The sequence below is a fragment of the Variovorax sp. Varisp85 genome, from assembly GCF_047304045.1.
Lineage (GTDB): Bacteria > Pseudomonadota > Gammaproteobacteria > Burkholderiales > Burkholderiaceae_C > Variovorax.
Genome location: NZ_JBGLYN010000008.1, coordinates 57,119 through 110,981, shown reverse-complemented (window position 1 = coordinate 110,981; position 53,863 = coordinate 57,119). Strand labels below are relative to the sequence as shown.

Sequence of the window (53,863 nt, the reverse complement as noted above, 5' to 3'; positions counted from 1 at the left end):
TTTTTTTCTGTTGGGGCCATTTCCCCCCCGTGGTATTTCGCTTTGGGGGGCCCACACCGGGGTGGGTGGGGGGGGGGGGGCGGGGGGAAGAAAAGAAGAAGGCAGAGGGCAAGTTCGATTCACTATGCCCAAGCTGTCACGGTATTGCAATACCTGAGTTGCCCGGGGTTTCTGCGCTTTGTGTGCGGCATTTCACACGCTAGCGAATCGATAGCATCTGCCGCGCGCAGGGCAGGCGATGCGGCGATTCATCCGGAACAAGTGTTTCATCTTCCGGCAGCGCGTGACCCTGCCGCCGGAAGGGCCGGCAGCTGCCCAGTCAACGCCAGGCCGCGCGCATCCGGTTGCGCAGGTCGATCACCGCGCTCGGCGGCGGCACGGCCGGCGGCCGCTCCGGCGGAGGGGGCCAGGTCTGCTGCTCGAAGCCGGCCAGATCGGCTTCGGCAATGAAGCGCGTGCGGTTGGCATACAGGTGCCGATCGCCGCGCGCCGCCTGCTGCGTGATGTGGAAGCGCTGCGGCACCAGCAGGTGCAGGTGGTCGCGCGCCCGGGTCATCGCCACGTAGAGCAGCCGGCGCTCTTCTTCCAGCTCGTGCGCGCTCTGCGCCACGTCGGCCGGCAGGCAGCCGTCGACCACGTTGAGCACATGTACGGAGTTCCATTCCTGCCCCTTGGCCGAGTGGATGGTCGAGAGGATCAGGTAGTCCTCGTCGAGCAGCGGCGGGCCCGGGCGGTCGCTGGTGGCCTCGGGCGGGTCGAGCGTGAGTTCGGCGAGGAAGCGTTCGCGCGAGGCATACCCGGCGGCGAGGCGGGCCAATTGCTCGACGTCGGCGCGTCGCACGCCGGACGTGTCCTCGTACAGGCGCTCCAGGTGCGGCAGATACCAGGCCATCGCCAGTTCGACATCGGCCGGCCACTTCAGCGCCGGCGCGCGCAAGGCGGCGTAGGCTGCAGCGAAGTCGCCCCATTGCGCGCGAGCAGTGGCCGGTGGCACGAAGTCGCGCACTGCCGCGGCCGGGTCTGCCGCCTGGTCCATCGCATCGAGCAGCCGCGCGCCGGTCACGGGGCCTATGCCCGGTATCAGTTGCGTCACACGGAACCCCGCCATGCGCCCACGCGGGTTCTGCGCAAAACGCAGCACCGCGAGCAGGTCCTTCACATGCGAGGCCTCGAGAAACTTGAGCCCACCGAACTTCACGAAGGGGATGTTGCGCCGTGCCAGTTCGAGTTCGAGCGCCGCGCTGTGCGTCGAGGTGCGGAACAGCACCGCCTGCGACTTCAGCGCCAGCCCGCCTTCGCGGTGCGCCAGCACCTTGTCGGCCACCCAGCGTGCCTGCCCGGCCTCGTCGGGCACGAGCACCAGCAGCGGCTTGCCGGCCGAGGGCTTGTCGGTCCACAGCGTCTTGGCGTGCCGCTCGGCGGCCTGCGCGATCACGCGGTTCGAGACGTCCAGGATCGGCTGCGTCGAGCGGTAGTTGCGCTCCAGCGTGACGACTCTGGCCTGCTGCGTGAACTGCGACGGAAAGTCGAGGATGTTGCGCACCGTCGCGCCGCGAAACGAGTAGATCGACTGCGCGTCGTCGCCCACCACCGTCACCCCGCGTCCATCGGGCTTGAGCGCCAGCAGGATCGAGGCCTGCAGCAGGTTGGTGTCCTGGTACTCGTCGATCAGCACATGATCGAAGCGCGCGCCGATGTGCGCGGCCAGCGCGGGCTCGGCGGCCATCCCGGCCCAGTAGAGCAGCAGGTCGTCGTAGTCGAGCACGTTCTGCTGCTGCTTGGCCTCGACATACGCACCGAACAGCTTCTTCAGCTCGGCCTCCCATTCGCCGCACCAGGGAAAGGCTTCCTTCAGCACCTGGGCCAGCGGCGCGCGCGTGTTGACGCAGCGCGAGTAGATCGACAGGCAGGTGCCCTTGCGCGGAAAACGGTTCACGGTGGAAGACAGGCCCTGCTCATGGCGCACCAGCCCCATCAGGTCTTCGGCATCGCCGCGGTCATGGATCGTGAAGTTCTCGCCGAGCCCGATCTGCGGCGCGTACTCGCGCAGCAGCCGCGCGCCGATGCCGTGGAAGGTGCCGGCCCACGGCAGCGCGGGCGGCACCTCGGACTTCAGGCCGAGCACCCGCGCCAGCACCTGGCCGGCGCGGCGCTCCATCTCCTGCGCGGCGCGGCGCGAGAAAGTCAGCAGCAGCAGCCGCTGCGGATCGACACCGCCCGCGATCAGGTGTGCGACGCGGTGCGCCAGCGTGCTGGTCTTTCCCGAGCCGGCGCCGGCAATGACGAGCAGCGGCCGCTCGTCGCGCTCGGCTATCGCAGCACCCACGCCATGCTCGACCGCAGCGCGCTGCGCATCGTTGAGCGTCGCAAGCGCGGCGGCCAGGCGCTCGGCCTGGGTCTTCGGCGCGGCGGGAAAAACAGGGAGCGCAGCGGTCTGCATGGAGAGCGACTTTACTGTATGTCCGTCCAGCCCAAGCATGGGGCAGCCATGTGGCCGGTGACATAATCGCGCCTCGCTGCAACCGGAGATTCTTCCTATGGAAACCGCCCCGTCTCGGCAGCTTTCAACTCCCTTTCACTGACGCTTTTTTCGCGCGTCGGGCCCGGGAATTGAAAGCGCCCCTCCCTCGCCCAACGTTTCAGTCATACCCGGGAGTGAGCCCATGCTCAACATCTTTACGCTCGCCAACGGCCGCCTCGTCCAGGAAGAGATCGAGTCGCTCGAGGAGCTCTCCAGGTTCCAGCCGATCTGGGTCGACCTCGAGTCGCCCACGCTCGAAGAGAAGCGCTGGATCAAGCAGTACTACGGCCTCTCGATTCCCGAAGACGCGATGGACGAGGACATCGAGGAGTCGGCCCGCTTCTACGAGGAAGACAACGGCGAGCTGCACATCCGCTCCGACTTCCTGATCGACGACGACGAAGATCCGCGCTCGGTGCGCGTGGCGTTCATCCTGAACCAGCACAACACCGAGCTTCGCAGCCGCGGTGTGCTGTTCTCGATCCACGACGAGGACGTGCCCGTGTTCCGGCTGCTGCGCATGCGCGCGCGCCGCGCGCCCGGGCTCATCGAGGACGCGAAGGAAGTACTGCTCAAGCTGTTCGATGCCGACGCCGAGTACTCGGCCGACACGCTCGAGAACATCTACGACGAACTCGAGATCGCGGGCAAGAAAGTGCTCGAGGGCAACGTCAGCGACGAGTTGGCCGGCGAGGTGCTGGGCGCCATCGCTCGCCAGGAAGACTTGAACGGCCGCATCCGCCGCAACGTGATGGACACGCGCCGCGCGGTCAGCTTCATGATGCGCAGCCGCATGCTCAACGCCGAGCAGTTCGAGGAGGCGCGGCAGATCCTGCGCGACATCGAGTCGCTCGACAACCACACGGCCTTCCTGTTCGACAAGATCAACTTCCTGATGGATGCGACCGTCGGCTTCATCAACATCAACCAGAACAAGACCATCAAGATCTTCTCGGTGGCCAGCGTCGCATTGCTGCCGCCCACGCTGATCGCGAGCATCTACGGCATGAACTTCAAGTTCATGCCCGAGCTCGACTGGTCGCTGGGCTATCCGTATGCCATCGTGCTGATGGCGGCCAGCGCGCTGGTGCCGATGTGGTACTTCCGCCGGCGCGGCTGGCTCAAGTAGGCGCCGCGCGGCGGGTGCTAGAGTGGCTGGCAGCAAGCGCTGACCCGGAGAGCCACAGTGCGCAGAATCCGCTTCCTCACCAACCGCCACCGCGCGCCGTCGACCAACACCGCGCTGGGCCTGCTGCTGGCCTTCAATGCCGGGGCCGTCAACGCGGGCGGATTCCTCGTGCTTCACATGTACACCTCGCACATGACCGGCTTCGCCTCGCAGCTGGCGGACGGCATGGTGCTGGGCAACGTCAAGCTGCTGCTGAACGCGCTCGGCGCGATCCTGGCCTTCGTGACCGGCGCCGCGGTCTGCGCCATGCTGGTGAACTGGGGCCGGCAGCACCGCATGCACGGCGTCTACGCCCTGCCGCTGATGCTCGAAGCTGCGCTGATGTTCCCATTCGGGCTCATGGGCGCGATCACGCTGACCTGGCCCACGCCCTTCGCCGTGCCGCTCACGGTGCTGCTGCTGTCCTTCATCATGGGCCTGCAGAACGCGGTGGCGTCGAAGACCTCGGGCGGCAGCATCCGCACCACCCACATGACGGGCAACATCACCGACATGGGGATCGAGATCGGCAAGATGCTCTACTGGAACGGCCGCGCCGGATCCGCCCCGATGGCGGTGCGCCACGACCGCCGCCGCATGCGCCGCGCGGGCGGCTTGGTCGGCATGTTCGTGCTCGGCGGGGCGGTGGGAGCGCTCGGCTTCAAGTACGTGGGGTTTGTCTGCGTCGTGCCACTGGCCGCGCTGCTGCTCGCACTGTCGATACCGCCGCTGCTGCGCGACATTCCGCGGCGCGGCGCCTCGCTCAGCTGACGGCCGGCAGCGTGGCGAGCCAGGCGCCGACCAGCGCGAGGCTGTAGCGGCTCGCGACCAGCGAGACGAAGCGCGCGAAGTCGCCATGCGCTTCGTCGTCCGCGCGGTCGGAGATCGTTCGCATGGCCGCGAAGGGCACGCCGTAGTCGTGGCACACCTGCGCCACCGCCGCGCCTTCCATCTCGACCGCAAGCGCATCGGGCAGATCGCGCCGCAGCGCTTCACTCTCGGCGGTGGTCGACACGAAGCGGTCGCCGCTGGCCAGCAGGCCCCGGTGCACCTTCGGCGACTGCAGGCCGAACTCTTCGACGGCCGCCCGTCCCGTCAGTGCCACAGGATCGCGCAGCACGCCGGCGGCAACGCCCGACAGCGCATCGCCGATCGCGCGGTCCGCAACGAAACGCGACAGGCCCATCAACGGCACTTCGTACTTCGGGAAGATCGGCGATGCATCGAGATCGTGCTGCAGCAGTTCGGTCGCGACCACCACGTCCCCCACGCGCACGCCCGGCGCGAGCCCGCCCGCCACGCCCGTGAACACGACGGCCCGCACGCCGAAGCGTTCGAGCAGCACCGTGGCGGTGACCGCGGCCGCGACCTTGCCGATGCGCGACAGCACCGCGACCACGGGCTGGCCCTGCAGGTGGCCGACCCAGAAGTCGCGGCCGGCGACGCGCACGCGCTGCTCGTCGGGCATCTGCGCAAGGAGCGCACTCAACTCCTCGTGCATCGCGGCGACGATGGCAACGGGCGCGTGCATCGGCTACTTGATATCCACGCCGTAGAAGGTGTGGCGGCCGAACGGACTGAGCTTGAAGTCGACGACCTCCTTGCGCACCGGCTTCAGCTGCACCGCGTGCGCGATGGTGAACCACGGCGCCTGCTCCTTGAAGATGAGCTGTGCCTTCTTGTAGAGCGCGTCGCGCTCGGCCTGCTTGGTGACGCTCTTGGCCTTCACCACGAGGTCTTCGTACGGCTGGTAGCAGAACTTCGAGATGTTGCTGCCGCTGGCCGATTTGGCCGAAGCGCAACCCAGCAGCGTGTAGAGGAAGTTGTCGGGGTCGCCGTTGTCCCCTGTCCAGCCCAGCATGCCCATCTGGTGTTCGCCGGCCTGCAGGCGCTTGCGGTACTCGCCCCACTCGAAGCTCTTGATCTCGGCCTTGACGTTGATCTTGGCGAGGTCGGCCTGCATCAGCTCGGCGATGCGCTTGGCGTTCGGGTTGTACGGGCGCTGCACCGGCATGGCCCACAGGTCGGTCGAGAAGCCGTCGGGGAAGCCGGCCTGCGCCAGCAGCTTCTTCGCGGCTTCGGGGTCGTAGGGGTCGTCCTTCACCGCGTCGTTGTAGGACCACATGGTCGGCGGAATCGGGTTCTTCGCGGCCACGCCGGTCGAGAGGTACACGCCGTCGATGATGGCCTTCTTGTTGATCGCCATGTTGATGGCCTTGCGTACGCGCACGTCGTCGAAGGGCTTCTTCGTGGTGTTGTACGAGAGGTAGCCGACGTTCAGGCCGGGCTGCTCGAGCAGCTGAACATTCGGATCCTTGCGGATCGCGTCGAGGTCGGCCGGGTTCGGGTACGGCATGACATGGCACTCGCCCTTCTGCAGCTTGGCCCAGCGCACCGATGCGTCGGGCGTGATCGCGAACACGAGGTCGTCGATCTTGGCCTTGCCGCCCCAGTACTGCGGGAAGGCCTTGAAGCGAATGATCGCGTCCTTCTGGTACTGCACGAGGTAGAAGGGGCCGGTGCCGATCGGGTCCTGGTCGACCTTCTCGGGCGTGCCGGCCTTCAGCATGGCGATGGCATATTCCTTCGACTGGATGCCGGCGTACTGCATCGCCAGGTTGGCCAGGAACGGCGCCTCGGGCTGGTTGAGCACGATCTTCACCGTGTAGTCGTCGATGCGGTCCACCGTCTTCAGCAGCTTGGGCATGCCCATGTCGTTGAAGTACGAGTGGTTCTGGCTCGTGACCTTGAAAAACGGGTCGCTCTCCTTCCACTGGCGCTCGAGCATGAAGATGAAGTCGTCGGCGTTGAAGTCGCGCGTGGGCTTGAAGCTCTTGCTGGTGCTGTGCCACTTCACGCCCTTGCGCAGGTGGAAGGTGTACTGCGTGCCGTCGGCGGAGATGTCCCACTTCTCGGCCAGGCCCGGCACGACCTTGGTGCCGCCACGCTCGAATTCGACGATGGTGTTGTAGACCTGCGTGGTCACGTCGAACGAGGTGCCGGTGGTGTTCATCCCGGGGTAGAAGTTCTCCGGGCTTCCTTCGGAGCAATACACCAGCGTCTTGGCAGACACCGCGCCGCAGGCCAGGGTAAGGGCTGCAAGCGCTGTCGGCGCCAGGAGCGCCAGGCTTCGTGAGCGGCGCGAAACGGTGGGCTGGGTCTTCATGGGGACTCCTTGAGACAGGGTTGAGAAAAGCCGCCGCCTACGGCGCGGCGAGCACGGGACCATCGGCGCGCACGGGGGCCGCGCCATCGAGAAACTGCTCGGCGTAGTGGCAGGCCACCAGACGTTCGTCGAGTAAGCGCAGCAGCGGCCGCTCCTCGCGGCAGCGCGGTTGCACGTGCGGGCAACGCGTGCTGAAGACGCAGCCGGGAGGCGGGCTCAGCGGCGACGGCAGCTCGCCCTTGAGCACGATGCGCCGGCTGCTGAGCCCCGGCGTGGACGCCAGCAGCGCCTGCGTGTACGGATGCAGCGGCCGCGCGAAGATGCGCGACTTGGGGCCCTGCTCCACCGCGTGGCCGAGGTACATCACGAGCACGTCGTGCGCGATGTGGCGCACCACGCCCAGGTCGTGCGAGATGAAAAGGTACGCCAGGCCCAGTTCGGCCTGCAGGTCGGCCAGCAAATTGAGCACCTGCGCCTGGATCGACACGTCGAGCGCAGACACCGGCTCGTCGGCCACCAGGAGGCGCGGGTTGAGCATCAGCGCGCGCGCGATGGCGATGCGCTGGCGCTGGCCGCCCGAGAACATGTGCGGGTAGCGGTTGGCGTACTCGGGCCGCAAGCCCACGCGCGCGAGCATGTCGCCGGCCTTGGCGGCGCGCTCCGACTTGCCCATGGTGGTGTTGATGGCGAGCGGATCCTCGAGCACCGTCGAGATCTTCTTGCGCGGATTGAGCGAGCCGTAGGGGTTCTGGAACACCAGCTGCACGGCCTGGCGCAGCTCGCGCCTGCGTTCGGACGGCGGGTTCACCGCGTCGGCCCCCACCAGCGTGAGCTGCCCCGCGGTCGGCTTCTCGATCAGCGCGACCATGCGCGCCAGCGTCGACTTGCCGCAGCCCGACTCGCCGACCACGGCCAGCGTGCGCCCGCGCTCGATGCGAAAGGAAATGTCGCCCACGGCCCGCAGGTGCGCGGGCGCGCGAAACAGCCCACGGCGGATGTCGTAGGTGCGCTGGAGGTTGCTCGCCTCCACGACCACTTCGGTCGAAACGGCGTTCGATGCCCCGCTCATGGCAGCACCTCGATCGCCTGTTGCCGCGGCGGGTCTTGCGCGATGGCCGCCATGCGCCCCGGTTCGCCGAGCGGAAAGTGGCAGCGCACCTCGGCGCCCTGCGATTCGCGCAGCGCCGGCCGCACCTGGCAGGCACGCTCGGTGACGTAGCCGCAGCGCGGCGCGAACAGGCAGCCCGCGGGCCGGTCGTGCACGCCCGGCACCACGCCGCTGATGGTGGCGAGCCGCCCCTCGGGCGCAGCGCGTTCCGGCAGCGCCGCCAGCAGGGCCTCGGTGTACGGATGCTGCGGCGATGCGAAGAGCCGGTCGACGCGCTGGTGCTCCATCACCTGCCCCGCGTACATCACGGCGATGCGCTGCGCCATCTCGCTCACCACGCCCATGTTGTGCGTGATGAGCACCAGCGCCATGCCGCGCTCCTTCTGCAGCTCGCGCAGCAGGTCGAGGATCTGCGCCTGGATGGTCACGTCGAGCGCGGTGGTCGGCTCGTCGGCGATCAGGAGGCGCGGATTGCAGGCGATGGCCATGGCGATCATCACGCGCTGGTTCATGCCGCCCGAGAGCTGGTGCGGATAGCTGCCCAGGCGCGACGATGCGGCCGGAATGCCCACCTGCTCGAGCAGTTCGGTCGCGCGCTTCTTCGCTTCGCGCTTGTCGAGCTTCAGATGCAGCCGCAGCGTTTCCATGAGCTGGAAGCCGATGGTGAAGCAGGGGTTGAGGCTGGTGGTCGGCTCCTGGAAGATCATCGCGACCTCCTTGCCGACCAACGCGCGGCGCGCCTTGTCGGAGATGCCGAGCAGGTCCTTGCCCGCGAAGCGCATGTGCTCGGCGCGCACGCGGCCCGGAAAGCCGACGAGGCCCATCAGCGCCATCATCGTGACGCTCTTGCCCGAACCCGACTCGCCGACGATGCCGAGCACCTCGCCTTCTTCGAGCGTGAGGCTCACGCCGTCCACCGCATGCAGCACGCCGCCCTGCGTCGGGAACTCGACGTGCAGGTCCTTGATGTCCAGGAGACTCATCTCACCCCCAGTCTTCGCGCACTTCGTGTCGCTGCGCCAACCCCCTTGCAGGGGGCGATACCTGCGGCCCGGCAAAGCCGGTTCCGCGGTATCCCTGGAATGAGGCGGTCAATACTGTTCATCGTTTCAATTTGGGGTCGAGCGCATCGCGCAGCCCGTCGCCCAGCAGGTTGAAGGCCAGCACGGCCGCAAGGATCGCCAGGCCCGGGAAGGTGACGACCCACCAGGCGCGCAGCACGAACTCGCGCGCGTCGGCCAGCATGGTTCCCCATTCGGGCGACGGCGGCTGCGCCCCCAGGCCGATGAAGCCGAGCGCGGCCGCGTCGAGGATGGCGGTCGAGATGCCGAGCGAGGCCTGCACGATCAGCGGTGCGGCACAGTTGGGCAGCACCTCGCGGAACATCAGGCGCAGCGTGCCGGCGCCGCTCACGCGAGCAGCGGTCACGTAGTCGCGCGAGATTTCGGCGATGACGGCCGCACGCGTGATGCGCACATAGTGCGGCAGCACGACGATGGCCACGGCGATCATCGCGTTGATCAGCCCCGGTCCGAGGATCGCGACGATCACGATCGCCATCAGCAGGCTCGGCATCGTGAGCACGATGTCCATCAACCGCATGATCGCGATCTCGAGCACGCCGCGGAAGAAGCCCGCGATCAGCCCGAGCACCACGCCCACGGCCACCGAAATGGCCACCACCGCGACGCCGATGGACAGCGACAGCCGTGCGCCGTGCATCAGGCGCGAGAGGATGTCGCGCCCGATCGCGTCGGTGCCGAGCAGGTAGCTCGCGGAACCGCCCTGCTGCCACGCTGGCGGCAGCAGGAAGACGGCGCTGTTGGTCTCGTTGGGCGCGTGCGGTGCGATCCACGGCGCGAACAGCGCGACCAGCAGCAGCACGACGATGGTGGCGAGCCCGATGACCGCGCCGCGGTTGGCAGAGAAGGCCGTCCAGAACTCGCGCCAGGGTCCTGGGGGCGCCGCGCTTCTTGTGCCGGCCGGGACTGCTTGTTGTGTCGTCGCCATGGCTTCAGTGCCTGATGCGCGGGTTGATGACGCCGTAGGCCACATCGACCAGCAGGTTGACCAGCATCACGATTCCTCCGAGCAGCAGCATGCCGCCCTGCAGCACCGGATAGTCGCGCCGGCCGATGGCCTCGATGAGCCACTTGCCGACACCGGGCCAGGAGAAGATGGTCTCGGTGAGGATGGCGCCCGTGAAGAGCACGCCCACCTGCAGCCCGATGACGGTCACGACCGGGATCAGCGCATTGCGCAGCGCATGCAGCCCCACCACGCGAAAGCGCGACAGCCCCTTGGCGCGCGCGGTGCGAATGTAGTCCTCGCCCAGCACTTCGAGCATGGCCGAGCGCGTCATGCGCGCAATGACCGCGAGCGGCACCGTGCCGAGCACGATGGCCGGCAGGATCAGGTGGTGCAATGCCGACCAGAAGGCACCGATGTCGCCGGCGCGCAGGGAGTCGATCAGCAGGAAGCCGGTTTCGGGCTCGATGTAGTACTGCACCGCGATGCGGCCCGACACAGGCGTCCACCCGAGCTGCACCGAGAAGAACAGGATCAGCAGCAACCCCCACCAGAAGATCGGCATCGAGTAGCCGGTGAGCGAGGTGGCCATCACGCCGTGGTCGAAGATGGAATTGCGCCGCACTGCCGCGAGGATGCCTGCCGGCAGCCCGAGCAGCAGCGCGAAAAGAATGGCGCAGGCCGCGAGCTCGACCGTGGCCGGAAAGAGCGCGAGGAACTCGCTCATCACCGTGTCCTGCGTGATCAGCGACTTGCCGAGGTCGCCGTGCAGCACGCGCCCGATGTAGATGCCGTACTGCACGATCACCGGCTTGTCGAAGCCGTACGCGGTGCGCAGCTGGGCGTGGCGCACGGGGTCGATCCCGCGCTCGCCGGCCATCGTCTCGATGGGGTCGCCCGGCACCAGCCGGATGAGGAAGAAAGCGAGCAGCGTCATGCCGATGAAGGTCGGCACCAGCAGGCTCACGCGGGTCAGGAGGAATCGAAACATCGACCGCGAATATGCAAGATCGATGCCGCAGCCCTCACCGGGCCGAACCCTTACTTCTTCGCGTCGCGCAACTCGCGGCGAAGGATCTTTCCGACCGGTGTCTTCGGCATGTCGCTACGAAACTCCACGATTCGCGGCTGCTTGTAACCCGTAAGGTTTGCCCGGCAGTATTCGCGCACCTGCGCTTCCGTGAGCGAAGGGTCTTTCTTGACGATCACCAGCTTCACGGCCTCGCCGGTTTTCTCGTCGGGCACGCCGACCGCGGCGCATTCGAGCACGCCCGGAATCAGTGCAACCACGTCCTCGACCTCGTTCGGGTACACGTTGAAGCCCGACACCAGGATCATGTCCTTCTTGCGGTCGACCACCTTGAAGTAGCCGCGCTCGTCGACCACGCCGATGTCGCCGCTCTTGAAGTAACCGTCGGGCGTCATGACCTTGGCGGTCTCGTCGGGGCGCTGCCAGTAGCCGGCCATCACCTGCGGGCCCTTGATGGCGATTTCGCCGCGCTCGCCGGCCGGTACTTCGTTGCCGTCGTCGTCGAGCAGCTTGAGCCAGGTGCTCGGCAGCGGCAGGCCGATGGTGCCGGTGTAGGCAGTGCTGTTGGTCGGGTTGCAGGTGGCCGACGGCGAGGTTTCCGACAGGCCGTAGCCTTCGCAGATCGGGCAGCCGGTCTTCTCGAGCCACAGCTTCGCCACCGCGGCCTGCACCGCCATGCCGCCGCCGACCGAGACCTTGAGGTTCTTCCAGTTGACGGTGTTGAAGTCGGGGTGGTTCGCCAGCCCGTTGAACAGCGTGTTGACAGCCGGGAAGCTGTGGATGGTGTGCTTCGACAGCTCCTTCAGCACGCCCGCGATGTCACGCGGATTCGGAATCAGGATCAGCTTGCCGCCCGTGCGCATGTTCAGCATCATGCCGACCGTGAACGCGAAGATGTGATACAGCGGCAGGGCGCACACGCTGGTGGGCTGCTCGCCGGCCGGCACCTTGTTCATGACCGGCTCGTTCCACGCCTCGGACTGCAGCACGTTCGCGATCACGTTGCGATGCAGCAGCACTGCGCCCTTCGACACGCCGGTGGTACCGCCGGTGTACTGCAGCACGGCCACGTCGTCGGGTCCGATGGCCACGGGCTTCACCGAAGCACTCGCGCCCTTGTCGAGCGCTTCGTTGAAACGCACCGCACCCGGCAGGCTGAACTGGGGCACCAGCTTCTTGACGCTGCGCACCATGTAGTTGACGAGCGCACCCTTCAGGAAGCCGAGGCGGTCGCCCATGGAGGCCAGCACGATGTGCCTGATCGGCGTGGCTGCGATGCATTGCTGCAGCGTGGTGCCGAAGTTCTCCATGATGACGATCGCCTTCGCGCCCGAATCCTTGAGCTGGTGCTCGAGTTCGCGGGGCGTGTACAGCGGATTCACGTTGACCAGGATCAGGCCGGCGCGCAGGGTGCCCGCCACCGCGATCGGGTACTGCGGGCAGTTGGGCATCATGACCGCCACGCGGTCACCCTTGGCCAGGCCCAGACTCTGCAGGTAACCTGCGAAGGCCTTGCTCTGCCTGTCGGTCTCGCCGTAGCTGATGTCCTTGCCCATGAAGCTGTAGGCCGTGCGGTCGGCGTACTTCGCGAAGCTCTCTTCCATGAGTGCGACCAGCGAGGTGTACTGCGAGGCATCGATATCGGCGGGCACGCCCTGCGGATAGCTGCTGAGCCAGGGACGATCGGTCATTGGATTTGTCTCCTCCGGGAGTCGGACTGTTGAAAACGAAAACGGCGCACGAGGTGGCGCCGCGAAGAGCTCGCCCGCTGCGCGGGCGTGGACCTTCGGCCTATTCGATGGCCTTGCCCATATCTTCCACTACTTTTTTTGCGTCGCCAAAGACCATCATCGTCTTGTCCATGTAGAACAGCTCGTTGTCCAGGCCCGCATAACCGGCGGCCATGGAGCGCTTGTTCACGATGACGGTCTTGGCCTTGTAGGCCTCCAGGATCGGCATGCCATAGATCGGCGTGCCCTTGGTGAGCGCGGCCGGGTTCACCACGTCGTTGGCCCCCAGGATGATCGCCACGTCCGCCTGCGCAAACTCGCCGTTGATGTCTTCCATCTCGAACACCTGGTCGTACGGCACCTCGGCCTCGGCCAGCAGCACGTTCATGTGGCCCGGCATGCGCCCGGCCACCGGGTGGATCGCGTACTTCACGGTCACGCCCTTGTGCGTGAGCTTCTCCGCCAGCTCGTTGACCGCATGCTGCGCGCGCGCCACCGCCAGGCCGTAGCCCGGCACGATGATCACGGTCTCGGCGTTGGACAGCATGTAGGCCGCGTCGTCGGCGCTGCCGCTCTTGACCGGACGCTGTTCCTTCGCACCGCCGCCCGCGCTGACCGCCTCGCCGCCGAAGCCGCCCAGGATCACGTTGAAGAACGAGCGGTTCATCGCCTTGCACATGATGTAGCTCAGGATCGCGCCCGAGCTGCCCACGAGGCTGCCCGCCACGATCAGCATCGCGTTGTTCAGGCTGAAGCCGATGCCCGCGGCCGCCCAGCCCGAGTAGCTGTTGAGCATCGACACCACCACCGGCATGTCGGCCCCGCCGATCGGGATGATGATGAGCACGCCCATCACGAAGGCCAGCGCCAGCATCGCGAAGAAGGCCGGCCAGCTCTCGGTGAACATGAACACCAGACCCAGGCCGATCATGGCCAGGCCGAGCACGAGGTTCAGCATGTGCTGGCCCGCGAACTGCACCGGCGCGCCCTGGAACAGGCGGAACTTGTAGGTGCCCGAGAGCTTGCCGAAGGCGATGACCGAGCCGCTGAAGGTGATGGCGCCGATGGCCGCCCCCAGGAACAGCTCGAGCCGGTTGCCGGTGGGGATGGGCGCGCCCTTGGCGATGCCTTCGAGCATGGCCGCGGGTTCGACCACGGCCGCGACCGCGATGAACACCGCCGCCAGGCCGATCATGCTGTGGAAGAAGGCCACCAGCTCGGGCATCTTGGTCATCTCGACCGTCTTGGCGCGCCAGGCGCCGTAGCCGCCGCCGGCCACCAGCCCCAGCAGCACCCAGGCCAGGCCCATGAGGTGGCCGCCGGCGATGTTGTAGATCAGCGCGCCGGTGGTAAGCACGGCGATGGCCATGCCGGCCATGCCGAAGACGTTGCCGCGGATCGAAGTGGTGGGATGGCTCAGGCCCTTCAAGGCCTGGATGAAGCAGACGCTGGCGATCAGGTACAGCAGCGTGACGACGTTCATGCTCATTGGGCTGCTCCTGCGTCAGCCTTCGGTGCGGCCTTCTTTTCCTTCTTCTTGAACATCTCGAGCATGCGCCGCGTGACGAGGAAGCCGCCGAAGATGTTCACCGCCGCGAGAGCGACCGCGAGCACGCCCATGGTCTTGCCCAGGCCTGTTTCGGTGAGCGCGGCCGCCAGCATGGCGCCCACGATCACGATGGCCGAGATGGCGTTGGTCACGGCCATCAGCGGCGTGTGCAGCGCGGGCGTGACGGTCCACACCACGTGGTAGCCCACGTAGATGGCCAGCACGAAGATGATCAGGTTGATGACGGTATGGGAAACGGGATCCATGGGTTCTTCTCCTCGCGTGTTCGCTTACTTCTTCGTGACCTGGCCGTCCTGCGTGACGCGGCAGGCGGCGACGATGTCGTCCTCGAGGTCGATCTTCAGCGCACCTTCCTTGGTGACGATGAGCTTGAGGAAGTCGAGCACGTTGCGCGCATAGAGCGCCGACGCATCGGCCGCCACCAGCGCCGCGAGGTTGGTCTCGCCCACGATGGTCACGCCGTGCTTGATCACGGTCCTGTCGGCCTCCGACAGCGGGCAGTTGCCGCCCACGCCGTCGGGCCCCTTGCCGGCTGCGATGTCGACGATGACGGAACCCGGCTTCATCGACTTGACCATGTCCTCGGTGATGAGCGTCGGCGCGGCGCGCCCCGGGATGAGTGCAGTGCTGATGACGACATCGGCGAGCGCCACGCGCTTGGCGACTTCGATCTGCTGGCGCGCGAGCCAGCTCGCGGGCATCGGCTTGGCGTAGCCGCCGACGCCGACGGCTGCTTCCTTTTCTTCATCGGTGTCGTAGGAGACTTCGATGAACTTGCCGCCCAGCGATTCGATCTGCTCCTTCACGCTGGGACGCACGTCGGAAGCCTCGATGACGGCACCCAGGCGCTTGGCGGTGGCAATGGCCTGCAGGCCCGCCACGCCGACGCCCAGGATGACCACGCGTGCAGCCTTCACGGTGCCGGCGGCGGTCATCAGCATGGGGAAGAAGCGCTGGTATTTGTCGGCCGCGATCATCACGGCCTTGTAGCCGGCGATGTTGGCCTGCGACGAGAGCACGTCCATGCTTTGGGCGCGGGTGGTGCGCGGGGCGGCTTCGAGCGCGAAGCCGGTGACACCGGCAGAGGCCAGGCGTTGCAGGCCCGCGGCATCGAAGGGATTGAGCATGCCGATGACGACGGCGCCGGACTTCAGCAGCGCGGTCTCCGCATCGGTGGGCGTGCGCACCTTGAGCACCATGTCGGCGGCGAATGCGGCGTTCATGTTGGTGATCTCGGCACCGGCGGCCTGGTAGGCGGCATCGGTGACGCTGGCGGCAACGCCAGCCCCCGACTGCACCCGTACGGTGTGCCCCGAGGCCACCAGTTTCTTCACCGTTTCGGGTGTAACAGCCACGCGGGTTTCGCCAGCCAGTGTCTCGGCAGGCACGCCTATCAGCATAGAGATCTCCTCAGAGCAAGGGGGCAAACGGAACGCGGGCAGAGCTTACAGCAAGATTACAAGCCTTCGTTGTCGCAAAAACGCTCTGTGGTTTTCGCCCCAAAGTGCCGATGAACGTTGTCGCCACCGCTATTCATTCAATAGCGAATTCGGATATTCGATAGCGCGTTCGAGGGAGGCGACACGCGTCCATCCTCGACTGGCCAAGAAAATTAAGGCTGTTTGTCCAGTAAAAAATTGTTAACAGTCATTAATGAGATTCACAATCAAATCTGCCATTTGCATCCAATCGTCACCAAATTTATTAACAATTAATCTGGAAAACGCGATTTGCGTGCATTAGTTGCGGCCTTTGAACTTTACGTTAGTCGCAGATGGATACACTTCGACCCCAAATCGTCAGCTCACCGAGACTGACGAAGGAGGAAGAAGGGGATGGAATGCGAATTGCAGTACTCGACGACGGTGTAGATCAACCCAAGCGGATCAGCCAAACCATGACGGCACTCGAGCACGAGTGCCATTCCTATACGGAAGGAAGGGCGCTGTTGCAGGCGATGCGCCGGCAGACCTTCGACCTGCTGATACTCGACTGGAATCTGCCCGACATGAAGGGCCCCGACGTCGTGAAGTCCATCCGCCGCGAACTCAATAGCCGGCTTCCCATTCTTTTCGTGACCGACAGGCACGACGAGGGAGATTTGGTCGAAGGCCTCAATGCGGGCGCGGACGACTTCATGGTCAAGCCCGCCCGCGCCGGTGAACTCGAAGCTCGCGTGAATGCGCTGCTGCGCCGCTCCTACCCGGCCCAGCACGAGGCCGAGCTGATCTTCGGCCCCTACCACTTCTATCCGCCCTCGCGGCTCCTGAAGGTTCGCGGGGTGCAGGTCGAGTTGAAGAACCGGGAGTACGAACTCGCGCTGTTCCTGTTCCAGAACCTCGGGCGGCTGCTCTCGCGCGAACACCTGCACGAGGCCGTCTGGGGCCTTGGCGTCGAGGCGCTGTCGCGATCGCTCGACACCCACATCTCGCGCCTGCGGACCAAGCTCGACCTGCGCCCCGCGAATGGTTTCCTGCTGCTGGCCATCTACGGCCTGGGGTACAGGCTGGAAACGATCGAGGCCGATGCGCTGTCGGGGACCGGCGTGCGCTGAGCCGGGAATCTCCGGCACGCTAAAGTCTCGAACGGTTTCCACCGTTGCGCCCCCAGCCTTGCAGGATTGGCTGTGAGCCCCCAGAAAGATTGAGACGAATGAACCCGATGATCCGATTGCTGCTCGCAGCCACGTTGCTCTGGAGCTGGTTCGGCCCGGCCGCCGCACAAGAGGTCGAAGCCAGCGACATGGTGCGAGGCGGCATGCAGGTGATCCAGATGATCGACCAGGGCAAGGCCGGCGAACTGTGGGACGGCGCCACCCCCGCCGCCCGCAAGCGCGTGACGCGCAACGATTTCACCACCCAGATCGCCAGGAGTCGCGCCCCGATCGGCGCACCGCAGATGCGCATCTGGGTGTCGGTCAACCGCCAGATCGTGGCCGACGCCGACGGCGATACGGCCGGCCAGTACGTCAGCGTCGAATACGAGACCCGCTTCGCGAACAAGCCCGACGGCACCTTGCGCGAACTCGTGAGCTTTCACCTCGACAGCGATCGTGTCTGGCGCTTCAGCGGCTACGCGCTGAAATAAGAAGGCCGAAAACATGGCAGCAGGCCCGCGCTGGAAACCCAACGTCACCGTGGCCGCGGTGATCGAGCGCGACGGGCGCTTCCTGCTGGTCGAGGAGCAGACTGCCGATGGCCTGCGGCTCAACACGCCCGCGGGGCACCTCGACCCCGGCGAATCCCCGGCCGAGGGCTGCGTGCGCGAAACCCTCGAGGAAACCGCCCATCATTTCACGCCAACGGCGCTCATCGGCGTCTACATGGCGCGCTCCCGGCCGCTGGCCGAACGGGGCGAAGACACCACCTACATGCGCTTCGCCTTCGCGGGCACGCTGGGCGCGTTCGAAGAAGGCCGCCCGCTCGATGAAGGCATCGTGCGCACCGTCTGGATGACGGCGGATGAAATCCGCGCCAGCGTGGCGCGGCACCGCAGCCCGCTGCTGCTGCAGTGCATCGAAGACCATCTGGCGGGCAAGCGCCACCCGCTGGACGTGGTCCACGTCGACGAATCGGTGCGCTCGGCGCCCTGAGTCAGACGATGACGCCGCCGCCAAGGCAGCGTTCACCGTCGTAGAGCACGGCCGACTGCCCAGGCGTGACGGCCCATTGCGGCTCACCGAAGCGCAAGGCGAAGGCGGCGCCGGAGTCTTCCCCGGCATCCATTTCGCAGGCCGCATCGGCCTGCCGGTAGCGCGCCTTCGAGCCGTAGCTGCCCGGCGCCGGCGGCTCGCCGGAGACCCAGCTCGCATCGTCCGCCTTCAGCGCCGACGACAGCAGCCACGGATGGTCGTGCCCCTGCACCACCCACAGCGTGTTCTTCTCGACGTCCTTGCGCGCCACGAACCACGGCGAATGGTCGCCCGAGCCGCGCTGTGCGCCCCTCTCCTTCACGCCGCCGATGCCCAGCCCCTGCCGCTGCCCCAGCGTGTAGAAGCTCAGCCCCTGGTGCTCGCCCAGCTTGCGGCCGCGGTCGTCCTTGATGGGGCCGGGCTCCTTGGAGATGTAGCGGTTGAGGAACTCGCGGAACGGCCGTTCGCCGATGAAGCAGATGCCGGTCGAGTCCTTCTTCTTCGCGTTGGGCAGGCCGATCTCTTCCGCGATGCGGCGCACCTCGGTCTTGTGCAGTTCGCCGACCGGGAACAGCGTCTTCGACAGCTGCGCCTGGTTCAGGCGGTGCAGGAAGTAGCTCTGGTCCTTCGACGGATCGAGCCCCTTGAGCAGTTCGTGCTTGCCGGTGCCCTCGTTCAGGCGCACGCGCGCATAGTGCCCGGTCGCGATCTTCTCGGCACCGAGCCGCATGGCATGGTCGAGGAAGGCCTTGAACTTGATCTCGGCGTTGCACAGCACGTCGGGGTTCGGCGTGCGGCCGGCCTTGTATTCGCGCAGGAACTCGGCGAACACGCGGTCCTTGTAGTCGGCCGCGAAGTTGACGTGCTCGATCTCGATGCCCAGCACGTCGGCCACGCTGGCGGCGTCCACGAAGTCGATGTTCGACGAGCAGTATTCGCTGTCGTCGTCGTCTTCCCAGTTCTTCATGAAGATGCCGACCACCTCGTGCCCCTGCTGCTTGAGCAGGTGCGCCGTCACCGCGGAGTCCACTCCGCCACTCAGTCCCACAACGATCCGATGCTTTGCCATAAGCCCCCTATTGTCCCAGCCCCGTCGAAGGGGCTTCCGGCGTGTGGGAAATCGGGAAAACCCGTGTCGCCGGTTTGTCAGCGCACGGGCCATCGACGGGAGGGCCGGCGCTAAAGTGATTCCGGACGAAGGCGGCAGCAAGACCCGCCACGCCATTCACGAGACCACCGCAAGCGGAGACAAGACGCATGGCCACACCTTCCACCGCCTCGAATTCCGGCGACACCCTCCCCTGGACACGCGCCTACCCCGCGGGCATGCGCTGGGACGCCGAGCTGCCCGTGAAGCCGGTGCAGCAGATGCTCGACGAGGCCGTCGAGCGCTGGCCCGAGCGCTCCGCCGTCGAGTTCATGGGCCAGGTCATCACCTACCGCGAACTCGGCGCCGCCGTCGAGCGCGCGGCCAAGGGCCTGCAGGACCTGGGCGTGAAGCCCGGCGTGCACGTTGGCCTCTACCTGCCGAACACGCCGCACTACCCGATCGCCTTCATCGCCGTGCTGAAAGCCGGCGGCACGGTGGTGAACTATTCGCCGCTCGACGCCGAGCGCGTGCTGGCCCACAAGATCGAGGACAGCCGCACCGACATCCTCATCACGCTCGACCTCGTCAACCTCTACCCGCAGATGGCGCGCCTGCTCGACAACTCCCGCCTGAAGACGCTGGTGGTCGGCAGCCTCGGCGACTACGGCGCCATGGGCGACAAGGTGCAGGCCCAGCTGCAGGGCGCCGGCCAGATCGCCCCCGTGCCCGTGGACGACCGGCACGTGCGCTTCACCGACCTGCTCAGGAGCGAAGGCGCCCACAAGACCTATCCGCTGGGCGACCTCGCCGAAGAGATCGTGGTGCTCCAGTACACCGGCGGCACCACCGGCCTGCCCAAGGGCGCGATGCTCACGCACGCCAATCTCACGTCGGCCTCGGCGCAGTACTACGAATCGACCAAGGGCGATCCGCCCATCCTGGCCGAGGGCACCGAGCGCTTCCTGGTGGTGCTGCCGCTCTTCCACATCTTCGCGCTCAGCGCCGCGATGCTGCTCGGCGTGCGCCTGGGCGCGGCGCTGGTGCTGCACACGCGCTTCGACGTCGACGCGGTGATGGACGAGCTCGCCGCCAGCCGGATCAGCGTGTTCCCCGGCGTGCCGACGATGTACACCGCCATCCTCTCGCACCCCAAGGCGAAGGAGATGGACCTGCGCTCGCTCAAGTTCTGCGGCTCCGGCGGCGCGCCGCTGCCGGTGGAAGTGGAGCAGCGCTTCTTCGAGCTCACCGGCTGCCACCTCAACGAGGGCTGGGGCATGACCGAGACCTCGCCCGTGGGCACCTTCACGCCCGCACGCGGCCTGCGCAAGGCAGGCTCGTGCGGCATGCCGCTGCCGCAGGTGCGCATCAAGCTCGTGAGCCTGGACGATCCCTCGAAGGACGTCACCACCTTCGGCGAGGCTGGCGAGCTCTGCATCAAGGGCCCGAACGTGATGAAGGGCTACTGGAACAACCCCAAGGCCACGGCCGAGTCGATGACGGCCGACGGCTACTTCCGCAGCGGCGACGTGGCGAAGATGGATTCCGACGGCTACCTCTACATCGTCGACCGCACCAAGGACATGCTGCTTTGCGGCGGCTACAACGTCTATCCGCGCGTGCTGGAAGAGGCGGTGTACGAGCATCCCTCGGTGGCCGAGGTCTGCGTGATCGGCATCCCCGACGAGTACCGCGGCCAGTCGCCCAAGGCCTTCGTGAAGCTGAAGGAAGGCGCGCCCGAATTGACGCTCGACGAGCTCAAGTCATTCCTGAAGAACCGCCTCGGCAAGCACGAGATGATCGGCGCGCTGGAGATCCGCGCCGAGCTGCCCAAGACACCCGTGGGCAAGCTCTCGAAGAAGGATCTCGTCGACGAGGAAGCCCGCAAGCGGGCGGCGTGAGCCAGGCTACTGCTTCTTCTGCTGGCCGAACGCCTCGGCCAGCAGCTCGTAGGAGCGCAGCCGGGCGACATGGTCGAACACCTGTGAGGTGATCATGAGTTCGTCGGCGCCGGTGCGTGCGACGAAAGCTTCCACGCCCTTCTTCACCGTCTCGACCGAGCCGACCGCCGAGCACGACAGCACCGAGTCGAGCAGCGCGTTCTCCGCCGGCCCGACCTTCTGGCGGTAGTTTTCCACCGGCGGCGGCAGGCGCCCCGGCCGGCCGCTGCGCAGGTTCACGAAAGCCTGCTGCCACGAGGTGGCGCGGAACTCGGCTTCGGCATCGGTGTCGGCCGCGAACACGTTGAAGCCCAGCATCACGTACGGCTTCTGCAGCTGCGCCGAGGGTTTGAAGGTCTCGCGATAGATCTGGATGGCCTGCATGATCTGCTGCGGCGCGAAGTGCGAGGCAAAGGCGTAGGGCAGGCCCAGGTGCGCCGCGAGCTGCGCGCCGAAGGTGCTCGAACCGAGGATCCACACCGGCACCTCGAGCCCCGCGCCGGGCACGGCACGCACCGGCTGCTGCGGCGTCTTCGACATGAAGTCCATCAGCTCGATCACGTCCTGCGGAAACTGGTCCGCGTCCGATTCGAGGTTGCGCCGCAAGGCCCGCGCGGTGCGCTGGTCGGAGCCCGGTGCGCGCCCGAGGCCGAGGTCGATGCGCCCCGGGTACAGCGACTCCAGCGTGCCGAACTGCTCGGCGATCACAAGCGGCGAATGGTTCGGCAGCATCACGCCGCCGGCGCCGATGCGGATGGTCGACGTGCCCGCCCCCACATACGACAGCAGCACCGCAGTGGCCGCGCTCGCGATGCCCGGCATGCCGTGGTGCTCGGCCAGCCAGTAGCGCGTGTAGCCCAGCTTCTCGCCATGCTGCGCCAGCGAGAGCGAGTTGCGGAACGACTGCGCGGCGTCGCTGCCTTCGGTGATCGGGGAAAGGTCGAGGATCGATAACGGAATCATGGCGCGATCATGGCGCGAACCGCCGAAGCCGTCGCGCGAGGGGCTATTCGGTTGGGTATGGCGTCATCACGCTCACGCGCCGGGGCTCCGCTTGCGCCATCGGCCGAGGTCGGCTTCGATGCGCTCGTCGACGTTGCCGCTCCAATGCGCGCCAAAGCCGGCCGCGCGCAGCAACTCCACGATGCGGTGGCCCACCACCACGGTGTTGGCTTCGCGCTGTTCGATCTCGGGGATCATGCCGCCGCTGAAGGCCAGGCGCAGGCGGCCGGTGCGCACCGCGGTGTCGAGGTCCTGCGAGTGATAGAAGCAGCAGCCGCGAACGCCCGAGGCCAGCCGCCCCGCGGCGCGCCACTGCTCGCGCACGTCGTCGTGGCCGTCGGCCAGCGTGTTGCCCGCGCGATGCAGCGCAATGATCTTCTCGCCGCGCAGCTGCGCGAAGACCGCTTCGAGCCGGTCGTATTCGGTCTGCGCAGGCCACCCGGATTCAGCCGCGCGCTTGGCGGCGCAGGCGCGTGCGGCCTCGGCCTTCACCCAGGCACGGTCCTCGGCGGAGAGCTCATCCGGATCGAGGTACTCGTCGGTGATCATCCATTCGACGTCGGCATCGGGATGGAAGCCGCTCCACACAAGATCGTGGATGCGTCCGCGTGTGTCTTCGGGATCGAGAGTGAGGGCCATGCGTGTTGGGTTGCCGCATCGGCGGCGACGAATCGTGCTTTCTTGTTTGTCTGCTGGCGGGAGCGGTTTATTTTCGCCCACCGCACCAGAGCGGCGCAGTAATGCGAAAGCATGAGCCCCTGCGGCCACCCCTTCCGCGCCGCGCCATCATGAAGGATGCGCCAGGACAAGGCAATGCAACGCGGCCCCCTGCGGCTGGCTATGCTCGGCGGCTCTTCATGCCGCAGCGCCATCCTTCCATCGACCTGATCGCCCACCCTCGCGTGGCCGGGCTGCCGCCTTTCGACGAACACGTGCCCACCGAATGGTGCTCCGACGCGCCGCAGGCCACCGAGCGCATGCAGAAGCCGTTCTCCGACTGGATCGCATGGCTGGTCGCGCTGGCGGTGCTGGCCTTCATGGCCGCGTTCGGCTTCCAGGCCATCACGTGGTCGCTGCGCGGCGGCTGGCAGTGGCTCTGGCTGCTGGTGGGGCTGCCGTTCTCCGGCATCTTCTCGGTGTCGACGGTAATGTTCCTCGTGACCACGCTGCGCGAGCGCCGCCGCGTGCGCGTGGCACTCGAAAACATGTCGCTCGAACGCGGCGAAGGCTTCCGCGCGGACATGCCGCTGGACCAGCGCCTGCGCGCGACAGTGCCGCCCGCGCGGGACGGCGAACGCACCGCGGCGCCGGAGCGCATCGGCGTGCGCCTGATGCAGCGCGCGATCCGCCACGACCCCGACGGCCACGCCGTGCTGGTCGACGAGTGCCGCGACGAAACGGTGGCGCATTGCGAAGCCACCGACGATGCGCGCGGCAGCCGGCGGGTCTATGCGTGGACGCTGCGCGCGGGCCCAGCGCACGAAGGCGCGACGCAATGGTTCATCACGCTGCACGACGCGGCGCTGCCCGGCGGCCCGCCCTTCCTCGTGGCGGCGCTGCGGGAACTGCCTTCGGGCTGAGCCGGCCAAAAAAAACCGGGCCATGCAAACGCATGGCCCGGTTTCTGTCTTTCGCCAGGCGGGAGGCTGCCGCGGCGGATTACAGCGGCAGGCTGTCGCCGCGGGCTGCAGCGCGGGCGGCAGCACGCACCGCGGCGCGGTCCACCGTGCTGGCCAAGACCGGTGCCGCAACGGCGGAAGCGCCTTCGGCATACGGATCGGCGCTGTGCGCAGCGGCCACGGCATCGGCGCGAACGGCGGCGCGGCTGACGGTCGAGACGATCGCGCGGGCCGGGCCGGCATCGGCGCCGGTGGCGTAGGGGTTGGCGCTGTGGGCAGCAACCACGGCCTGGCCGGCGACGTCGGCGCGGCTGGCGGCCGAGGTCAGCTGGTGCACGCCTTCGTACGATTCAGCGTGAGCGGCGCCGGCAGCGGCCAGCAGGGCGATGGAGATAGCGGAGAGGAGCTTCGAGGCGGTCATTTGGATGTCCTTCAATTCGTTTCAGTTCTTTTGCACTTGGATGATTTCGAACCGGTCTTGGGTGGGTCACCGCCCCGTCGGGGGGCGGCCACCTCGCTCGGGGCCCTGTTCACCCAGATCGGCTTGGGGCCGGTCTGTGAGATGAATTGTGCGCCGTTATCTAAGTAAAAACCCTTAGCAAACAGAACCACGGCGTTCACACGTTGGAAACAATCACCCGTTTCCGGAGGAGATCGCGGCTTGCCGTAGAGTCTTTGCATGCGCGAGCCCGCCTCCCCTCTTCCACCCCTGTCGGCCTGGGGCACTGCGGACACCGTCTTCGACGGGCTGGCAGGCGCGTGGGACCTGGAGCGGACCATCGAGGACCAGGCCTCCATGAGCGGCGTCGCGGTGTTCACGCCGCTCGAGGCTGGAATGCTGAAGTACCGCGAAGAGGGCCGGATCCGGCTGGCCGACGGCAAGGAGTTCGACGGGCATCGCGAATACTTCTTCGAGCGCACTCCCGGTGGCTTCGCGGTGCACTTTGCCGAGAGCCCGACGCGCCTGTTCCATGCCATCGGCATCGTGCGCGACGGCGATGTGCTCGCGGGGTCGGCCACTCACCTGTGCACGCCCGACACCTACGACAGCGGCTATCGCTTTCTGCCGGACGGCTCCTTCACGATCCGCCACGCGGTGCGCGGCCCGCGCAAGGACTACCTCTCGGCCACCGTCTTCACACGGCGCGGCGGCTAGATCGACCGGTCAGTCGCGGTCGAGGCGCCAGCCCGGCATGCCGCGCATCACGGTCTGCACGAGCATCGCGCAGAGGCCGCACTTGATCAGGTCGCCGGGAATGAAGACCAGCATGGCCAGCGCCGCTTTCGGCAGCGGCATGTGGGCCACCCACGACAGCCCGACGATGCCGAAGGCATAGATCACGAAGATGCCGCCGACCACCGACGACAGGAAGGCCGCCGCCAGCAGGGGCAGGCCCGTGGCGCCAGCCATGCGGCGCACCGCCAGGCGCATCAGCAGGCCGCAGGCGAAGGCGCCGAACATCCAGCCGAACAGGAAGCCCGACGTCGGCCCCACGAACACGCTCAGGCCGCCTCGGCCGCCGGGCAGCAACGGCAGGCCCAGCGCCACCGTGAGCAGGAACAGCGCGATGGCCAGGAAGCCGCGGCGCGGCCCCAGCAGGCAGCCCGCCAGCATCACGCCCAGCGACTGCAGCGTGATCGGCACGCCGAACGGCGGGTCGATCTTCGGGATCAGGCCGAACACCGCCATCAGCGCCGCGAACAGAGCGATGTAGGAGAGCGAGCGGGACGAAGTGAGGGAGCCTGTGGTGGTGGTCATGGCGATCGCTTTCGAGGAATAGGACTGGAGTTCAGCGCCCGAGCCGCGCGGCCAGCGCATCGGCCACGCGCTCCGCCGTCTGCAGCGTGCGGATGGTCAGCGGTGCCAGCAGCCGCAGGCCGCCGCCATGGCCTGCGCGCGCGCGGTAGGCGTCGTCGAGGCGCTGCCACTGCACGTAGAAATTCTCGGCGAAGCGCAGCATCAGGCCAAGCCCGAGCGCGATCCGCTCGGTCGGCACACCGAAGCGCTGCAGCGGGTGCAGCACGGCCTCGAGTACCGCCAGCAGGTCTTCGAAGCGCGTGGTCAGGGTGAGCATCAGCGCGAGCGTGGCCGCGCTGGCAAGGCGCAGCGCGCTGGCCACGCCGAGCGGGGTCGTGCCCATCGCCCAGTGGAAGCCGACGATCATCCCGCCCGCGATCGCCACGCCGAGCAGCATGCGCGCGCGGCGCCATGCGGGCGGCCCGAGCAAAGCGAAGATCAGCAGCACCACCGCACAGGCGATGGCCAGGTGCACCGGCCGTTCGACCAGCACCAGCAGCGTGCCGCACACCGACAGCAGCGCGAGCTTGACCCACGCGGCGATCGCATGCATCCACGTCGGCTGCTCCGAGTAGAGGCTACGCACGGCGGCCCCGCTCCGATGCGGCGCGCTCGCGCACGTTCTCGGCGTAGGCCTCGCACACCTCGCGGCCCGGCCCGTCGGCGCGCACCCTGCCCTGTTCGAGCCACAGCACGCGCTCGAAGTCGTAGACGTGTTCGAGCAGGTGCGTGGACACGAGGATCTGGTGATCGCTGGCGTCGAGCTGCGCGGCCAGCCGCGCCTGGCTCAGCAGGTCGAGGCTGGCGAAGGGCTCGTCGAGCAGCAGCGTGGCGGGCTCGCTGATCTGCAAGGCCAGCAGGCAAACCTGCTGGCGCTGGCCCTGGCTCAGCTCGCCCACCGCGCGAGCGGCCCAGGCCTCGAGCCCGCGCCGAGCGAGGAAGTCGCGTGCCTGCTGCCGCGCCGCCTGCCGCGTTTCGCCGCGCGCGGTGAGGCTGAAGGCCAGTTCCTCGGCCACGGTCGGAAAGATGATCTGGTCGTCGGGGTTCTGGAACATCAGCCCCACGTGCTTCGACAGCTGCCTGCGGTCGGCCTGCGTGTCGCAGCCATGCACCACCACCCGGCCCTGCTGCGGCTGGTCGAGCCCGCTGATCAGGCGGAACAGGCTGCTCTTGCCCGCCCCGTTGTCGCCGATCAGGCCGATGCGCGCCTCCTGCAGGTGGAGCGTCAGCCCCTCGAAGACATGCTGGCTGCCGCGCACCAGCGTCACCGCTTCGAGGCGGATGCTGTGCGGGGAATCGGGTTCGGGCGGGGTCGGCTGCGGCAAGGGGCGCCCACTGTACCCGAACGCACCCTTGCGGCGCGGAGCTCAGGGCGTGGCGGCGAAGAGCCCGTTGATCTCACCGACCGACAGCATGCCCTCGCCCATCGCGCCGAAGCGGCCATGCTGGAAGGCCTCCCTGGCGATGCGGCCGACCAGCCCCAGCGCCGACTGCAGCGGGCCGCAACCGAGGCTGATGCGCCGCGCGCCGGCACGCGCAAAGCCCTCGGCCGGCGGTGCACCGGCATAGCCCGCATACACGTTCACGGGCAGGCTCACCGCACCGGCCATGCCGGTGATTTCTTCGAGGCTGGACATGCCGGGCACGAAGATGCCGTCGGCGCCCGCCGCCGCGTAGAGCCGAGCGCGGCGCTTCGCCTCCTCGAAGCGCACCGCCGGGTCGTCCCAAGGCACGAAGTAGACGTCGGTGCGCGCGTTGATGAAAAAGCGCGCGTCCAGCTTGCGGATGGCGGCGATGCGCTCGCACAGCACCTCCGGTGACGCCAGCTCGCGCGTGCCCGGCCGCGTGCCGTCCTCGATATTGATACCGGCCGCACCCATGTCGATCAGCTCGCCCGCCACGTCGCACACCGCCTGCGCGCTGTCGCCGAAGCCGCTTTCGATGTCGACGCTCACCGGCACGCTCGCCACGCGGCAGATGCGCGCACAGGCCGCGAGCAACTCGCTCGCCGGCATGCGCTCGCCGTCCGCGTAGCCGAGCGACCAGGCCATGCCCGCGCTGGTGGTGCCGAGGGCCGTGGCCCCGGCGCGCTCGACGATGCGCGCGCTGGCGGCGTCCCAGGCGTTCACCAGCACCAATGGGTCGGGCCCGGCGTGCAGGCGATGAAAGATGCCGGCTTGCTGCCGTGACGATTCGGCGGAATGCATGTGTGAGGGCCCGAGGGCGTTGTGGAATGACTGCAGCGTAAGGGTGTCCCGCATCCAGGACTTGGAAAAACTTGCTCCTGCCGCGCTCTGCGCCGCTCAGGAAGCCATCAGCGCCACCACCGGATAGCGCCGCCACCCGGGCTCCGCATGGCGCTGTCCATGGGCGAAGAGAAAACCCAGTACCGCTTGCGGATCGGACAGCTTGTCGGGGTGATCGACCTTCCATTGCTCGAACTGCCGCTTCAGCGCGGGTTCTTCCTCCAGCATCCGAAGCGCGGTGTCCTCGAAGACGTAGGCCGAGAAGTTCTCCTTCTTCTCCAGCACGCTGTTGAAGAAGCCCCAGCGGAAGAAGCTGTCGTGGGCTTCGGGCTCCAGCGTCTCGACCACGTAGCGGGCATTGGCCTGGTCCAGCGGCACCCACACGTCGCCCGCATGCGCCTGGAAGGGCTCGGTGTGCGCAGCGAGCACCACCTCGTCATGGAACATGTGCCCTTCGTAGGCGTTCGCGCGGGAGACCACGCTCCGGATGCGATACACGCGCGCCGCATCGAACAGCCGGTCCGCTTCGAGACGTTGCAACTCGACGCCATTCCACGCCAGCCGCTCGATCACTTCGCGCCAGGCCCGGGGCACGAGATAGGCCTTGGGCGCGGCGACGGACGCGACTTCGACGCAGCGGTCGAAGTGCACGATGTCCTTCTCCCAAGGCTGGCCGCGGTCGTAGGCCAGGCGCTCATAAGTACCCAGCCGGCTGGGCGTGCGAACCGCGCGATAGCCCTTGAAGCGCAGGCTCGCCGGCCGGCTGCGGTCGTTGCGCCATGCCAGCGACCAGCGCGCCTGTTGCGCCGTGGCGGCCCGGGCCTCGCGGCGCAGTTCCTGAATGCGCGCCGCATGCCCCACGGTGAACTCCAGCACCACCTCGACCAACGTCCGCATGGCAGCCACGCGGTCGGCAAAGGGCTTGAGCATGTGGGTCTCGGGCATGAAGCCGATGGTGTGGTGCAGCGCGGCATAGCCGGTGGAAAAGCGCGGCAGGTCGAGGAAATCCTCGATGCCGTCGTCCGGCGTCTCGGCCAGCAGGTTCACGTATGGGCAGGTTGGCCAGCCGCGCCGGTCCATGCCGGCGTAGATCGCCGGCAGCATGCTCTCGCGCAGGAACTGTCCCAGCCCGCCGCCCAGCTTGTCGGGCTGGGTCGGGATCAGCGTCATGGTGTAGCTGTAGTCTGCGCCGTTGGAGGTGTGGGTGTCGACCATCACGTCCGGGTCCCACGCGGTGAAGAACTTGTTGAACACCTGCGCGGCGAGGCTGTCGCACTTGATGAAGTCGCGGTTCAGGTCGAGGTGCCGGCCGTTGCCGCGGAAACCGAACGACTCGGGGCCGAGCTGGTTCACGCGCGAGGTGTCCTGGCGGTTGATGCAGCCGTCCACGTTGTAGACCGGAATGAACAGGAACACGGTGCCGCCCAGCGCCGCGAGCTGCTCGGGCCGGGTGCAGAAATCGCGCACCAGCGCCATGCAGGCGTCGATGCCCTCGGGCTCGCCGGGGTGGATGCCGTTGTTGTTGAAGAACACCGGGCGGCCCTGCTGCTTGAGCGTCTCGCGGTCGAACACGCCGTCCGCAGTGACCACGCCGGCGTGAAGGGGAACGCCGGTGTCCGACACGCCGATCTCGCCCCAGTGCAGCACGCCGGGAAAGTGGTCGGCCAGCCGCTGGTAGAAGGCCACGCATTCGGCCCAGGTGGTGGTCTGGTTGCCGTTGCCTGCCTCGAACGGCGTGGAGTACGGTGTGGCTCGTGAAGAGGTCATGGGAAGAAGGCTACAGTAGTCGCCCCAATCCGGTCGTCCAGCCCTTCTTTCTGCAAAAGAGCCAGACAAGGCCGCAACACACATTCGAGGAATCAGACATGGGCGCCCAATGGAAAGCAAAACACAAGGACCTGGCGGCCAATGCCAAGGGCCGGCTCTTCGGCAAGCTCGCCAAGGAAATCATGATCGCCGCGCGCGCGGGCGCCGACCCGGCCTCCAACTCGCGCCTGCGGCTGGTCGTGGAGCAGGCCCGCAAGGTCTCGATGCCCAAGGAAACGCTCGACCGCGCCATCAAGAAGGGCGCGGGACTCACGGGCGAGGCGGTGCATTTCGAGCACGTGATCTACGAAGGCTTCGCGCCGCACCGCGTGCCGGTGATGGTCGAGTGCCTGACCGACAACGTGAACCGCACCGCGCCTGAAATGCGCGTGCTGTTCCGCAAGGGCCAGCTGGGCACCTCGGGCTCGGTGTCGTGGGACTTCGACCACGTCGGCATGATCGAAGCCGAACCCGCCAGGCCCGACGCCGACCCCGAAGTGGCCGCCATCGAAGCCGGCGCGCAAGACTTCGAGCCGGCCGGCGAAGGCCATGCGGCGGTCTTCCTGACCGACCCCACCGACCTCGACCTCGTGAGCCGCGCATTGCCGGCCCAGGGCTTCACCGTGCTGTCGGCCAAGCTGGGCTACAAGCCGAAGAACCCGGTCGATCCGGCGAGCCTGAGCGCGGAAGACCTGGAAGAAGTCGAAACCTTTCTGGCGGCCATCGACGCGAACGACGACGTGCAGAACGTGTTCGTGGGCCTGGCGGGTTGAGCTCCCGGCCGCGCATGCTCGCCGGCAGATGCCTGTGCGGCGCGGTCCACTACTCGGTGGCGGATGAGTTTGCCTACGCGCTGAACTGCCATTGCTCCGACTGCCGGCGCGCGACGGGCTCGGCCTTCAAGCCCTTCGCGGGCATCGAGCGCGGCAAGTTCGCCATCACGCAGGGCGAGAACAGCATCACGGTCTACGGCAAGCCTGACGCGGGCGACCTGCACTGCGCCAAGTGCGGCTCGCTGCTGTGCTCGGTCGTGCGAGGCGGGCAGTTCGTGCACGTCACGCTGGGCACGCTGGTCGACACGCCCACCGTCCGGCCGAGCGCGCACATCTTCGTCGGCTCGAAGGCTCCGTGGTTCACGATCACGGACGACCTGCCGCAACACAAGGGCCACGCCGGCGGGAACTGAACCGCCCGCGCAAGAAGATGCCGGCCCGGCGCCGACAACGACATCCTGTGCCGTAGCGCGGCCCCAGTTCGGGCCTGCGCAAGCAGGGAGCGCTCCTATGCTCGATGAACTCTCTTTCTTCATCCGTGGAGCTTTCCCATGTCACTGCAAGATTTCAAGGTCCTCACCTTCGATGTCGTCGGCACGCTGATCGACTTCGAGGGCGGCATGCTCGCCTACCTGCGCAGCGCGGCGCCCGATGCCGACGTGAGCGATGACGACTTCCTCGCCGCCTACCGGCGAGCCCGCGCTGATGGCAGCGCCGGCTGGTATCCCGACGACCTCGAGCGCTGCTGGCACGCCATCGCCCCCGCGCTGGGCCTGCCCGACACGGATGCCATTGCGAAGGGCCTGCGCGACTCGGTCGCCCGGTGGCCGGCGTTCCCCGATTCGGTGGAAGCGCTGAAGCGGCTCGGCAAGCGCTTCAAGCTGGTGACGATGACCAACGCGCAGGCCTGGGCGCTGGCGCATTTCGACAAGACCCTGGGCTCGCCCTTCGACATGCTGCTGAGCTGCGACGACGCACTGTGCGAGAAACCCGACGCGCGCTATTTCGCCTACGCCCGCGGCCGCTTCGAAGGCGCTTGGGGGTTCAAGCAGGCGGACAACCTGCACGTGGCGCAAAGCCAGTACCACGACATCGGCATCTCGAAACAGCTCGGCATCGCCACCTGCTGGATCGAGCGCCGCCATGCGCAGAAGGGCTCCGGCGGCACCATCGAGTCGAAGCACACCGTGCCCGACCATCACTTCCACACGCTGGCCGAGCTGGCCGATGCGGTCGAGGCGAGGCGCTGAGCACGGCGGCCATCGCCATCGCAACGCCTTCGTCATGATGACCGCCCAAGGCACCCTGCCTGCCATCGATCCATTCCCATATCGCGATTCGAATATTCACGAGGAGCTTCCATGACCACTGTCTTCCGGCCCAAGTACATCAGCTTCGATTGCTACGGCACTCTCACCAACTTCCAGATGGCACCGATGGCGCGCAGGCTCTTCGCCGACCGCGTCAGTCCGGAAAACATCGAACAGTTCTGCCAGGACTTCGCAGCCTACCGGCTCGACGAGGTGCTGGGCGACTGGCAGCCCTACTACGACGTCGTCTACAACTCGGTCCTGCGCACCTGCAACCGCTGGGGCGTGCCGTTCCGCGAGGCCGACGTCTCGGAAATCTACAACGCCGTGCCCACCTGGGGCCCGCACCCGGACGTGACCGCGGGCCTGGCCAGGATCGCCGACAAGATCCCTCTGGTCATCATCTCGAACGCCATGGACGCGCAGCTCGTGCACAACGTGAAGCTGCTCGGCGTGCCCTTCCACCGGGTCTACACGGCGCAGCAGGCCAAGGCCTACAAGCCCCGCCTGCGCGCCTTCGAATACATGATCGACTCGTTGAACGCGAAGCCGGAAGACTTCCTGCACGTGTCGTCGTCGATGCGCTATGACCACATGTCGGCGCGCGACGTGGGCATCAAGGACAAGGCTTTCGTCAATCGCAAGCACGAACCCGGTGTTCCAGCCTACGGCACGACCGAGATCTCCGACATCGGCGGCCTGCCGGCGCTGGTCGGCCTCTGAGTCTGGCGCGATCGCCGGTCATGCCGGCTATCGCTTCTTTCAAGCCGCCCGTTTCTGCGAAGCCGCCGCAAAGCGCCCGATGGAGAAGCTCTCGATCGGCGTCGACGTGCGGCCGGTGGCGATCAGCTCGGCCATGGTCTCGCCCACGCCGGGGCTGATCGCGAAGCCCTCGCCGCAGAAGCCGAAGGCGTAGTGCAGGCCGGGCACGCGGGCGCTGGGTCCCATCACCGGCTGCCAGTCGGCGATGTAGCCCTCGATGCCGCTCCACACGCGGATCAGCTGCACGTGTTCGAACGCCGGCACCACGCGGCGCAGTTCGCGCATCTGGCGCAGCACGTTGTCGGGCTTGACGTAGGCGCGGATACGGTCGGCGTGCGCCGGCCCCTTGAGGCCGCCGCCGAAGACGATGTTGCCGCGCGAGATCTGGCGGAAATACAGCCCCTCTTGCTCGATCGGCGAGGAGACGCCGATCGACGGACCTACCGCATAGGGCAGCGGCTCGGTCACGCCCATCTGCGGTCCGCGCGCCTCCATCGGCACGGGCTCGCCGAACTGCTCGGCCATGCGGTTCGACCAGGCGCCGCAGGCCACGAGCAGCTGCGGCGCGCGAAAGCGCCGGCCGTCCGCGGTGTGCGCCGCGAAGCCCCCGTCGTCACGCTCGACCTTCATCACCTCGGCATGCTCGACGATGTTCGCGCCCGCGCGCCGCGCCGCCCGCGCGAAGGCCGGTCCGGCCAGGCGCGGGTTGGCATGGCCGTCGTTCGGCGACAGCGAACCGCTCACCACCTCGGGTGCGAAGATGCCCCAGCGCTTGCGCAGCTGCGCGGCACTGAAGAGCTCCAGGTCGAGGCCCAGCGGCTTCACGTCTCTCGCGTGCTGCTCGAGCACCACGGCCTGCTGCTCGGTGTAGCAAACGCGCAGGTGGCCGTAGGGCACGAACTCCAGGTCTTCGCCGAGCAGTTCGTTCACGCGGCCCCAGACGGCGCGCGCGCGGTTGGCCAGCGGCATCTGCGCCAGCACGCGGCCCTGGCGGCGCACGTTGCCGAAGTTGGTGCCGCTGGCCTGCCGGCCCACCAGTTCGCGCTCGAGCAGCGTGACCGACAGGCCGTGCTGGCGGCGCAGGAAGAAGGCGGCGGTGGTGCCCATCAGGCCACCGCCGAGCACCAGCACGTCGGTGTTCGTGGTTTCGCTCATGGACTGACCTCGCGCGTATTCATCATCAATGGCTTGACCGGCGCCTGCGAACGCAGGCGACCCACCAGTTGCACCGGCACGCCGCTGGCCTGCGCCACGATCTCGGCCGACGCATGGCCGCAGAAACGGCCCTGGCAGCGCCCCATGCCGACGCGGCTGAAGGCCTTGGCGCGATTGACTTCGTGGCTGTCCATCTCGTTGACACAGCGGCGCAGTTCGCCCGCCGTCACGGCTTCGCAGCGGCACACGACCGCCTCGTCGGGCAGTGCCGCGGCCTGCGCATGCGGCCACGGAAAGGCGCGCGCGAGACCTTCGCGGAAGCGGTTCATCTGCGCCAGCGTGCGGCGCAGCGCGGCGGACTCCGTGTCGTAGAGCGCGCGGCCCGGCGCGTGGCCGAGGTCGGCCAGCGCCGCGAGCGCGGCCAGCCGGCCGGCGGCCTCGGCGCCGTCGGCACCGAGGATGCGGACGCCGTCACCAGCCAGGTACACGCCGCGCGTGCTGCTGCGGCCGTCGGCATCGATGTGCGGCAGCCACTGCCGGCTCACGGGTTCGAAGTCGAACTCGCAGCGCGCGAGATCGGCCAGCTGCGTCTCTGCGCGCAGGTGCCAGCCGAGGCCGACGGCATCGCACGCGAAGCGCTGCTCGCGCCCCCGGGCATCGCGCACGGCAACGGCCTGCACGCCGAGGCTGTCGTCGCCATCGATGGCGAGCGGCACCACGCCTTGCAGCACCGGCACGCCCGCGCTGCGCAGCCCGCGGATCAGCGCGAGCCCGCGCAGCGCCAGCCGCGGCCGCGCGAGCAGCCCGCGCACGGCACTCCAGGACTTGGCGGCCGGCGCGGTGTCGAGCACCGCCGCCACCTGAGCGCCGGCCTGCACGTACTGCGACGCCACGAGATACAGCAGCGGGCCGCTGCCCATGAAGACCACGCGCGAACCGATGGCGCAGGCCTGCGCCTTCAGCGCGATCTGCGAGGCGCCCAGGCTGTAGCAGCCGGCGCGGTGCCAGCCCGCCACGGGCATCAGGCGGTCGGTCGCGCCGCTGCAGACCAGCAAGGCATCGAACGGCAGCACCTGCGGCTCGCCGGCATGCACGACGTGCAGCGCGCCCTCGCTCACGTTCCAGGCCAGCGTCTCGCCGCGGTAGTCGATGTGGGCGCGCAGCGCGTCGAAGTCGTGGTGCAGCGCCTGTGCCTTCTCGGCTTCGGTGCCGTAGAGCTTGGCGTAGGGCCGCTTGAAGCCTTCGGGCTGGCGGCGGTAGATCTGTCCGCCGTCGCGCCGGCCTTCGTCCACCACCACGGGCCGAACGCCGGCGCGCACCAGCGCCTGAGCGGCGCGCACGCCCGCAGGGCCGATGCCGACCACGACGATGCGCGGCGAAGGCGAAGTTGGCGGCATCGCGCTCACCGCACGGCCGCCGCGGCGCCGCGCGCCAGCAGCTGCTGCAGGTCGGGCGTGGCGGGCCAATGGGCCGCGGGCGGCCGCGTGAGCACCGACATCCCCGCCTCGACGGGCGTCGAGCAGGCGCGCAGCCGCTCGCCCGCCGGCGTCCACACCCAGCAATCCTGGCAGGCGCCCATCAGGCAGAAGCCGGCGCGAGGTCCGTCGCCGAACTCGCTGTCGCGCACGCGCCGTCCATTGCTCAGCAGCGCCACCAGCAGGGTGTCGCCGGCCAGCGCGGTGCGGGCCTCGCCGTCGATGTGCAGCGTCAACGCGGGCCGGTCGGTCTCCGCGAGCCGCACGAAGCGGTTGGGCAAAGCAGAGGGGAGAAGGGTTTCGGGCATGGATGGATGAAAGCGCCGGTCAGCGCTCGTGGGGAAAAAGCCGTTCGATCGGACAGTGCGTCTTGATGAACGGCGACTTGATGACGATGTAGCTGAAGTACTTCGCGATGCCGATGTTGCGTTCGAGCAGCCCCTCGATCACTTCCTGGTAGTGATTCACGCCGCGCGTGAGGAAGCGCAGCAGGTAGTCGTAGCCGCCGCTGACGAGGTGGCATTCGAGCACCTCGTCGACCTCGCGGATCGCGGCCTCGAAGCGCACGAAGTCCTCGCGGTGGTGGTCCGACAGCGTGACCTCGGTGAACACGGTCAGCGTGTCGCCGAGCTTTTCGAGCCGCAGGTGCGCGCCGTAGCCCGCGATGTAGCCAGCCTGCTCCAGCCGCTTCACGCGGATCAGGCAGGGACTGGGCGACAACCCGACCGCATCGGCCAGGTCGACGTTGGTCATGCGCCCGTTCTTCTGCAGCTGGGCCAGGATGCGCAGGTCGAGTCGGTCGATCTTGAAAGCTTCTGACATGGCGGTGCCTGGAGAGAAGGAAAGTCCGATTCTGCGTCGCCGCCGGGTCTTGCGGGGCCTATGTGTACCGGCTTGTTCAGGCCGCCAGCGCGGCGCGGACGTCAGGCGCGTCGAGCACTTCGTCGAGCGTCTTCCTCAGCCGCGCGAACAGTTGCGCGAACTCATCCTCGGTGAACGTAAGCGCGGGCGCGAAGCCGAGGACGTGGTCGCCGAAGGCGCGGAACACCAGGCCATTGCGGTAGGCGGCGGCGAAGATGCGCTCCGGCAGTCCGAGCGATGCGTCGAAACCGCGCTTGCTCGCCTTGTCGCTCACCAGTTCCAGCGCGCCCAGCAGGCCGCGGTGGCGGGCGTCGCCCACCAGCGGATGCGCACGCAGCGCGTCGAGCCCGGCCGCAAAGTGCGCCGCACCACGCTGGCCGTTGGCGAGCACGCCGCCCTCTTCGTAGAGCCGCAGCACCTCGAGCGCGACCGCGGCGCTGACCGGGTGCGCCGAATAGGTCGCGCCGTGCCCGACCAGGGCGCCTTCGGGCACGCCATCGGCGATGCCGGCATAGACCTTCTCCGACATCATCGCGGCGCCCATCGGCACGTAGCCGGCGGTCAGGCCCTTGGCCATGGTCATGAGGTCGGGCTCCACGCCTTCGGCCTCGCACGCGAACATCGGGCCGGTGCGGCCGAAGCCGGTGATGACCTCGTCCACCACGAAGAGGATGTCGAGCTCGCGCGCCGCCTCGCGCATGGCCTTGAGCCAGCCCTTGGGCGGCACGATGACGCCGCCCGAGCCCTGGATCGGCTCGCAGAAGAATGCGGCCACGTTGTCCGCGCCCAGCTCGGCCACCTTGGCGCGCAGGGCCGCGACCGATGCGGCGATCAATGACTGCGCGTCGGCCCCGTCCGGCTGGCGGTACGGATTCGGCGAAGGAATGTAGTGCTGCGTGGGCAGCGGCAGGTCGAAGCCGCGGTGGAAGGCCGGCAGCGCGGTCAGGCCCGCGCCGGTGGACGACGAGCCGTGGTAGCCGCGCTCCAGCGCGATGAAGTGCTTCTTCGACGGCCGGCCGGTCGCGTTGTAGTACTGCACGATGAAGCGCACGGCGGCATCGACCGCCTCGGAACCGCCCAGCGTGAGGTACACGCGGGTCAGCGATGCCGGCGTGATCTGCACCAGCTTTTCGGCAAGGCGGATGGCCGGCTCGCTGCTGAAGTGGAAGTAGCCGGTCGCGTAGGGCAGCCGGCGCATCTGCTCGGCCGCGGCCTGCACCACGCTCTCCTGCCCGTAGCCCACGTTCACGCACCACAGGCCGGCGAAGGCGTCGAGCAGTTCGTGGCCGTTGCTGTCGGTCAGCCAGGCGCCGCGGCCCGAGGCCAGCACGGTGGGGCCGCGCTGCTCATGCACGCGCCAGGGCGAGACGGGGTGGATCAGGTGCGCACGATCGATCGCGTCGAGCGCGGCTTGGTGAGGCAATGCGGAGGGATGCGTCATGGGCTGTGTCCGGAGGAAGCTGGTGGCGAAGGAGGCTTTCGATGCCCTCAGCTTAGGATGCGCGACCCTCGGCTTGGTGCTGCTTTGAGGCCTCTGCACGAAGCACGCTGCCGTTGTGCGTGCCGCGACAGCAGATCGTGCGGCGTGCCTCCGGCAACTCGCGCTCAGTACCCCTTCTGGCGATCGACCAGCCCGATCATGGGCTCGCCCGCGGCGAAGCGCTGCACGTTGTCGAGCACCGCTTCGGCGGCACTGAGCGGCTGCGTCATGCTCGCGATGTGCGGCGTGAGCTGCACATGCGGATGGCGCCAGAAGGCATGCGCCGGCGGCAGCGGTTCGGGGTCGGTCACGTCGAGCACGGCTTCGCCGACCTGGCCACTGGCGAGCGCGGCCAGCAGGTCGGTGTCGACGAGTTGCGGGCCACGGCCCACATGCACCAGGCCGGCACCGGCAGGCAGCATCGAGAACAGCCGCGCGTCGAGGAAGCCGCGCGTCGAATCGGTCAGCGGCAGCAGGCACACGAGGATGTCGGTGCGCGCAAGAAAGGCCGGCAGCTCGTCGGCACCGGCATGGCATTGCACGCCGTCGACCGTGTGCCGCGAGCGGCTCCATCCCGCGCAATCAAAACCCATGCCGACGAGTTGCGCCAGCACGGCCTGCCCGAGCGAGCCGAGCCCGAGCACGCCGACGCGCCGTTCACCCGCGGGCCGTACCGGCAGCGGCTTCCACTGCCCTTCCTGCTGCTGGCGCCTGTATTGCGGCATGTCGCGATGCAGGCCGAGCACCGCATGCGTCACGTACTCGACCATGCCGCCCACGATGCCGGGCTCCACCATGCGCACCACGGGCAGCGCGGGCGGCAGCGCGGCGAAGTCGAACTGGTCGACGCCCGCGCCCGAGGAGAACAGCACGTCGAGATTCGGAAAGCGCTCGGCCAGATCGTCCGGCGGCTCCCAGGCGGCAAGAAAGCGTACCTGCGCGGGATCGCCGATGTCGGGCCAGATGCGGAAGTCGATGTCGGGGGCGCGGCGGCGGAACACTTCGGCCCACAGGCGGCCTCGCACGGGATCGGATTTGTAGAGGAAGGTGGTGGTGGTCATGGGTTTTGTTTGTGGGTGCGTTTTCGGGCGCTGTATTCGGGGTGCGTGCACAGGCCGCCGGGGACATTCGCGGAGCAAGGTACCCCGTCGGCGTGATCGCCCCACCGAAAAGCAAGTCTTCACCCAACAGCCTGAGTAACAACAGCAAAGAGCGAAGGCCCGCCAGCCGGCGTAACCAGCGGCACACCACGCACCATCGTCGTAGGCGCATCAACGCGCAGCAGCCCGATGCTCTCCAGGCACTCGGCCAGCCCGCTGTCGAAGTCGATGTCGATGCGCGTGAAGTGCCCGGCGTTGACGCTGGCGAGATGGGCGATCAGCGCCTTCGCGCCGTCGAGGTCGGGCGCAACCACAGGCCCGATGACATGCCCGCGCCCGAAGCGGCGCAGCATCGCGAAGCCGCGCGCTTCGTTGTCGTGGTCGAGCACCACGCAGGCATCGGCGTTGGCCAGCAGGTCGGCGATCAGCGCATCGCGCGGCATGCCGCGCGCCGCAGCGTCGAGCGCCTGCAGGGTGGCCGCCTCGTTCAGGCCGGCGGGCCGCAGGCGCCAGCCCGGCTGCAGCGCAACCAGCGGCGCCGGCTGCGCGATGCCCTGGTGCTGCCTCAGTTCACCCGTTCGCACGAAGCCCAGCCGCTCGTACAGGCCGCGCCCTTCGGCGGTGGCATGCAGCAGCACCGTATGTTCCTCCAGGCCTTCGAGCATCGCGCTCATCAGCCTGTGCCCGATGCGCCGGCCCTGGCAGGCCGGCGTCACGATCACGAGGCCGATGCTGGCATGGCGCTCGCCCCAGTGCCAGCGCTGTGCGGTGGCGACGATCTCGCCGTCGCGCTCGGCCACGATGCCCTCGGCATGCGCGAACACCTGCGCCCAGTCGGCCAGCCGGTGCGGCCAGCGCAACTGGGCCGACAGCGCATGCGTGGAGGGCAAGTCGGCGGACGTCATCGGTCGGAGCACCACGCCGTCGTCGGGTGCATTCGGGGTCTGATCGGGCATTGAAGGGTCTCTGTAGCGAAGGGGATGTCCCTTGCATCTTGGACGACATCAGCGCCCGATGCCAGACCGAAATCGCCTGCCGGCGCAACTCGCAAGCTTCGCCTGCCAAGGGCCCGGGGTTTGCAATTCGCTGCCGCCACGGGTTCGCTTACGCACACAAATGCCGCGCCGACCTGCCTAGCATCGTCCGTCCATTCTCCGGCGCCATCGTGGCCTCCTTCCATTCTTCCCATGCAAGTCGTCGACCCGCTCAAGATCCGCGTGCCTCCGGGGCAGTTCATCGGCGGACGCCTCGTCCCCGATGCCGGCCTGCGCTTCAAAAGCGTGCCGATCGACTTCGCCGCGACGCACCGAGGTGCATGGCCGCACGCGCCAGGGGCAGACCGCACGGCATGCCGCCGCACCCCCTCCAAACCGCAGCTTTCATGCGCCGGATGCCGTATTTCCCAATACCTGCGGCACGGCTGCGTGCTGCAATCACTTCGTCATGAGCTTGTCGCATTTGTCGTCCAAGGAACTTGAAACCATGAGCCCCCGCCCCAGGCAAATCGCCCTCGATCGCCGCGGCATGCCGGCTCGCTCCTGCGTGGGCCGGATGCCATGAAGCTCGACTCCTACTGGACCGATTCGGCCCCCGCGTTTCTGGCCGCGCCGCAGGAGCTGCCGGCGCAGGTCGATGTCGCGATCGTCGGCGGCGGCTTCACCGGCCTTTCGGCCGCACTGGCAATGGCCAGGCGCGGCGCCCGGGTCGCGGTGCTGGAAGCCGGCCCGCGCGTGGCGGCCGAAGCCTCGGGGCGCAACGGTGGGCATGTCAACAACGGCCTCGCGGTCGACTACGCCGATGTGGCGGCCAAGGTCGGCGTCGAGCGGGCGCGCGGCTGGTACAACGCCTACGACGACGCGGTCGACACCGTGGCGCGGCTGGTGCGCGACGAGGCCATCGACTGCGACTTCATGCGCCACGGCAAGCTCAAGCTCGCCACGCGCACCAACCAGATGGCCGCGCTCGAACGCAGCGTACAACGCCTGATCGACGACGGCGTGGACAACGACGTCGAGATCCTCGACGCACCGCGCGTGCGCGCCGAGGTGCAGAGCGAGCGCTTCCACGGCGGCCTGCTCTACAAGCGCAGTGCCCAGATGCACATGGGCCGCTTCGCGCACGGGCTGGCGGTGGCCGCGCAGCGCAACGGCGCCGCGATCCACACGGACACGGAAGTGCGCCGCATCGAACGCCTGGGCCAGGGCCATGCCCACCGGCTGCACACCGCGCGCGGCGTGGTCACGGCGCAGCAGGTGCTGCTGGCCACGGGCGCGACGCGCCATGGCGGCTACGGCAGCTTCGGCTGGCTGCGCCGGCGCATCGTGCCGATCGGCAGCTTCATCGTGGTCACCGAACCGCTCGGCGCGGAGCGCGCGCAGGCGCTGCTCGCGGCCCGGCGCACCTACACGACCATCGCGAACATCCACCACTACTTCAGGCTCACGGCCGACCACCGGCTGGTGTTCGGCGGGCGCGCGCGCTTCGCGATTTCCAGCCCGCAGTCGGATGCCGCGAGCGGCGACATCCTGCGCGCGGGGCTGGCCGAGACCTTCCCGCAGCTCGGCGCGGTGCGGCTCGACTATTGCTGGGGCGGACTGGTCGACATGACGCAGGACCGCCTGCCACATGCCGGCGAGCGCAACGGCCTCTATTACGCGATGGGCTACAGCGGACACGGCACGCAGATGTCGGTCCACATGGGCGAACGCATGGCCGCCGTGATGAACGGCGACGCGTCCGCCAACCCCTGGCGGGGCCGCGACTGGCCCGCCATTCCCGGCCACTTCGGCCCGCCGTGGTTCCTGCCGGCGGTGGGCTTTTATTACCGGCTCAAGGACAGGCTGGCCTGAGGGCCCGCAGTCCCGCAACACGCGTTCGTTTTTTTCCAACCCACGGCCCCAGGAGCACTTCATCATGAGCGACAGCAGCAACAAGAGTTTCGACAGACTCGTCGGCCCCGGCGAAAGCCTGCGCATGATGGAGTCGCTCAAGCGCGGCGCCACGCGGCGCGACATCCTTTCGATGCTGATGGCCGGCGGCATGCAGGCCACGCTGGCCGGCGGCATCGCGGGCGCGGCGATGTCCGCCCATGCGCAGACGCCCAGGAAGGGCGGCCGCCTCCGGGTGGCCGGCGCCACCGCCGCGGCGACCGACACGCTCGATCCGGCCAAGCAGTCGAACCAGACCGACTACTCGCGCTGCAACATGGTCTACAACGGCCTCACCTCGCTCGACGGCAGCCTCGCGCCGCAGCCCGCGCTGGCCGAATCGTTCACCACCAAGGACGCGAAGACCTGGGTGTTCACGCTGCGCAAGGGCGTGAGCTTCCACGACGGCAAGGCGCTCGCGCCCGCCGACGTCGTGTTCTCGGTCATGCGCCACAAGGACCCCGCCACCGCCTCCAAGGCCAAGGTGCTCGCCGACCAGATCGAGAGCGTCAAGGCCAGCGGCCCGAACGAGGTGACGATGGTGCTCAGCGCGCCGAACGCCGACCTGCCGGTGATCCTGGGCACCTTCCACTTCCAGATCGTCAAGGAAGGCACCACCGACTTCAACGCAGGCATCGGCACCGGCCCGTACAAGCTCAAGGAATTCAAGCCCGGCGTGCGTTCGCTGATGGTGCGCAACGACGCCTACTGGAAACCCGGCAAGCCCTACCTCGACGAGATCGAGTTCGTGGGCATCGGCGACGAGAGCGCGCGCGTCAACGCGCTGCTGTCCGGCGGCATGGACCTCGTGGGCTCGGTCAATCCGCGCTCGGTGGAGCGCGTGAAGGGCACGCCCGGGTTCGGCATCTTCCTCACCCAGTCGGGCCAGTACTCCGACCTCATCATGCGCAAGGACACGGGCCCCGGCGCCAACCCCGACTTCGTGCTCGCGATGAAGTACATGTTCGACCGTGCGCAGATGAAGAAGACCATCGCGCTCGACTACGCCGTGCTCGGCAACGACCAGCCGATCGATCCGACCAACCGCTTCTACTTCGCGGGCCTGCCGCAGCGCCCGTTCGACCTCGACAAGGCCAAGTTCCATCTGCAGAAGTCCGGCGTCACCGGCAAGGTGCCGATGGTGGCTTCGCCGGCGGCACTCTACTCGGTGGAGATGGCGCTGATGCTGCAGCAGACCGCGCAGCGCGCAGGCCTGGAGATCGACATCAAGCGCATGCCGGCCGACGGCTACTGGTCGAACCACTGGCTCAACAGCCCGGTGGGCTTCGGCAACGTCAACCCGCGCCCGAGCGCCGACGTGCTGCTGACGCAGTTCTTCCAGTCGGGTGCGGCCTGGAACGAGTCGCGCTGGAAGAACGAGAAGTTCGACCAGCTGCTGCTGGCCTCGCGCGCCGAGACCGACCTGGCCAAGCGCAAGCAGATGTACGCCGACATGCAGACCATGATCCACCAGGACGCCGGCATCGGCATCCCGCTGTTCCTTGCGAGCATCGACGGCCATAGCTCCAAGCTCAAGGGGCTGTCGCCGATTCCGCTGGGCGGGCTGATGGGCTACAACTTCGCCGAGAACGTGTGGCTGGAAGCCTGATCCGCGCGCCGGAACATTCTTCATGAACCATGTGATCCTCAAGCTCCTCGTCCAGCGCATCGCGCTGGCGCTGCTGTCGCTCCTGGCGGTGTCGGTGATCGTGTTCTCGATCACCGCCGTGCTGCCGGGCGATGCAGCCCAGGAGCAGCTCGGCCAGGAAGCCACGCCCGAGGCGCTGGCCGCGCTGCGCACGCAGATGGGGCTGGACGTGCCGGCGCCGCGGCGCTATGCGCAATGGCTGCTCGGCATGGCCAGGGGCGACCTCGGCCGCTCGGCCACCACGCAGATGCCGGTGTCGGAGCTGGTGGCAAGCCGCCTTCCCAACTCGCTGCTGCTCGCGGCCGTGACGGCCCTGTTCTCGGTTCCGATCGCGCTGGCGCTGGGCATCGCCTCGGCCGTGTGGCGCGGCTCCTGGTTCGACCGCGCGGCTTCCACGTCGGCGGTGGCGGTGGTGTCGGTGCCGGAGTTCCTGGTCGCGACGCTCGCGGTGCTGGTGTTCGCGGTCAAGCTGCGCTGGCTGCCGGCGCTCTCTTTCGTCAACGAAATCGAGTCGGTCGGACAGTTGCTGCGCGCCTTCGCGATGCCGGTGCTGGTGCTGTGCTGCGTGATCGTCGCGCAGATGATGCGCATGACGCGCGCCGCGGTGATCGACCAGCTCGAGGCGCCCTACATCGAGATGGTGCGGCTCAAGGGCGCCTCGCCGATGCGCATGGTGCTGGCGCATGCGCTGCCCAACGCGGTCGGCCCGATCGCGAATGCGGTGGCGCTGAGCCTGTCGTACCTGCTGGGCGGCGTGATCATCGTCGAGACGATCTTCAACTATCCCGGCATCGCCAAGCTGATGGTCGACGGCGTCTCGCAGCGCGACATGCCGCTGGTGCAGACCTGCGCCATGATCTTCTGCGCCGGCTACCTGATCCTCGTGACGGCAGCCGACATCTGCGGCATCGTCGCCAACCCCCGACTGCGCCACCGCTGAGGCGAGCCCCATGGAAACCTCCACCTCCTCATCGGCCCTGGGCGCCCCGGCCACGGCCACCGCCGTCGCAGCGCCGAGCGAGCAACGCGGGCGGCATCCGCTGCGCTGGCTTCGCGGCTTCGGCGTCTCCGGCCTGCTGGGCCTCGCGGTGCTGCTGTTCTGGCTGCTCGCGGCCGCGCTCGGGCCCTGGCTGCTGTCGCACTCCTCGGGCACCATGGGCGGCAACAGCGTCTTCGCGCCCATGAGCGCGGCGCACTGGCTGGGCACCGACTACCTCGGGCGCGACATGCTGGCGCTGATCGTCGAAGGCGCACGCTATACGGTCGGCGTCGCGCTGCTCGCCACGCTGCTGGCCAGCGGCACCGGCACCACGCTGGCGCTGCTGGCCGCGGCCAGCGGACGCTGGACCGACACGCTGCTCAGCCGCTGCCTCGACACGCTGACCGCGATACCGAGCAAGATGTTCGCGCTCATCATGGTGGCGGGCTTCGGCTCCTCGGTGCCGATGCTGGTCGTGACGGCGGCCATCATCTACGTGCCGGGCGCCTATCGCATCGCACGCTCGCTGGCCGTCAACATCAACGCGCTCGACTACGTGACCGTGGCGCGCACGCGCGGCGAGGGCACGCTCTACATCATGCTGCGCGAGATCCTGCCCAACATCCTCGGGCCGATGCTGGCCGACCTCGGCCTGCGCTTCGTCTACACCGTGCTGCTGCTGGCGAGCCTGAGCTTCCTCGGCCTCGGCATCCAGCCGCCGGCGGCCGACTGGGGCTCGCTGGTGCGCGAGAACATCGGCGCACTGGCCATGGGCGGCGCCTCGGTGATCGTGCCGGCGCTGGCCATCGCGAGCCTGACCATCTCGGTCAACCTCGTCATCGACAACCTGCCGGGCCGCGGCGCCCGCGAACGAGGAGCAAGATGAAGCTCACCCCCAGGCTTGCCCACTTCGTGTGGCCTCCCACCCCCTCTCCGGGGGCAACACCAGCGGCCCGGCAAAGCCGGTTCCGCGGTGTTCCCGGCGCAAACGGGAGCCACTGACATGGGCGCAACACTGATCGTCAACGACTTGAGCATCGCGGCCGGCGCGAGCACGCTGGTCGACAACCTGAGCTTCTCCGTGCAGCCCGGCGAGGTGCTGGCGCTGATCGGCGAATCGGGCTCCGGCAAGACCACCACGGCGCTCGCGCTGATGGGCTTTACGCGCCAAGGCTGCCGCATCTCGGCAGGCAGCGTGCGCATCGGCGGCACCGACGTGCTGGCGCTCGATGCACCCCGGCAGCGCGCGCTGCGCGGACGAACGGTCACCTACATCGCGCAGAGCGCGGCGGCCTCCTTCAATCCCTCGCGCACGATCATGGACCAGGTGGTCGAGCCGTGCCGCATCCATGGCCTGTGCACGCGCGCCGAGGCCGAGGCGAAGGCGATCCAGCTGTTCCGCGAGCTCGCGCTGCCCGAGCCGGAGACCATCGGCACGCGCTACCCGCACCAAGTGTCGGGCGGCCAGCTGCAGCGGCTGATGGCGGCCATGGCGCTGATCGCCGACCCCGATCTTGTGATCCTCGACGAGCCGACCACCGCGCTCGACGTGACGACGCAGATCGAGGTGCTGCGCGCCTTCCGCCGTGCGGTGCGCGAGCGCCGCGCGACCGCGGTGTACGTGAGCCACGACCTCGCGGTGGTGGCACAGATAGCCGACCACATCCTGGTGCTGCGCAACGGCCGGATGCAGGAGGTGAATGCCACCGAGCGGATTCTCGCGACGCCGGCCCATGAGTACACGAAGTGCCTGCTGGCCGCCGCCCGCCCGGCGCCGCGCGAATCCGGCGCGACCCCGGGCGGCGCCGAGCTGCTGCTCGAGGTGCGCGAGCTTTCCGCCGGCTATGGCCCTGTTGACGCACAGGGACGGCCGGCCAAGATGATCCTGGAGAACATCGATCTCAAGCTCTACCGGGGCCAGGCCATCGGCGTGATCGGCGAGTCGGGCTCGGGCAAGACCACGCTGGCGCGCGCCGTCGCCGGCCTGCTCAAGCCGTGCCACGGCAGCGTGCTGTTCAACGGCCGCGCACTCAAGCCAACGCTGGCACAGCGCGAGCGGGAAGAGCTGCGCCAGATCCAGATCGTGTTCCAGATGGCCGACACGGCGCTGAACCCGTCGCAGACCATCGAGCGCATCCTGGCGCGGCCGCTGCAGTTCTACAAGGGCCTGCGCGGCGAGCCGCTGCAGCGGCGCATCCGCGAGCTGCTCGACCTGGTGCAGCTGCCGCAGACCGTGGCCGGGCGCCTGCCGGGCGGCCTCTCGGGCGGGCAGAAGCAGCGCGTGAACCTCGCTCGCGCGCTGGCGGCCGACCCGGACCTGATCCTGTGCGACGAAGTCACGTCGGCGCTGGACACCGTGGTCGGCGCGGCGGTGCTCGACCTGATCGCGCAGCTGCGGCGAGAACTCGGCGTGTCGTATCTCTTCATCAGCCACGACCTGCACACCGTGCGCGCCGTGTGCGACGAGATCGTTGTCATGCAGCACGGCCGCAAGCTCGCGCAGGTGGTGCGCGCCGACTATGACCGCGGCCCGCACCACCCCTACTACGAGCTGCTGGCGCGCTCGGTACCCGAGCTGCGCCGCGGCTGGCTCGACGAGATGGACCGCGCGGCCGTCCACGCTTCATGAGAAAGACCGATATGACACCCACCTTCCGCATCGCGCTGATCGCCGGCGACGGCATCGGCAAGGAAGTGATGCCCGAGGGCCTGCGCGTGGTGCAGGCCGCCGCGGAACGCTTCGGCTTCGAGCTCGACTGCCGCACCGTCGACTGGGCCAGCTGCGACTACTACGCGCAGCACGGCCAGATGATGCCGGACGACTGGAAGGAGCAGCTCAAGGGCGTCGACGCGCTGTACTTCGGCGCCGTCGGCTGGCCCGCTACCGTGCCCGACCACGTGTCGCTCTGGGGTTCGCTGCTGAAGTTCCGCCGCGAGTTCGACCAGTACATCAACCTGCGCCCGGTGCGCCTGTTCGAGGGCGTGCCCTGCCCGCTCGCCGGCCGCAAGCCCGGCGACATCGACTACCTCGTGGTGCGCGAGAACACCGAGGGCGAATACACCTCGCTCGGCGGCGTGATGTACGAGGGCACCGAGCGCGAGATCGTGATCCAGGAGTCGGTCTTCTCGCGCCATGGCGCCGACCGCGTGCTGCGCTACGCCTACGAGACCGCGCGGGCACGAAAGCGCAAGCACCTGACGGTGGCCACAAAGAGCAACGGCATCGCGATCAGCATGCCGTGGTGGGACCGGCGCGCCGACGCCGTCGGGCTCGACTACCCCGAGGTGACGGTCGACAAGCAGCACATCGACATCCTGTCGGCGCGCTTCGTGCTGCAGCCCACGCGCTTCGACGTGGTGGTGGCGAGCAACCTGTTCGGCGACATCCTGTCCGACCTCGGGCCCGCGACCACCGGCACCATCGGCCTCGCGCCATCGGCCAACCTCAACCCGGAGCGCAAGTTCCCGTCGCTGTTCGAGCCGGTGCACGGCTCGGCGCCCGACATCCATGGCCAGAACATCGCCAACCCCATCGCGATGATCTGGTCCGGCGCGCTGATGCTGGACTTCCTCACGCAGGGCCAGGGCGCGGGCCGCGCCGCGCACGACGCGATCCTGGGCGCGATCGAGGCGGTGCTGCGCGAGGGGCCGCGCACGCCGGACCTCGGCGGCTCGGCCAGCACCACCGAGGTCGGCATCGCGATCGCCGAGCGCGTAACCGCATCCTGAATGAAGAGAAAGACCCTCCGACCATGACACTCGAACCCGAATACAGGAACCTGATGCCCGGACGCCAGCTCATCGGCGGCGAATGGCGCGAAGCGAGCGATTCGCGCCGCCTCGACGTCAGCGATCCCGCCACCGACTCCGTCTTCGCGAGCGTGCCCGACGGCACGGCCGCCGATGCGCGCACCGCCGTCGATGCCGCGCACGCCGCCTTTCCCGCATGGCGCGCGGTGCCGGCCAAGCAGCGCGCGCAGATCCTCAAGCGCTGGAACGACCTCGTGATCGCGCACCAGGAAGACCTGGGCCGCCTCATCTCGCGCGAGCAGGGCAAGCCGCTGGCCGAGGGCCGCGGCGAAGTCGCCTATGCGGCCAGCTACATCGAATGGTTCGCCGAGGAGGCCACGCGTGCCAACGGCGACATCATCCCGGCGCCCGTGCCGGGCCGGCGCATGTTCGCGCTGAAAGAACCTGTGGGCGTGATCGCGGCGATCACGCCATGGAACTTTCCGGCGGCCATGATCGCGCGCAAGATCGCACCGGCCCTCGCGGCGGGCTGCACGGTGGTGTGCAAGCCGGCGGAAGACACACCGCTGACCTCGCTCGCGCTGGTGGCGCTGGCCGAAGAAGCCGGCGTGCCGCCGGGCGTGCTCAACATCGTGACGGCCTCGCGCGAGCGCACGCCCGAGGTGGTCGATGCCTGGCTCGACGATGCGCGCGTGCGCAAGGTCACGTTCACCGGCTCGACGCCGGTCGGCAAGCACCTCGCAAGGCGTTCGGCCGATACGCTCAAGAAGCTGTCGCTGGAGCTCGGCGGCAATGCACCCTTCATCGTGTTCGACGACGCCGACGTCGATGCCGCCGTGGAGGGCCTGATGGCCGCCAAGTTCCGCAACGGCGGCCAGACCTGCGTGAGCCCGAACCGGGTGTTCGTGCAGGCCCGCGTGCACGACGCGTTCGTCGACAAGCTGGCTGCGCGGGTCGGCGCGCTCGAGGTCGGCCCCGCCACCGAACCCGGCTCGCAGATCGGCCCGATGATCAACGCGCGCGCCGTGGAGAAGATCGAGCGGCACGTGCGCGACGCCGTGGCCAGGGGCGCGCGCATCGTGGTCGGCGGCGAGCGGCTGCGCTCCGCGCGCTGCGACGGCCCCAACTACTACGCGCCCACCGTGCTGGTGAACGCCGACGCGACGATGGCCTGCAGCTGCGAGGAAACCTTCGGGCCCGTGGTGCCGGTCACGCGCTTCGAGAGCGAGGCCGAGGTGATCGCCGCCGCCAACGACACGCCCTTCGGGCTCGCGGCGTACTTCTACTCGCGCGACGTGCGGCGTATCTGGCGCGTGGCCGACGCGCTGGAGTCGGGCATCGTCGGCATCAACGAAGGCGCGCTGGCGGCCGAGGCCGCGCCCTTCGGCGGTGTGAAGGAATCGGGCTACGGCCGCGAAGGCTCGGTGCATGGCCTGGACGACTACATGCACACCAAGTACGTCTGCCAGGGCCAGCTGGCGGGGCTGGTCTAGAAGAAGCCCGCTACGCGGCAGCCAGCGCCGCCACCTCCGCGCTGCCCAGCGCGCCGCCGTAGATCCGGAAATCGTCGATGCGGCCCTTCAGGTACGGGTCGCTGGAATATTGCGAGCGGCCCAGCCAGTTCTGCGTGGTGGCGCCCAGGTCGATGGGCGCAAAGCCCATCTGCGTGTTGGAGCCGGCCTCCACGCCGTCCACGTAGAGGGTCCCGAGCGCGCCGGACACGGTCACCGCGACGTGCACCCACCGCCCGGTGGGGAGCGCCGCCGAACCGTCGATCACCTGCTCGTTGTAGCCATGGACCGTGGAGATCGCGAAACGCGGCGTGCCGCTGTTGCTGCGGGTCGTCAGCATCATGTAGCGGCGCGTGCCCGAGCCGAAGTCGAAGACCCGCGACCAGGTCGCCAGGCTGTCGATGTACAGCCAGGCGCTGATGCTGAAGTCGGCGAGGCCCTTCGCCACGCCCGCCGGCAGCGCGACATGGCCGCCCGTGCCCGTGAGGCCGACGGCGTTGCCCCGGCGTCCGGCGGTCCAGGCCGCGCCGCCCTGCAGCTCGCTGGCGGCGAACCGCCCGGTGGCGTCGGCGGCCTGGGTGCCGGTCGATTCGTCGAACTTGAGCTGCAGCAGCAGTTCGGCCTCGAGTGCTGCCCTTTCCTCGTTGGAGGCGGCACTCTCGCCCGAAGCGCCCACGGCGACGACCACGTAGTACCAGACACCGCCGGCCGCGACGCCGCTGTCGGTGAAAGTCAGCGTGTCGGTGATGCCCGAGGCGATGGCGGTGTAGGGCCCTCCCGAGGTGCTCGCGCGCTTGACGGTGTAGCTCTGCGCGTCGGGGCAGCCCCACCACGACAGCACCACCTGCGTGGCACGCACCCGCGCCGTGAGCCCGCTCGGCTTGCCCTGCGCCGCGAGCGGATCGCGCGTGAAGGTCAGCGTGCCGAAACCCAGCTGGTCGCCGTTGCCGCCGTCCGACTCGGGCCGCATCTGCAGGGCCTGCAGCGCGGTGTAGGGCGCGGCGACGCCGAGGCGGTTCGCATAGTGGTTGTAGACGCTTTCCCAGATGCCGCGCCGGTGCCCCTGGCCCGCCGTCGACAGCACCGACTGCGTGCCCTGCCTGTTGATGTTGGTGAGGAAAGGCACTGTGTAGAAATTGCCGGCGCCGTCGGTCAGGTTGGACTTGGCGACGTACTCGGCGCCCGCGAGGAAGCGGTTGTTCTCGTAGCCGTACGTGTCGTCGCCCTGGTTCCACGCCATTTCGTGGAACGCGCCCGCCAGGCCGATGCCCAGCGTGCAATGGCCCTGGTCGCGGCCGCTTTCCTGCCATTGGCCGAGGTAGCCCGGATGCACCTGGTAGACCGCCTGCAGGCCCGCACCGTTGCCCTGGCCCGTCTTGTAGTAGCCCATGGCCTCGTCGTAGATGTCCTGCCGGTCGCACAGCACGCCGATGGCCAGCATCGAAGCCAGCGTGCACTGATCCCAGTTGGCCCAGTAGTTGGTGATCTCGGAGCCGTTATGGTTGATCAGGAAGCTGTGGTTGAGCGGATAGAACACGGTGAGCATCATGTTCTGGAAGCGCGCGAAGTCGCTCGCGGCCCAGCCCTCGTAGGTGCGCATGATCTCGGCCGCGTTGGCGAACTGGTAGCCGTAGATGCCTGCCGCCAGGAAGCGGTCGGCGTTGCCGGTGAGCGTGGTCAGCGTGGACGACCATTCATTCAGGAAGACCACCGCCAGGTCGGCGTAGCGCTTGTCCTGCGAGACCTTCCAGCGCAGCGCCAGCTGATAGGCGCGCGCGATGTCGATGTACATCTGCGCGAAGTTCTGGCCGTCTCCGCCGCGGATCACCGTTGCCAGCGGGCGGGGCGTGGCGCCCAGCTGCGAGCGGCCGTTGGAAGTCAGCGCGTTCCAGCCGCCGAGCCAGGGTTGCGCCTGGGCCCCGACCTTCTGGCGCATGCGTTCGAAGTCGGCCTCGGTGTGCAGCAGGCCGGGGTGGACGAACTTGCGCGCCTGCGGCGAGGGCACCGGGTCGGTCGCCCCTGGGACGACCGCGTCGGTGTCGGCAACCACCGCATCGCCCGAAGCGGCCGCCGCCTGTTGCGGCACGGCGCCCGAAGCACCGGCGAGCCACCCCGCGCCACCGCCTCCACCCCCACCTCCGCAGGCCGTCGTTCCCAGCGCGAGGGCGCTTGCCGCGCCGAGAAAGAAAACACGGCGGTCCAGGGAGACACGGCTCCCGTCATCCAACGAATGCGTCATTGCCGAATACATTGTAAAAAAATGATTCAGCAACATGCATGCCACTCGCTGGCTCCGGGCGAACTGGCGTTGCCGGTAACACCGATGGATACATGGGCGCCGCTGCATCGGCGATGCGCGCATTCCGGATGACATTCGTTGTCACGCGAGGCCTCCGGCGAAGCCAGGAATGTCAGCGAGCCGGGATGCGGCGCCAGCACCGCCTTCGCGGTGGCGCCGCTATTCCTTCATTTATTCGCGCAGATTCGAACCCGCACGCGAAGCTGCCGACTCATACACACCGGCCTTCACCGAAGCTCCTGCCGCGGCGCCCGCCTCGAGCGAACACCATGCGGCCGAAGGCTTGCCCGCCTCGAGCGAACACCACGCGGCTGAAGGTTTACCCGCCTCGAGCGAACACCACGCGGCTGAAGGCTTGCCCGCTTCGAGCGAGCACCACGCGGCTGAAGGCTTGCCCGCCTCGAGCGAGCACCACGCGGCCGAAGGCTTGCCTGCCTCGAGCGAGCACCATGCGGCCGAAGGCTTGCCCGCCTCGAGCGAGCACCATGCGGCTGAAGGCTTGCCCGCTTCGAGCGAGCACCATGCGGCTGAATCCTTGCCCGGCTCGCGATGGGGCATCGGCTCGCCGAACTCCTCGGCAGACAAGCGCTGCATTTCCAGGAAGGCCTCCTGCAGCGCCTTGGCGTCATCCTCGCCGCGCAGGCCAAGGTACGGGAAGTGGTGCAGGAAATGGCCGAAGGTGGCTTCGCAATCGGCTGCGTACTTTCTCGTGTCGAGGATGTGCATGTGCCAGAAGCGGTCGACGTCCTGCTCAGGAGCAAGCGTCAGGTCGGGGTGCTTGGCGTGCAGTATCAGGTAGCGTTTGTAGGCCACCTCCATCTGGTCCGCGTAGCCGGCCGACCAGCCGTAGCCGTCCTCTTTGCGGCTGGCCTTGAACTTGATCAGCGTGAGGTCGAGGGCCTGGATGGCGGCGATCGTCTGCTCGAGCGTCTTGCCTTGGGTGGAATCGATCATGAATGCTCCTGTGAAGTTGCGAGTAGGTCCGAGCAACGTGCCCGGTGACGATTGCCCGAAGGTCCGGCCGTCAGGCCGCTACCGACGGAGCAAACTGGTTGCGCAGGTGACGCGCCATGAAATTGCGTGCCTCGTCGGCGGGCACGGGCTTGCACAGCCAATAGCCCTGGACCTCGTCGCATCCGCGGATGCGCAGGTAGTCGAGTTGTGCTTCGGTTTCCACGCCCTCGGCCACCACCTTCATTCGCAGCCCGTGGGCCAGGGTGATGATGCCGTCGATGAGCGCCCGTGCATCGGCGTCCTGCGAGAGATCGTTGATGAAGGAACGGTCGATCTTGACGGTCGACAGCGGGAAAAGCTTCAAATAGGAGAGCGAGGAATAGCCCGTTCCGAAATCGTCGATGGCGAGGCCGACGCCCATGTCTCGAATCGTCCGGAGCAAATTGGCCGCATATTCGGGGTTCTCCATCACCGCACCTTCGGTAATTTCCAGCTCGAGCAGCGCCGGCTCCAGGCCCGAGGCTTCCAGGATGCCCCGTATGTCGGCGACGAGCGTCTGGCTTTCGAACTGGCGCGGCGACAGGTTGACGCTCATCAACACGTCCGGCAGACCGTAATTCCGCCACGCGCGCGCATCGGCGCAGGCCCTCTCCAGCGCCCACCGGCCCATGGACACGATCAAGCCGATCTCTTCGGCGATCGGAATGAACTGCACGGGCGGGATCATGCCCAGAACCGGATGGTGCCAGCGCATCAGCGCCTCGACACCGACGATGCGCCGGGTCTGCAGATTCATCTTCGGCTGATAGTGCATCTCCAGTTCGCCTCGTTCCACGGCATGGCGCAGTGCGCTCTCCAGGATCAGCCGCTCGGTACTCTGTGCATTCATCTTCGCCGCGTAGAACCGGAAGGTGTTGCGGCCTCTTTCCTTGGCCCGGTACATCGCGGTGTCGGCGTTCTTCAGCAACGCTTCGACGTCGCCGCCGTTGTCCGGGTAGATGCTCACGCCGACGCTGGCGCTGACGTGCAGTTCGCGCCCCTCGATGACGAAAGGCTCGGCGCAGCAGGCCAGCACCTTTTCGGCGAGTACCGCGGCATCGTTCGCGCTGGACAGGTTCTCCAGGAGCAGCACGAACTCGTCGCCGCCGAAACGCGCCACCACGTCGTCCTCGCGCAGCAGCGCCGTGAGGCGCTCGCCGCAGGTCTTGATCATCTCGTCGCCCACGCCATGGCCGAGCGTGTCGTTGATGTGCTTGAAGCGATCCAGGTCGACGAACATCACCGCGAACTGCTTCTGATGGCGGTTGCTGCGCTTGATGGCGCGATCAAGCTCGTGTTGCAGCGCGGCGCGGTTGAACAACCCGGTGAGTTCGTCGTGGCTGGCCATGAAACGAAGATTTCGCTCGGCCAGCTTGCGTTGCTCGTACTG

Annotated in this window: 50 protein-coding genes (1 of these 50 only partly in view); 20 read left to right on the top strand and 30 right to left on the bottom strand. The window is 68.0% G+C overall.

Annotated features, from left to right (window positions below; genetic code table 11):
* Positions 1–319 precede the first annotated feature (319 nt).
* Positions 320–2,440 carry an ATP-dependent helicase gene (locus ACCC97_RS05585; RefSeq protein WP_413331816.1) on the bottom strand — a complete coding sequence of 707 codons (2,121 nt, stop codon included), beginning with the start codon at positions 2,438–2,440 and terminating at the stop codon, positions 320–322.
* Positions 2,441–2,663: 223 nt separating this feature from the next.
* Between ACCC97_RS05585 and corA the strand changes: the two genes are divergently transcribed.
* Together corA and ACCC97_RS05575 are read left to right on the top strand one after the other, a co-directional pair.
* Positions 2,664–3,650 carry a magnesium/cobalt transporter CorA gene (gene corA / locus ACCC97_RS05580; protein WP_007832681.1) on the top strand — a complete coding sequence of 329 codons (987 nt, stop codon included), beginning with the start codon at positions 2,664–2,666 and terminating at the stop codon, positions 3,648–3,650.
* A gap of 57 nt (positions 3,651–3,707) precedes the next feature.
* Complete coding sequence (locus ACCC97_RS05575; RefSeq protein ID WP_007832679.1) at positions 3,708–4,460, top strand: YoaK family protein; 753 nt, start codon at positions 3,708–3,710, stop codon at positions 4,458–4,460.
* Here ACCC97_RS05575 and ACCC97_RS05570 read toward each other — a convergent pair.
* The 10 genes from ACCC97_RS05570 to ACCC97_RS05525 all read right to left on the bottom strand — a co-directional run bounded on the left by ACCC97_RS05570 (position 4,453) and on the right by ACCC97_RS05525 (position 15,721).
* Complete coding sequence (locus tag ACCC97_RS05570) at positions 4,453–5,220, bottom strand: 5'-methylthioadenosine/adenosylhomocysteine nucleosidase (protein WP_413331815.1); 768 nt, start codon at positions 5,218–5,220, stop codon at positions 4,453–4,455. The genes ACCC97_RS05575 and ACCC97_RS05570 overlap by 8 nt on opposite strands.
* Positions 5,221–5,223: 3 nt before the next feature.
* Positions 5,224–6,855 carry an ABC transporter substrate-binding protein gene (locus ACCC97_RS05565; RefSeq protein WP_007832675.1) on the bottom strand — a complete coding sequence of 544 codons (1,632 nt, stop codon included), beginning with the start codon at positions 6,853–6,855 and terminating at the stop codon, positions 5,224–5,226.
* Positions 6,856–6,892: 37 nt separating this feature from the next.
* Positions 6,893–7,924, bottom strand: coding sequence for a dipeptide ABC transporter ATP-binding protein (locus ACCC97_RS05560; protein ID WP_413331814.1), 1,032 nt, complete (start codon positions 7,922–7,924; stop codon positions 6,893–6,895).
* Positions 7,921–8,946, bottom strand: coding sequence for an ABC transporter ATP-binding protein (locus ACCC97_RS05555; RefSeq protein WP_042673286.1), 1,026 nt, complete (start codon positions 8,944–8,946; stop codon positions 7,921–7,923). The genes ACCC97_RS05560 and ACCC97_RS05555 overlap by 4 nt, the downstream gene beginning before the upstream one ends.
* 118 nt (positions 8,947–9,064) lie before the next feature.
* Positions 9,065–9,973, bottom strand: a complete 909-nt coding sequence (locus ACCC97_RS05550; protein ID WP_007828433.1) for an ABC transporter permease subunit — start codon at positions 9,971–9,973, stop codon at positions 9,065–9,067.
* Positions 9,974–9,977: 4 nt separating this feature from the next.
* Positions 9,978–10,982, bottom strand: a complete 1,005-nt coding sequence (locus tag ACCC97_RS05545) for an ABC transporter permease subunit (protein ID WP_056515149.1) — start codon at positions 10,980–10,982, stop codon at positions 9,978–9,980.
* Between the two features lie 50 nt (positions 10,983–11,032).
* Positions 11,033–12,712 (bottom strand): long-chain-fatty-acid--CoA ligase, encoded by a 1,680-nt coding sequence (locus ACCC97_RS05540; protein WP_413331813.1) that lies wholly within the window; start codon positions 12,710–12,712, stop codon positions 11,033–11,035.
* A gap of 100 nt (positions 12,713–12,812) precedes the next feature.
* Positions 12,813–14,240, bottom strand: a complete 1,428-nt coding sequence (locus ACCC97_RS05535) for an NAD(P)(+) transhydrogenase (Re/Si-specific) subunit beta (RefSeq protein WP_007828437.1) — start codon at positions 14,238–14,240, stop codon at positions 12,813–12,815.
* Positions 14,237–14,566: an NAD(P) transhydrogenase subunit alpha gene (locus ACCC97_RS05530; RefSeq protein ID WP_007828438.1), complete on the bottom strand. Its 330-nt coding sequence runs from the start codon at positions 14,564–14,566 to the stop codon at positions 14,237–14,239. The genes ACCC97_RS05535 and ACCC97_RS05530 overlap by 4 nt, the downstream gene beginning before the upstream one ends.
* Positions 14,567–14,590: 24 nt before the next feature.
* Entirely contained in the window at positions 14,591–15,721 is a 1,131-nt protein-coding gene (locus tag ACCC97_RS05525) for a Re/Si-specific NAD(P)(+) transhydrogenase subunit alpha (protein WP_007828439.1), read from the bottom strand.
* 440 nt (positions 15,722–16,161) lie between these two features.
* Between ACCC97_RS05525 and ACCC97_RS05520 the strand changes: the two genes are divergently transcribed.
* The 3 genes from ACCC97_RS05520 to ACCC97_RS05510 all read left to right on the top strand — a co-directional run bounded on the left by ACCC97_RS05520 (position 16,162) and on the right by ACCC97_RS05510 (position 17,913).
* Positions 16,162–16,875, top strand: a complete 714-nt coding sequence (locus ACCC97_RS05520; RefSeq protein WP_042672645.1) for a response regulator transcription factor — start codon at positions 16,162–16,164, stop codon at positions 16,873–16,875.
* Between the two features lie 98 nt (positions 16,876–16,973).
* On the top strand, positions 16,974–17,408 hold the full coding sequence (locus tag ACCC97_RS05515; RefSeq protein WP_007828441.1) for a DUF4019 domain-containing protein: 435 nt from the start codon (positions 16,974–16,976) through the stop codon (positions 17,406–17,408).
* Between the two features lie 13 nt (positions 17,409–17,421).
* A complete protein-coding gene (locus tag ACCC97_RS05510) occupies positions 17,422–17,913 on the top strand; it encodes an NUDIX hydrolase (protein ID WP_413331812.1) in 492 nt (163 codons plus the stop codon).
* A gap of 1 nt (position 17,914) precedes the next feature.
* On the opposite strand, the gene mnmA is transcribed toward ACCC97_RS05510, so the two are convergent.
* Positions 17,915–19,021 (bottom strand): tRNA 2-thiouridine(34) synthase MnmA, encoded by a 1,107-nt coding sequence (mnmA, locus tag ACCC97_RS05505; RefSeq protein ID WP_413331811.1) that lies wholly within the window; start codon positions 19,019–19,021, stop codon positions 17,915–17,917.
* Positions 19,022–19,209: 188 nt separating this feature from the next.
* On the opposite strand from mnmA, the gene ACCC97_RS05500 reads away from it, so the two are divergent.
* Positions 19,210–20,940 carry a long-chain-fatty-acid--CoA ligase gene (locus tag ACCC97_RS05500; protein WP_413331810.1) on the top strand — a complete coding sequence of 577 codons (1,731 nt, stop codon included), beginning with the start codon at positions 19,210–19,212 and terminating at the stop codon, positions 20,938–20,940.
* Positions 20,941–20,946: 6 nt separating this feature from the next.
* On the opposite strand, the gene ACCC97_RS05495 is transcribed toward ACCC97_RS05500, so the two are convergent.
* Together ACCC97_RS05495 and ACCC97_RS05490 are read right to left on the bottom strand one after the other, a co-directional pair.
* Complete coding sequence (locus tag ACCC97_RS05495) at positions 20,947–21,942, bottom strand: LLM class flavin-dependent oxidoreductase (RefSeq protein WP_413331809.1); 996 nt, start codon at positions 21,940–21,942, stop codon at positions 20,947–20,949.
* 72 nt (positions 21,943–22,014) lie between these two features.
* Positions 22,015–22,620 carry a DUF6891 domain-containing protein gene (locus ACCC97_RS05490; RefSeq protein ID WP_413331808.1) on the bottom strand — a complete coding sequence of 202 codons (606 nt, stop codon included), beginning with the start codon at positions 22,618–22,620 and terminating at the stop codon, positions 22,015–22,017.
* A gap of 218 nt (positions 22,621–22,838) precedes the next feature.
* Between ACCC97_RS05490 and ACCC97_RS05485 the strand changes: the two genes are divergently transcribed.
* Entirely contained in the window at positions 22,839–23,561 is a 723-nt protein-coding gene (locus tag ACCC97_RS05485; RefSeq protein WP_413331807.1) for a hypothetical protein, read from the top strand.
* A 79-nt stretch (positions 23,562–23,640) separates the two neighbouring features.
* On the opposite strand, the gene ACCC97_RS05480 is transcribed toward ACCC97_RS05485, so the two are convergent.
* Complete coding sequence (locus tag ACCC97_RS05480) at positions 23,641–24,021, bottom strand: hypothetical protein (protein ID WP_007828449.1); 381 nt, start codon at positions 24,019–24,021, stop codon at positions 23,641–23,643.
* A gap of 258 nt (positions 24,022–24,279) precedes the next feature.
* Between ACCC97_RS05480 and ACCC97_RS05475 the strand changes: the two genes are divergently transcribed.
* A complete protein-coding gene (locus ACCC97_RS05475; RefSeq protein ID WP_413331806.1) occupies positions 24,280–24,756 on the top strand; it encodes a DUF6314 family protein in 477 nt (158 codons plus the stop codon).
* 9 nt (positions 24,757–24,765) lie between these two features.
* On the opposite strand, the gene ACCC97_RS05470 is transcribed toward ACCC97_RS05475, so the two are convergent.
* The 5 genes from ACCC97_RS05470 to ACCC97_RS05450 form a co-directional block, all read right to left on the bottom strand.
* Positions 24,766–25,359 (bottom strand): biotin transporter BioY, encoded by a 594-nt coding sequence (locus tag ACCC97_RS05470; RefSeq protein ID WP_413331805.1) that lies wholly within the window; start codon positions 25,357–25,359, stop codon positions 24,766–24,768.
* 31 nt (positions 25,360–25,390) lie between these two features.
* Positions 25,391–25,984 carry an energy-coupling factor transporter transmembrane component T family protein gene (locus ACCC97_RS05465; protein WP_007828455.1) on the bottom strand — a complete coding sequence of 198 codons (594 nt, stop codon included), beginning with the start codon at positions 25,982–25,984 and terminating at the stop codon, positions 25,391–25,393.
* Positions 25,977–26,723 carry an energy-coupling factor ABC transporter ATP-binding protein gene (locus ACCC97_RS05460; protein ID WP_007828457.1) on the bottom strand — a complete coding sequence of 249 codons (747 nt, stop codon included), beginning with the start codon at positions 26,721–26,723 and terminating at the stop codon, positions 25,977–25,979. The genes ACCC97_RS05465 and ACCC97_RS05460 overlap by 8 nt, the downstream gene beginning before the upstream one ends.
* A gap of 42 nt (positions 26,724–26,765) precedes the next feature.
* Positions 26,766–27,605 carry an isocitrate lyase/PEP mutase family protein gene (locus ACCC97_RS05455; RefSeq protein WP_413331804.1) on the bottom strand — a complete coding sequence of 280 codons (840 nt, stop codon included), beginning with the start codon at positions 27,603–27,605 and terminating at the stop codon, positions 26,766–26,768.
* Positions 27,606–27,701: 96 nt separating this feature from the next.
* Positions 27,702–29,411, bottom strand: coding sequence for a M14 family zinc carboxypeptidase (locus ACCC97_RS05450; protein ID WP_413331803.1), 1,710 nt, complete (start codon positions 29,409–29,411; stop codon positions 27,702–27,704).
* A gap of 98 nt (positions 29,412–29,509) precedes the next feature.
* Here ACCC97_RS05450 and ACCC97_RS05445 point away from each other — a divergent pair, with 98 nt between their 5' ends.
* The 4 genes from ACCC97_RS05445 to ACCC97_RS05430 all read left to right on the top strand — a co-directional run bounded on the left by ACCC97_RS05445 (position 29,510) and on the right by ACCC97_RS05430 (position 32,256).
* On the top strand, positions 29,510–30,223 hold the full coding sequence (locus ACCC97_RS05445; RefSeq protein ID WP_007828471.1) for a YebC/PmpR family DNA-binding transcriptional regulator: 714 nt from the start codon (positions 29,510–29,512) through the stop codon (positions 30,221–30,223).
* Positions 30,224–30,237: 14 nt separating this feature from the next.
* Complete coding sequence (locus ACCC97_RS05440) at positions 30,238–30,636, top strand: GFA family protein (protein WP_007828473.1); 399 nt, start codon at positions 30,238–30,240, stop codon at positions 30,634–30,636.
* Between the two features lie 138 nt (positions 30,637–30,774).
* A complete protein-coding gene (locus tag ACCC97_RS05435) occupies positions 30,775–31,473 on the top strand; it encodes an HAD-IA family hydrolase (RefSeq protein WP_413331802.1) in 699 nt (232 codons plus the stop codon).
* A gap of 111 nt (positions 31,474–31,584) precedes the next feature.
* Complete coding sequence (locus ACCC97_RS05430; protein ID WP_056588526.1) at positions 31,585–32,256, top strand: haloacid dehalogenase type II; 672 nt, start codon at positions 31,585–31,587, stop codon at positions 32,254–32,256.
* A 39-nt stretch (positions 32,257–32,295) separates the two neighbouring features.
* On the opposite strand, the gene ACCC97_RS05425 is transcribed toward ACCC97_RS05430, so the two are convergent.
* From ACCC97_RS05425 to ACCC97_RS05395, 7 genes are all read right to left on the bottom strand, one after another.
* Positions 32,296–33,450, bottom strand: a complete 1,155-nt coding sequence (locus tag ACCC97_RS05425) for an NAD(P)/FAD-dependent oxidoreductase (RefSeq protein ID WP_413331801.1) — start codon at positions 33,448–33,450, stop codon at positions 32,296–32,298.
* Entirely contained in the window at positions 33,447–34,847 is a 1,401-nt protein-coding gene (locus ACCC97_RS05420) for an FAD-dependent oxidoreductase (RefSeq protein ID WP_413331800.1), read from the bottom strand. The genes ACCC97_RS05425 and ACCC97_RS05420 overlap by 4 nt, the downstream gene beginning before the upstream one ends.
* Before the next feature lie 5 nt (positions 34,848–34,852).
* Entirely contained in the window at positions 34,853–35,233 is a 381-nt protein-coding gene (locus ACCC97_RS05415) for a (2Fe-2S)-binding protein (RefSeq protein WP_007828483.1), read from the bottom strand.
* A gap of 19 nt (positions 35,234–35,252) precedes the next feature.
* Positions 35,253–35,747, bottom strand: a complete 495-nt coding sequence (locus tag ACCC97_RS05410) for an Lrp/AsnC family transcriptional regulator (RefSeq protein ID WP_007828485.1) — start codon at positions 35,745–35,747, stop codon at positions 35,253–35,255.
* Between the two features lie 76 nt (positions 35,748–35,823).
* Entirely contained in the window at positions 35,824–37,227 is a 1,404-nt protein-coding gene (locus tag ACCC97_RS05405; RefSeq protein WP_413331799.1) for an aspartate aminotransferase family protein, read from the bottom strand.
* 164 nt (positions 37,228–37,391) lie between these two features.
* Positions 37,392–38,327: a 2-hydroxyacid dehydrogenase gene (locus ACCC97_RS05400; RefSeq protein WP_007828489.1), complete on the bottom strand. Its 936-nt coding sequence runs from the start codon at positions 38,325–38,327 to the stop codon at positions 37,392–37,394.
* A 119-nt stretch (positions 38,328–38,446) separates the two neighbouring features.
* Positions 38,447–39,322, bottom strand: coding sequence for a GNAT family N-acetyltransferase (locus tag ACCC97_RS05395; protein WP_007828491.1), 876 nt, complete (start codon positions 39,320–39,322; stop codon positions 38,447–38,449).
* Positions 39,323–39,553: 231 nt separating this feature from the next.
* Here ACCC97_RS05395 and ACCC97_RS05390 point away from each other — a divergent pair, with 231 nt between their 5' ends.
* From ACCC97_RS05390 to ACCC97_RS05355, 8 genes are all read left to right on the top strand, one after another.
* The gene (locus tag ACCC97_RS05390; protein WP_157632103.1) at positions 39,554–39,844 is read left to right on the top strand and encodes a hypothetical protein; all 291 of its coding nucleotides are present in this window, start codon (positions 39,554–39,556) and stop codon (positions 39,842–39,844) included.
* A 78-nt stretch (positions 39,845–39,922) separates the two neighbouring features.
* Positions 39,923–41,215 (top strand): NAD(P)/FAD-dependent oxidoreductase, encoded by a 1,293-nt coding sequence (locus ACCC97_RS05385; RefSeq protein ID WP_413331798.1) that lies wholly within the window; start codon positions 39,923–39,925, stop codon positions 41,213–41,215.
* Positions 41,216–41,279: 64 nt separating this feature from the next.
* Positions 41,280–42,902: an ABC transporter substrate-binding protein gene (locus ACCC97_RS05380; RefSeq protein ID WP_413331797.1), complete on the top strand. Its 1,623-nt coding sequence runs from the start codon at positions 41,280–41,282 to the stop codon at positions 42,900–42,902.
* A gap of 22 nt (positions 42,903–42,924) precedes the next feature.
* Positions 42,925–43,881 (top strand): ABC transporter permease, encoded by a 957-nt coding sequence (locus ACCC97_RS05375; protein WP_413312392.1) that lies wholly within the window; start codon positions 42,925–42,927, stop codon positions 43,879–43,881.
* A gap of 10 nt (positions 43,882–43,891) precedes the next feature.
* Positions 43,892–44,806, top strand: a complete 915-nt coding sequence (locus ACCC97_RS05370) for an ABC transporter permease (RefSeq protein ID WP_413331796.1) — start codon at positions 43,892–43,894, stop codon at positions 44,804–44,806.
* 117 nt (positions 44,807–44,923) lie between these two features.
* A complete protein-coding gene (locus ACCC97_RS05365; RefSeq protein ID WP_413331795.1) occupies positions 44,924–46,549 on the top strand; it encodes an ABC transporter ATP-binding protein in 1,626 nt (541 codons plus the stop codon).
* 11 nt (positions 46,550–46,560) lie between these two features.
* Positions 46,561–47,649, top strand: a complete 1,089-nt coding sequence (locus ACCC97_RS05360) for a tartrate dehydrogenase (RefSeq protein ID WP_042672651.1) — start codon at positions 46,561–46,563, stop codon at positions 47,647–47,649.
* A gap of 23 nt (positions 47,650–47,672) precedes the next feature.
* On the top strand, positions 47,673–49,163 hold the full coding sequence (locus ACCC97_RS05355; RefSeq protein WP_413331794.1) for an NAD-dependent succinate-semialdehyde dehydrogenase: 1,491 nt from the start codon (positions 47,673–47,675) through the stop codon (positions 49,161–49,163).
* Positions 49,164–49,173: 10 nt separating this feature from the next.
* Here ACCC97_RS05355 and ACCC97_RS05350 read toward each other — a convergent pair whose 3' ends face one another.
* From ACCC97_RS05350 to ACCC97_RS05340, 3 genes are all read right to left on the bottom strand, one after another.
* On the bottom strand, positions 49,174–51,420 hold the full coding sequence (locus tag ACCC97_RS05350; protein ID WP_413331793.1) for a LamG-like jellyroll fold domain-containing protein: 2,247 nt from the start codon (positions 51,418–51,420) through the stop codon (positions 49,174–49,176).
* 231 nt (positions 51,421–51,651) lie between these two features.
* The gene (locus tag ACCC97_RS05345; protein WP_413331792.1) at positions 51,652–52,434 is read right to left on the bottom strand and encodes a glycine-rich domain-containing protein; all 783 of its coding nucleotides are present in this window, start codon (positions 52,432–52,434) and stop codon (positions 51,652–51,654) included.
* 70 nt (positions 52,435–52,504) lie between these two features.
* Positions 52,505–53,863, bottom strand: partial view of an EAL domain-containing protein gene (locus ACCC97_RS05340; RefSeq protein ID WP_413331791.1) — the end only. It continues 1,962 nt past the right edge of the window; the window shows 1,359 of its 3,321 coding nt (coding positions 1,963–3,321); its start codon lies off the right edge, out of view — the gene reads right to left on this strand; its stop codon occupies positions 52,505–52,507.

Excerpts from the sequence above, each read along its gene's own strand:
- ACCC97_RS05550 (WP_007828433.1), bottom strand. The coding sequence starts at position 9,973 with ATGGCGACGACACAACAAGCAGTCCCGGCCGGCACAAGAAGCGCGGCG.
- ACCC97_RS05535 (WP_007828437.1), bottom strand. The coding sequence starts at position 14,240 with ATGAGCATGAACGTCGTCACGCTGCTGTACCTGATCGCCAGCGTCTGC.
- ACCC97_RS05380 (WP_413331797.1), top strand. The coding sequence starts at position 41,280 with ATGAGCGACAGCAGCAACAAGAGTTTCGACAGACTCGTCGGCCCCGGC.
- ACCC97_RS05355 (WP_413331794.1), top strand. The coding sequence starts at position 47,673 with ATGACACTCGAACCCGAATACAGGAACCTGATGCCCGGACGCCAGCTC.
- ACCC97_RS05520 (WP_042672645.1), top strand. The coding sequence starts at position 16,162 with ATGCGAATTGCAGTACTCGACGACGGTGTAGATCAACCCAAGCGGATC.
- ACCC97_RS05500 (WP_413331810.1), top strand. The coding sequence starts at position 19,210 with ATGGCCACACCTTCCACCGCCTCGAATTCCGGCGACACCCTCCCCTGG.
- corA (WP_007832681.1), top strand. The coding sequence starts at position 2,664 with ATGCTCAACATCTTTACGCTCGCCAACGGCCGCCTCGTCCAGGAAGAG.
- ACCC97_RS05565 (WP_007832675.1), bottom strand. The coding sequence starts at position 6,855 with ATGAAGACCCAGCCCACCGTTTCGCGCCGCTCACGAAGCCTGGCGCTC.
- ACCC97_RS05400 (WP_007828489.1), bottom strand. The coding sequence starts at position 38,327 with ATGACCACCACCACCTTCCTCTACAAATCCGATCCCGTGCGAGGCCGC.
- ACCC97_RS05385 (WP_413331798.1), top strand. The coding sequence starts at position 39,923 with ATGAAGCTCGACTCCTACTGGACCGATTCGGCCCCCGCGTTTCTGGCC.
- ACCC97_RS05555 (WP_042673286.1), bottom strand. The coding sequence starts at position 8,946 with ATGAGTCTCCTGGACATCAAGGACCTGCACGTCGAGTTCCCGACGCAG.
- ACCC97_RS05430 (WP_056588526.1), top strand. The coding sequence starts at position 31,585 with ATGACCACTGTCTTCCGGCCCAAGTACATCAGCTTCGATTGCTACGGC.
- ACCC97_RS05495 (WP_413331809.1), bottom strand. The coding sequence starts at position 21,942 with ATGATTCCGTTATCGATCCTCGACCTTTCCCCGATCACCGAAGGCAGC.
- ACCC97_RS05545 (WP_056515149.1), bottom strand. The coding sequence starts at position 10,982 with ATGTTTCGATTCCTCCTGACCCGCGTGAGCCTGCTGGTGCCGACCTTC.
- ACCC97_RS05585 (WP_413331816.1), bottom strand. The coding sequence starts at position 2,440 with ATGCAGACCGCTGCGCTCCCTGTTTTTCCCGCCGCGCCGAAGACCCAG.
- ACCC97_RS05410 (WP_007828485.1), bottom strand. The coding sequence starts at position 35,747 with ATGTCAGAAGCTTTCAAGATCGACCGACTCGACCTGCGCATCCTGGCC.
- ACCC97_RS05370 (WP_413331796.1), top strand. The coding sequence starts at position 43,892 with ATGGAAACCTCCACCTCCTCATCGGCCCTGGGCGCCCCGGCCACGGCC.
- ACCC97_RS05435 (WP_413331802.1), top strand. The coding sequence starts at position 30,775 with ATGTCACTGCAAGATTTCAAGGTCCTCACCTTCGATGTCGTCGGCACG.
- ACCC97_RS05480 (WP_007828449.1), bottom strand. The coding sequence starts at position 24,021 with ATGACCGCCTCGAAGCTCCTCTCCGCTATCTCCATCGCCCTGCTGGCC.
- ACCC97_RS05390 (WP_157632103.1), top strand. The coding sequence starts at position 39,554 with ATGCAAGTCGTCGACCCGCTCAAGATCCGCGTGCCTCCGGGGCAGTTC.
- ACCC97_RS05415 (WP_007828483.1), bottom strand. The coding sequence starts at position 35,233 with ATGCCCGAAACCCTTCTCCCCTCTGCTTTGCCCAACCGCTTCGTGCGG.
- ACCC97_RS05540 (WP_413331813.1), bottom strand. The coding sequence starts at position 12,712 with ATGACCGATCGTCCCTGGCTCAGCAGCTATCCGCAGGGCGTGCCCGCC.
- ACCC97_RS05515 (WP_007828441.1), top strand. The coding sequence starts at position 16,974 with ATGAACCCGATGATCCGATTGCTGCTCGCAGCCACGTTGCTCTGGAGC.
- ACCC97_RS05490 (WP_413331808.1), bottom strand. The coding sequence starts at position 22,620 with ATGGCCCTCACTCTCGATCCCGAAGACACACGCGGACGCATCCACGAT.
- ACCC97_RS05425 (WP_413331801.1), bottom strand. The coding sequence starts at position 33,450 with ATGAGCGAAACCACGAACACCGACGTGCTGGTGCTCGGCGGTGGCCTG.
- ACCC97_RS05525 (WP_007828439.1), bottom strand. The coding sequence starts at position 15,721 with ATGCTGATAGGCGTGCCTGCCGAGACACTGGCTGGCGAAACCCGCGTG.
- ACCC97_RS05450 (WP_413331803.1), bottom strand. The coding sequence starts at position 29,411 with ATGACCTCTTCACGAGCCACACCGTACTCCACGCCGTTCGAGGCAGGC.
- ACCC97_RS05395 (WP_007828491.1), bottom strand. The coding sequence starts at position 39,322 with ATGCCCGATCAGACCCCGAATGCACCCGACGACGGCGTGGTGCTCCGA.
- ACCC97_RS05375 (WP_413312392.1), top strand. The coding sequence starts at position 42,925 with ATGAACCATGTGATCCTCAAGCTCCTCGTCCAGCGCATCGCGCTGGCG.
- mnmA (WP_413331811.1), bottom strand. The coding sequence starts at position 19,021 with ATGGCAAAGCATCGGATCGTTGTGGGACTGAGTGGCGGAGTGGACTCC.
- ACCC97_RS05485 (WP_413331807.1), top strand. The coding sequence starts at position 22,839 with ATGCCGCAGCGCCATCCTTCCATCGACCTGATCGCCCACCCTCGCGTG.
- ACCC97_RS05470 (WP_413331805.1), bottom strand. The coding sequence starts at position 25,359 with ATGACCACCACCACAGGCTCCCTCACTTCGTCCCGCTCGCTCTCCTAC.
- ACCC97_RS05510 (WP_413331812.1), top strand. The coding sequence starts at position 17,422 with ATGGCAGCAGGCCCGCGCTGGAAACCCAACGTCACCGTGGCCGCGGTG.
- ACCC97_RS05420 (WP_413331800.1), bottom strand. The coding sequence starts at position 34,847 with ATGCCGCCAACTTCGCCTTCGCCGCGCATCGTCGTGGTCGGCATCGGC.
- ACCC97_RS05570 (WP_413331815.1), bottom strand. The coding sequence starts at position 5,220 with ATGCACGCGCCCGTTGCCATCGTCGCCGCGATGCACGAGGAGTTGAGT.
- ACCC97_RS05455 (WP_413331804.1), bottom strand. The coding sequence starts at position 27,605 with ATGCATTCCGCCGAATCGTCACGGCAGCAAGCCGGCATCTTTCATCGC.
- ACCC97_RS05445 (WP_007828471.1), top strand. The coding sequence starts at position 29,510 with ATGGGCGCCCAATGGAAAGCAAAACACAAGGACCTGGCGGCCAATGCC.
- ACCC97_RS05440 (WP_007828473.1), top strand. The coding sequence starts at position 30,238 with ATGCTCGCCGGCAGATGCCTGTGCGGCGCGGTCCACTACTCGGTGGCG.
- ACCC97_RS05365 (WP_413331795.1), top strand. The coding sequence starts at position 44,924 with ATGGGCGCAACACTGATCGTCAACGACTTGAGCATCGCGGCCGGCGCG.
- ACCC97_RS05345 (WP_413331792.1), bottom strand. The coding sequence starts at position 52,434 with ATGATCGATTCCACCCAAGGCAAGACGCTCGAGCAGACGATCGCCGCC.
- ACCC97_RS05560 (WP_413331814.1), bottom strand. The coding sequence starts at position 7,924 with ATGAGCGGGGCATCGAACGCCGTTTCGACCGAAGTGGTCGTGGAGGCG.
- ACCC97_RS05350 (WP_413331793.1), bottom strand. The coding sequence starts at position 51,420 with ATGACGCATTCGTTGGATGACGGGAGCCGTGTCTCCCTGGACCGCCGT.
- ACCC97_RS05475 (WP_413331806.1), top strand. The coding sequence starts at position 24,280 with ATGCGCGAGCCCGCCTCCCCTCTTCCACCCCTGTCGGCCTGGGGCACT.
- ACCC97_RS05530 (WP_007828438.1), bottom strand. The coding sequence starts at position 14,566 with ATGGATCCCGTTTCCCATACCGTCATCAACCTGATCATCTTCGTGCTG.
- ACCC97_RS05360 (WP_042672651.1), top strand. The coding sequence starts at position 46,561 with ATGACACCCACCTTCCGCATCGCGCTGATCGCCGGCGACGGCATCGGC.
- ACCC97_RS05405 (WP_413331799.1), bottom strand. The coding sequence starts at position 37,227 with ATGACGCATCCCTCCGCATTGCCTCACCAAGCCGCGCTCGACGCGATC.